The organism is Arthrobacter sp. 9AX (assembly GCF_902506095.1).
In the GTDB taxonomy this organism is placed as follows: domain Bacteria; phylum Actinomycetota; class Actinomycetes; order Actinomycetales; family Micrococcaceae; genus Arthrobacter.
In genome coordinates this window covers 3267050-3322255 of the sequence record NZ_LR733293.1, presented here as the reverse complement: position 1 = coordinate 3322255, position 55206 = coordinate 3267050, and the positions used below count along the sequence as shown (strand labels likewise).

Below are 55206 nucleotides of genomic sequence, written 5' to 3'. Positions count from 1 at the left end.
ACGGCGCGGCGTGCCGGCCCACCCAGTCCACCAGCGGCCGCAGTTCCTCCCACAGCGCGGCAATCTCCTGGGCCGCGCCCGGCGTGGCCAGCCAGCCCGGCTGCCCGAGGTCCGTCGCAGCGGAGAGGGACTTGTGCTTCAGGAGTTCGGCCCGGGGATGGTCCTGCGGGTATCCGCGTGGAACTGTTTTGAGCTTCTCACCCTCCACCGCAAAACCGGCAGCGCCGACGGCTTCGACAATGTGCCGGAGTGCTTCGCCGGTGCCCGAGGCATCCACTGAGTTGCGGTACCTGGCCAGCTGGGCCGGCGTGTGGGAGTGGTAGCCACCGCCCACCAGCAGGCCGTCCGCGCTGACCTGGAGGTAGAAGCCCACCCCTTCCTGGACCGACGCAAAAGCCCCCTGGGCTGTTTTGTAGGGTGACTTGTCCTGCGAGAACCGGATATCCCTGTTGGGCCGGAAGATCTTGCCGGACCCAAACCGTGGCTCCAGCTCCGCCAGCAGCGCCGTGAACGGATCCCGGACCAGCGTGTGGTAGCGGTCCTTGTTTTCCAGCCACCACTCACGGTTGTTGTTGTCCTGCAGTTCCTCATAGAACCCAAAGGCGGCGGCGGGGATCCCCTGGAAAGTTGTCATGCGTCGATCCTAGGGACACCGGGCAGCGGCGGCCATGGCCGGCACCGGCTATGTGGAAAAGCAAAAAAACCACCCCGCCACGAGAGACCGTGACGGGGTGGTTTTCAGGAGCTCAGGAAGGGCTGGGTCAGCCGATCTTGTTGGCAGCCTCTGCGTCGGAGAGCGCGGCTGCGCCGAGGTTGGCGCGCAGCTTGGCACCGAGCTCGGCGTCAACATTGGTCCAGTACTGGATGGCGCGTTCCTTGATGCCGGGGCTCTTGACGCCGCCCACTGCACCGGTGATGGTCTCCAGGAAACGGGCCTTGGCGGCCTCGTCGTAGACCTCACGGTACAGCGCGCCGGCCTGGACAAAGTCGTTGTCCTCGGCGTGCAGGGAGTGCGCGGAGAGGGTCAATTCGCCGTCGTTCTCCCAGCCGCCGGCCGGGTTCTGCGGCTCGACAGCTGCGGGGCCGCCGAAGGTGTTCGGTGCGTAGACCGGAACCGAGGGAGCGTTGAACAGGATGCGTCCGGCGCCGTCCTGGCTGTAGTTGTTGACCTGGTTCTTGGGCTGGTTCACCGGGATCTGGGCGTGGTTGGTGCCCACGCGGTAGCGGTGTGCGTCCGCGTAGGAGAAGATGCGGGCCTGCAGCATCTTGTCCGGGGAAGCGGCGATGCCCGGCACGAAGTTCGACGGCGCGAAGGTGGCCTGCTCGATCTGCGCGAAGTAGTTCTCCGGGTTCCGGTTCAGCTCCATGGTGCCCACCTTGATCAGGGGGTAGTCAGCGTGCGGCCAGACCTTGGTCAGGTCGAACGGGTTGAAGCGGTAGGTCTTGGCGTCCTCGTAGGGCATGACCTGGACGTGCAGGTCCCAGGACGGGAAGTTGCCCGCTGCGATGTTCTCGGACAGGTCGCGGATGTAGAAGTCCGCGTCCGAACCCGCCAGCTGCTCAGCCTGCTCGCTGCTGATGGAGTTCACGCCCTGGTTGGACTTGAAGTGGTACTTGACCCAGAACCGCTCGCCCTCGGCGTTGATCCACTGGTAGGTGTGTGAGCCGTAGCCCTGCATTTCACGCCAGGAGGCGGGCAGGCCGCGGTCACCCATCAGCCAGGTGACCTGGTGGGCGGACTCGGGGGACAGGGTCCAGAAGTCCCACTGCATGTCGGCGTCACGCAGGTGGGTGCCCGGGAGGCGCTTCTGGGAGTGGATGAAGTCCGGGAACTTGATGCCGTCGCGGATGAAGAAGACGGGGGTGTTGTTGCCCACGAGGTCGTAGTTGCCCTCGGAGGTGTAGAACTTCACGGCGAAACCGCGGGGATCGCGCCAGGTGTCCGGGGAACCGTTCTCGCCGGCGACGGAGGAGAAGCGGATCAGCATCTCGGTGTCGACGCCCGGCTGGAGGAAGGCTGCCTTCGTGTACTTGGACACGTCCTCGGTGGTCTTGAACGTACCGAATGCGCCGCCACCCTTGGCGTGCACAACGCGCTCCGGCACCCGCTCGCGGTTGAACTGGGCCAGCTTTTCCACCAGATAGTGGTCAGTCAGGATGATGGCACCGTCGGCACCAACTGACTTCGAGTGCGCATCGGACGTAACGGGGGCACCTGACTGGGTTGTTGAAATGGCAGTCATTGTTCTCCTATTTCTCTATTTCTTCTGAGGGACGATTGGAAGGAAGTTGTTGGGACTGCTGGCAGTCCTGGCAGATGCCCTGGTACATCACGTCGGCGATCTGGATGGTCATCGGCTTGGCCTGCTCGTCCCAGTGCGGCGTGAGGCAGGGGGCGTGGCCGACGGCGCAGTCCACGTCCTCGACACGGCCGCAGCTGATGCAGATGGCGTGGTGGTGGTTGTCGCCCACGCGGGTTTCATACAGTGCGGGGGAGTGCGGCGGCTCGAAGCGGCGCAGCATGTGCAGGTCCGTCAGGTCTCCCAACACCACGTACACGGACTGGGCCGTCAGCTCCGGGAGCTCGGCGCGGGCCGCGGCCAGGATGCTTTCTGCAGGGGAGTGGGGATGGCGTTCGACGGCGGCGAGTACCGCCAGCCGCTGTTTGGTTACCCTGCGGCCGTGGGCGCGCAGGGCCGCAGCCCATGCTTCCTGGCCGTCAAAGTGCTCCGTCATGGGTCCATTCAAACACTTATTTTGACTTTCTCACAATAAGGCTTGGCTAACCTGCGGTGAACCCTGGGACGCCCCGGCAACACTAGGGTTGCAGGGTGGGGAAACTGCTTGCTGATATCACGCCGCTTAGGGAAAGTCCGGACTTCCGGCGGCTCTGGCTCGGATCGGCCGTATCCGCCGTCGGAAGCCAACTCACCTTGGTGGCAGTAGGCCTGGAGATTTACCGGCTGACCCAGGACAGCTTCTACGTGGGGCTTTTGGCGATCTTCGCGCTGGTGCCCCTGGTCATCGGCGGGCTCCTGGGTGGCTCCATCGCCGATTCCCACGACCGGCGCCGCGTTGCCCTGCTGGCCTCCACCGTGCTGTGGCTGACCACCGGGCTGATCGCCCTGCAGTCCTGGCTGCAGCTGGGCAACGTCTGGATCCTGTACGTCCTGGTGGCGGTGCAAAGCGGCGCGCAAGCCATCAACCAGCCCGCCCGCAGCGCCATCCTCCCCATGCTGATCCGCAAGGAACTCCTGCCCGCAGCGAACGCCCTCAGCATGATGTCCTTCGGCCTGGCCATGACCGCGGGGCCGTTGTTGGCCGGCGTACTGGTGGCCTGGATAGGGTTCGGCTGGACGTACACCATCGACTTCATCAGCTTCGCTTTGGTGCTGTGGGCGGTCTACCGGCTGCCGGCCCTGCCGCCCTCGGGAAGCCGGAGCAGGGCCGGCATCCGCTCCGTCATCGAGGGATTCCGCTTCCTGGGCACCAGGCCCAACCTCCGGATGACCTTCGTGATTGACCTGATTGCCATGATCCTCGCCCAGCCCCGGGCCCTGATGCCGGCCGTAGGCGCTGTGATGATCGGCGGCGGCGAAGCAACAGTGGGTGTGCTGCTGGCTTCCACCGCCATTGGCGCCTTCCTGGCGGGGCTGTTTTCCGGGCCGCTGGGCGCTGTCCGGTGGCAGGGGAGTGCCGTGGTCTTCTCCGTCATGGGATGGGGCGCCTCGATGGCGGCCTTCGGGATGGTGGTGCTCCTGGCCGGTCGTGCCCCGGACGGGGCGGTCACGGTCTGGTTGCTGCCCGCGGCGGTCTGCTGCGCCCTGGCCGGAATCGCCGATTCGATCAGCAGCGTTTTCCGGAACACCATCCTGCAGGCCGCCACCCCGGACCACCTCCGCGGACGCCTCCAGGGCGTGTTCATTGTGGTGGTGGCGGGCGGCCCCAGGATCGGCGATCTCCTGGCCGGCGGCGCGACCAAAATCCTGACCGAGGGTTCGGTCCTGCTGCTCGGCGGGGTGCTCTGCATCGCGGGAGCATGGGTGGCGGCGAAGCTGCAGCCGGGATTCCAAAGGTACGATGCGCGGAACCCGGCCCCTTAGTAAGCCGTTCCCATAGATGAGCGAGGAGGAAATGTGCACAAACATCACAACGGCCTGAAGACTGCTGCGCTTTTCGGTGTGCTGTGGGCGGTGCTGCTGGGCCTCGGAGCGCTCATCGGCGCCGGCACCCGCAGCTCGGCGCCCATCTGGATCATGGCGCTGGTGGGGGTGGGCACCACCGCGTACGGGTACTGGAACAGCGACAAGATCGCCATCCGGTCCATGCAGGCCTACCCGGTCACCGAGGCGCAGGCGCCCCAGCTGTACCAGATCGTGAGGGAGCTGTCCGTGCGTGCCAACCAGCCGATGCCACGGATCTACGTCTCGCCCACCATGAACCCCAATGCCTTCGCTACGGGCCGGAACCCGCGGAACGCGGCAGTCTGCTGCACCGAAGGAATCCTGCAGCTCCTGGATGCCCGCGAACTCCGCGGTGTCCTGGGACATGAACTCATGCATGTCTACAACCGCGACATCCTCACCTCATCGGTTGCAGCCGCCGTCGCCGGCGTCATCACCTCGGTAGGCCAGACGCTGTTGTTCTTTGGCGGCGGCGACCGGCGCAACTCCAACCCCCTGGCGATGATCGCCATGGCACTGCTCGCACCCTTTGCGGCGTCACTGATCCAGATGGCCATCTCCCGCACCAGGGAGTACGACGCCGACGAGGACGGTTCCAGGCTGACCGGCGATCCGCTGGCGCTCGCCTCGGCCCTGCACAAGATCGAACAGGGCGTCGCCATCGCGCCGCTGCCGCAGGACCAGCGGCTGGTGAACGCCTCGCACCTGATGATCGCCAACCCGTTCCGCGGCGGCGCCATCAAAAAGCTGTTCGCCACGCACCCGCCCATGCGGGACAGGATCTCCCGGCTGGAACGCATGGCCGGCAGGCCGCGCTGATTCCTCACCCTCGACACGCAAAAACCGCCCTCGCTACGCAAAAACGCCGGCGCTACCCGAATAAGGACAGCGTCGGCGTTTTTGCGCAGCGGCAGAGCATTTGCGCGTCGAAAACCGACGGCGCCGGCTGCTAGCTGCGGAAGTTCACAAACTGCAGGTCGGCCTCGTCGAAGTCCTTCAGCAGCGCCATGGTTGCCTGGAGGTCGTCGCGTGACTTGGACGTCACCCGCAGTTCGTCGCCCTGGATCTGGGACTTTACCGACTTGGGGGCTTCGTCGCGGATCAGCTTATTGATCTTCTTGGCCAGGTCCTGGGCGATGCCCTCCTTGATGGAGGCTTCGAGGCGGAACTCCTTGCCGGAGGCGTAGGGCTCCCCGGTGTCGAGCGACTTCAGGGAGATGCCGCGGCGGATCAGCTTGGACTGGAGGACGTCCAGGACCGCCAGGACGCGTTCCTCGGAGTTGGCCTTCATCAGGATCTTTTCGCCGCTGAAGTCCACCTCCGCGCCGACACCCTTGAAGTCGTAGCGCTGGGCCAGTTCCTTCTGTGCCTGGTTCAGTGCGTTGGCCACTTCCTGCTTGTCCACTTTGCTTACGACGTCGAACGTTGACTCGCCTGCCATGACTCTCCTTGTGCTGGTGGGGGCCTTGTCCGCGGAAAGGCCGGGATCGCTGCATTCAAGCCTAATACGGATGCTGCTGTTGGTGGGGCGCCGGACTTTCACAGTTCCCTCTCAGCGGACACCCCGAGGGAACGAAGGAGGCCCCGGCAGAGTTGGAGGAATTGGAGCTGCACGAAAGGAACACCATGCACCGCAAAGCCATCCGCTACCTCACACGAACCACATCGGCGGCGGCCGGGGCGGTGGCAACAGCAGCTACCTCGGTGGCGGCAGCGGCGGTGGCAGCGTCCATCGTTTTCAGCCCTGTGGCCGACGCGTCCTCCCGGATGGACGGCGTCCGCGAGGACCTGCTACGCGCGGTGCAGCTGAACCAGATCACCGAGGAGCAGGCCGTGAAGTTTGAGGCGAAGCTCGCCGGCAGGATCCTGGGCGAGGCCTGACAGCGGCCTTTCGAGGGGTCTTAAGGAGCCGAAATCCGCGGGAATCCGGGCTTTTGCGCGCCGATTCGATTCTTCGGCGGAAGTTCTGTAAAGTTGTCTTGCCCGCGGTTACTGGAAGCGGAACGGCCCGGAAACGGACCTTCCACAGACTGCATCAGCGGGTACTTCTTTTGAAGTTCGGCAGATTACCCGAGCGGCCAAAGGGGGCTGACTGTAAATCAGCTGGCAACGCCTACGGGGGTTCGAATCCCTCATCTGCCACCCAAGGAAAAGCCTCCGGAACACATGTTCCGGAGGCTTTTTCGTGTCTTCAGGGTCTCGGGATGAAACGCCCCGTCACGTCCTGCAACACCTCTCCAGACAGGACCGGACGCGGACCGCAAAAGCCGCAAAACCGTCGTCGACATGGCAGTGGCACGGGCGTAATCTGGCAGCATCGGCGCACGTGCCCGATGCCCTGCGTCGATCCAGTAATCGATAAAGGAGGACCAATGAGTGCCGTACGTGAATTCATGACGACGGACGCACAGTGTATTAAGGAAAGCCAGTCCCTCGCCGATGCTGCCCGGATGATGCTGGACCTGGACTGCGGATCGTTGCCGATCTGTGGTGATGACGGCAAACTGCGGGGAATGATCACCGACCGCGACATCGTGCTCAAGTGTGTGGCTGCCGGACGCGATCCCCGCGAAATGATGGCCCGCGACCTCGCCTCGGGCCGGCCCTACTGGATCGACGCCGATGCGAACGTTGACGCGGCCATCGAAATGATGGAGACCCATCAGGTCCGCCGGCTTCCGGTCATCGCCGACCACAAATTGGTGGGGATCATCAGCCAGGGGGACATCGCCCGCAACTACTCCGAGCAGCGCGTCGGCGAGCTCGTGGAGCACATCTCCGAACGCAAGCGGATGAACGCCTAGCCGGGAAAACCGAATCACCAACGCCACGGGGTCCGCTCCGTGGCGTTACCTTATGCTTTGTCCCGGGCTTCCAGGCTTTGCCTGCAGGCCCGGGACCGCCTCAGTTCAGCGCGATCAGGAGCATCTGGGTGGTTCCCGGGATGCAGGTCTGCAGGATCGCCCGCGGGAAACCGCCGAACACGTTGATGACGTCGTTGGTGGTCCCCGGATTGGGCACCTGCCCCCGCCCCGTCACCGTGTAGGTTCCGTAGCCCGGGATGCTCACCGTTTCACCCACCCCTATGCCGGAGAACCGGGCCCAGCCGCCGCAGAAATCGTGCTCGGTGATGAACAGCGAGTAGCCGTCGTTGGGGGTGTAGTGGATGGGCCCAATGCACGCATCAACCATCGACTGCCCGCCGGCGCCGGCCACGTAAATGGTCCGGACGGCCGGAGCGGCCGCCACCGGGGCGGGCGCCGGAGCAGCTGCCGGTGCAGGAGCCGAAACAGGAGCAGGTGCCGCCGCAGCGGCGGGCGCGGCAATGGCCGGACCCGTCAGGACCAGGGTCTGCCCCGGGACGATGACGCTGTACTGCCCCAGCCCGTTGGCGGCGAGCATGGCGTTCACGTCCACGCCGAACCGGCCGGCGATGGCGCCCACGGTATCGCCGGGAACCACGGTGTACCGGTTTCCGTCGGCGGCGGGAGCCGGGGCTTGTTCGGGTGCCGGGGCGGGCGCGGGTACGGGCTCGACGGCGGGTGGCGGCGATGCTGCCTCCGCCGGCGTTTCCGCAGCAGGCGGGGCGTCGGGCACCTCGGCCGGCACCTCCGCCGGTACCTGGACAGCTTCCGCGGAACCGGCGCCCGCATCACCGCCGGTGTTCTGCGCCGGGGAGGCAGCCTCCACAATGGGAGCCGCCGCCGTCGTATTCGTTGAACGCTGGGTGGCCGGCGCCGCCAGTGCCCCGACGCTTACTGCCGCCACCACGGCAGCCGTGGCCATTCCGGCCCACAGTTTGTGGCTGATGGTGGGACGGCCCCCGGCCAGGTCGGTGCGGGGGACATCGGTGGCGAAACTGCGGCTCGGACCGTCAGGGGAAGAGAGGTATGGCTGGTTCATGGGTAGCCCATCGAGGTTCGGTCCAGCCGGGCAGCTGCAAGGCGCAGGGAACATGGCAGGACGGATCGAGGTGTGATGCACCAGCGGCGCGGCCTGGGGCCAGGCCGCTGCCGGCGCATATGGAACGGTCCGCATACCCAGAAAATACGGAAGCTCCGCGAGAAGGCACTGCCATCCGGAAGCCACCCGGTGAACAGGCCGGCACATGTTCGGTCCTAGGAATCCCGAGTCTAGGAAGTGCGGCAGGGCGCGGGCACCAGTAGGGATTACCCGAATATTTGGGGCCGGTACTTGGTAGCCCTGTCCCGGATACTCAAAACCGGCGGCCGGTGCTACCTGCTGCTGCGGGCCGGAGTGAAGGCCGGACCGCTACCGGCGTTGGGGGTCTTTCAGCTCTGCGATTTTCGTCCCCGTAGCCAACCGTGGTGATGGTGGTGATCGCCCACCACAGGGATGTTACCCGCAGGTAACATTGTGGCATGCACCTGCTGTTGAGAACCCTCCTGCTGCTCATCGCCTCATCCCGCCGGCCGCCGCTGGCCGTCTGGGACCGCTCGTCGCTGCCGCTGCGCGTGCTGCCCACGGACATCGACATCGCCATGCACGTCAACAACGGGATGTACCTGTCCCTGATGGACCTTGGCCGGTTCGACCTGATGGTCCGTTCCGGCGTCTGGAAACGGATGCGGCGGAGGGGCTGGGGCCCGGTGGTGTCCGCTGAAACCATCTCCTTCCGCAAATCCCTCCAGCTGTGGCAGCAGTACACCATCGAAACGCGGATCATCGGGCTGGACGCCAAAGCCATTTACTTTGAACAGCGCATGGTGGCCGACGGCGAGATCTACGCCCGCGCCTACATCGCCACCCGTCTGGTCCACAAGGGCCGGCCCGTCAGCCAGGACGAGATCCTGCGCGAATTCGGCGAGCCCCCGGCGGACCTGGTCCTTCCCGAATGGGTCCATGACTGGCGGGCGTCCAGCGCGCTGCCCGGGAGCCGGACGCCGGCACCCCACGGATGGGCTTGACCGGCTTGGGCGGTGACGTGGGGGCCTAAGCCCCCACGTCACGCCGTTCAAGAGCGACGGCGGCCAGCACCACGAGTGCCGCGGAGATCCCCCACAGCCACCCCGCCGCAGCCCAGTCCGCACCGTTGGCAACAGGGGCGTTCCCGTAGGCCCAGTGGTACGGACTGAGGTCCAGCAGCCACTCCGCGTCCTTGCTTTGGCGTCCGACGGCGTTGAACACGTATCCGAGCACCCCCACCGCCGCGCCGGCAAAGGTGCCATAGATCCTGCGGCCGGAGACGGCCCCTCCGCACAGGGCGGCGGTGCCGCTGAGCAGTGCCAGCCCGGCGAACACGACAGTGCCGCCGAACAGGTTGCCCGGCTCGATCCCCAACTGGGACGGCCCGTTCAGCAAAGACACGAGGACAAAGACCAGGCCGGCCAGGACCAGCACCCGCAGCAGCAGCGCGAGCGCCCGTTCCAGCACCACCTGCACCCGCCGGACTCCGTGGGCGAGCGTCAGCTCCAGCTGGCCGGACTCCTCGTCCCCGCCCACGGCCGCCGCTCCCCAAGCTACGGAGGCGATGGTCATCAGCAGGAAACCGATCAGGCCGAACAGTGTGGCCTGGGTGTAGCCGGGGCCGGTGGCGATCTGGTCGTAGTTCAGGGCCTTCGTCATTTGAGCGGGCAGCGCGTTGATCATGTCGTGCATCTGCGCGCTGCCGCCGATGGACGGGTAGAGGGGCAGGTAGAGGAACGTTGCGCCGGCCAGGCCTGCCGCCCAGGCGAGTGTGGAACGCCAGGTATCAAAGAATGCGCGCCGGAACAGCGGGAGGGTGGTTTTCAATGGGCCTCCCCACGCTGGCCGGTGTACATCTTCAGCACGGCATCCTCCAGGTCAGGCTCTTCCAGGACGAGGTCTGTCAGCTGCAGGGATCCCAGGATCCGGACCAGCGGCTGGATGGGACCTTCCAGCAGGGCGGACAGCGTGACGCTGGCGCCGGACTCCAGTACCTCCACCTGCCCGACGCCGGGCACCCCACTGAGCAGCGCAACGGCGTCGTGCGCTGCAATTCCGGCTGCGGTGATGCGGACGTGCCGCACCGCACCTTCGCGCAGCCCGCTCACCGATTCCACGGCGATGATGTGCCCGTCCCGGAGGATGGCCACCGTGTCCGCTGTCTGCTGGACCTCGCTGAGGACGTGGGAGTTGAGGAAGATGGTCTGCCCGCGGTGCCGTGCCTCCCGGACCATGGCATGGAATTCCTGCTGGACCAGCGGATCCAGGCCACTGGTGGGCTCGTCCAGGACCAGCAGTTCGGGCTGGTGCATAAACGCCTGCAGCAGGCCGAGCTTCTGCTTGTTGCCCTTGGACAGCTTGCGGGTGTGGCGGTCCAGTTCCAGGCCGAGCCGCTCGGCCAGTTCGTCGATCCGGCCGGGCGGCACCGGACCGCTGACCGCCTCATAATGGGCCAGCAGCCTGCGCCCGGTCACCCGGCCCTCGAGGAACAGTTCGCCGGGCAGGTAGCCGATGCGGCGCCGCAGCTCCGGCCCGCCCTTCCGCGGATCAAGGCCCAGCACCCGCACTTCGCCGGCGGTGGGGCGGATGATGTCCAGGAGGCAGCGCATGGTGGTGGTTTTGCCGGCGCCGTTGGGCCCGATCACACCGAAGACCGATCCTGCCTCCACGGCGAAGTCGATCCCGTGCAGGGCCTCCCGGCGGCCAAAACTCTTGGTCAGGGACCGGGCCGAAACCGCGATTGCCATGAGCCCTCCCGGGGACCGCACCCAACGCTGATGACCCCCACAATAGGCGCCGGTGGTCCGGCTGTATATGCGGGGGCGCGGGTTATTCCCGATGACGCGGGGAGCGAACAAGGGGCCCCGGCCGCGACATCCAGGCTGCGCACGCGTACGGTGGAAACATGGCTACCGTTGACATCACTGGTGAACAGTTCGCATCGACCATCGAGGGCAATGACATCGTCCTGGTGGATTTCTGGGCAGAATGGTGCGGCCCCTGCAAGCAGTTCGGGCCCACGTACTCCGCGGTCTCCGAGAAGCACCCGGACGTCCTCTTCACCAAAGTGGACACTGAAGCTGAGCAGCAGCTTGCCGCCGAGGCCGGCATCTCCTCCATCCCCACCCTGATGGCGTTCCGCGAAAAAGTGCTGGTGTTCTCGCAGCCCGGTGCACTGAACTCCCAGCAGCTGGAGCAGGTTGTTGACGCCGTGAAGGCCCTGGACATGGACGAGGTCCACGCCCATGTGGCACGCCAGCGGGAAGAGGCAGCCGCGGCCGCAACCAGCAAGCCGGCAGGACCCCAGGACGGAACGCAGATCCCCGACCTGTGATTCCGAAGCCCTGAAACTTCCTTAAGATGAAAGCGGCACCCTCCACAGGAGGGTGCCGCTTCGCTGTTAAGCGCGTGTTACAGCCGGTCCAGCTTGACGGGCTCGGCCAGCAGCGCGCTCAGGGATTCGTTCAGGTCCTGGACGGCGATGCCCTTGGAGTGCTTCTCCAGGTCCTCCTCCGAGGCCCACTGCTCGGTCAGGACCAGCTTTTCCTCGGTGGCTTCGGTCAGCTCGTAACGGATGCAGCCGGGTTCGTTCACCACCTCGTCAATGGCGATTTCCAGGGCCAGCTTTACACGGTAAAACTCGCCGTCGTTGGGGATGAACGTTGCCTGCAGGTCAATGGGTGAACTCATGGTTTTCACAATACCGGCCACCGCCCGCCGACCTGTCCCTTGTTGACGCCGGCCGCGGTACTGTTGCGCTGCTCCGGTGCTTCTCTTGCCGGGAGCCACTTGGTAGCGTGCCCTCATGCGCGCTTACACAGCCGGGGACACTGACGTCCCGTTGCTCGAGGAGACCATCGGGGCGAACTTGGAACGGGTGGTCGCCAGGTTCCCCCTCCACGATGCGTTGATCGAGGCGGCCCCGGTGCCGGGCGCCGATGCGAGGCGCTGGAGCTATTCCAAGATGAACGACGACGTCGACCGGCTCGCGCGTGCATTGCTCGCCCTGGGCGTCGCCAAGGGGGAGCGGGTGGGCATCTGGAGCCCGAACTGCGCCGAGTGGACGCTGCTCCAGTACGCCACGGCCAAGGTGGGCGCCATCCTGGTCAACGTCAATCCCGCGTACCGAAGCCACGAACTCGAGTTCGTAGTCAAGCAGAACGGGATGCGGATGCTGGTCACGGCGCCTTCGGACCGGAACAGCGACTATGTGGGCATGGCCCGCCACACCCTGGCAGAGTGCCCGGACCTGCGCGAGCTCGTGTTCCTTCCCGTCCCGGGCGGGGAAGTGTCCGGCGGGGAATGGCCCGACGCCGCTGTCCCGCTCAATAGCGCGGAGCTGACGTACGCCGAGCTGCTGAAGCGGGCGGACGACGTCGGACATTCTGCCCTGCAGGCCCGCATGGCTGAGCTCAGCCCGCACGACCCCATCAACCTGCAGTACACCTCCGGCACCACAGGCTTTCCCAAGGGCGCCACGCTGACCCACCACAACATCCTGAACAACGGCTACTCCATCGGGGAGCTGCTGGGCTACACAGAGCACGACCGGGTAGTCATTCCGGTGCCGTTCTACCACTGCTTCGGCATGGTCATCGGCAACCTGAACGCACTGAGCCACGGCGCCGCCACCATCATCCCGGGCAGGGGCTTCAACCCCGCCGCGGCGCTGGAAGCGGTCCAGGACTTCGGCGGCACGTCGCTGTACGGGGTGCCCACCATGTTCATCGCCGAACTCGCACTGCCCGACTTTTCCTCCTACGACCTGTCCACGCTCCGCACCGGTGTGATGGCCGGATCGCTGTGCCCTATCGAGGTGATGAACAGGGTGATCGCGGAGATGAACATGGTGGATGTGGCCATCTGCTACGGGATGACGGAGACCTCGCCGGTGTCCACCATGACCCGGGACGGGGACACCCTGCAGCACCGGACGGAGACCGTGGGGCGGACCATGCCGCACCTGGAAAGCAAGATCGTGGATCCGGGCTCGGGCGATGTCCTGGAGCGCGGGCAAATCGGGGAGCTGTGCACCCGCGGCTATGCCGTGATGGAGGGGTATTGGAACCAGCCGGACAAAACCGCCGAGGCCATCGACGCCGAGGGCTGGATGCACACCGGGGACCTGGCAAGGATGGACGGCGACGGCTATGTGGTGGTGGAGGGCAGGATCAAGGACATGGTGATCCGGGGCGGCGAGAACATCTATCCGCGCGAGATCGAAGAGTTCCTCTACACCCACCCGTCCATCCAGGACGTACAGGTCATCGGGGTGCCTGACGCCAAATACGGGGAGGAGCTGATGGCCTGCATCATCCTCAAACCCGGTGCCGAACCCCTTGACACCGCCGCCGTGGCCGAGTTCTGCCGCGGAAAGCTGGCGCACTTCAAGATTCCCCGCTACGTCGATGTGCGGGCCAGTTTTCCGATGACCGTCTCCGGGAAGATCCGGAAAGTGGAGATGCGCGAGGAAGCCGTGGCCAGGCTGGGCCTCTGAATCAGTGCCGGCGGTGGTCCTGGATGGTCATCCTCGGGCCGAACGTGGGCTTCCGGAATCCGGTGCTCTGGATCATCCGCACCACCCGCTGCCGGTGCCCCTGCCAGGGGGCCAGCAGCCGGAGCATGCCGGGATCGTCCGTCCGCCGGCCCGTCAGCGCGGCGCCGACGTAGGCGGCCAGGTGGTAGTCGCCCACCGAGATTGAGTCCGGGCAGCCATGGGTCCGCTGCACCACTTCTGACGCTGTCCAGATGCCGATGCCCGGGATGGTTTGCATCTTCACTGCCGCCTCCGCGGCGGGCAGCGCCGCCAGCCGTTCAAGCCCGACGGCGGCACGCAGCGCCCGCATAATGGTGGCCGACCGCTGTGGTCCAACGCCCGCCTTATGCCACTCCCAGCTGGGAACCTGCAGCCATTGCGCCGCGGTGGGCGGCAGCATCAGGGTATTGGGAGCCAGCAGCCCTGCCTGCGGCGCGGGGGAGCCGTAACGGTGTACGAGGTATCGGTAGGCCCGGCGGGCCTCGATGACGGTGACTTTCTGTTCCAGGATGATCGGGACCAGCTGGTCGATGATCCGCCCGGTGGAGGGAAGCCGGAGGGCCAGGCTTCGCCGCCGCGCCTCCCGGACCATGCGCGGGAGCGTGGCGTGGAAGGTGGGCTCGTCAAAGCCCTGCCAGTCGTCATCCGCGCCCAGGAGCCGGGGCACCGAGCTGACCGCCGCACCTGCGCCGGGCCCCCATGCCTGGACGTCCACCCCGAACTCCAGATCGGCGCTGCCGGCGGGGCAGAGGCGCACCGTGGCCGGCCCATCGGGCGTCGTAAAGGCACTCCAGATGACCCCGCCCTGGACGCTGAAAGACGGATCGCTGGTGCCGCGCAGAAGGGGGCCGAGGGTCCGGGCGAGGTCATACGGACCGCCCGGATACCAGCGGAGAGAGGCGTCCGCGGCGGCGGCGAGCCGCGCGGGAGCCTCTGCAATCGTCATAAGGCAATCGTCCCACGGCGGCCCGACAACACGCCCGTCCGCCAATCCGGGCCCCTTAATCCGCAGCGTGCAAAGGACTAGACTCCCAGGTGTGGCGCGGGGCGTCCGCGCCTTCCCTTCGAAATTCGAGGTGAGCGCAATGGGTGGAGTAGTGCATTTCGAGATCCCCGCGGACGACCAGGAACGGGCCAAAAAGTTCTACCAGGAGGCCCTCGGCTGGCGGATCGATCCCGTTCCGGGCATGGACTACAACATGGTGGTCACGACCCCCATGGACGAGTCCACCGGACAGCCAACGCAGCCTGGCGCCATTAACGGCGGCATGATGGCCAGGGACGGCCAGATTACCAACCCCGTGATCACCGTGGACGTGCCGGACATTGACGCCACACTTCGGACGGTGGAGCAGCTGGGCGGATCGGTGGTGATGCCCAAGAACGAGATTCCCGGCATGGGCTTCTTTGCGTACTTCAAGGACCCGGAGAACAACGTGATGGGGCTCTGGGAGAATCTTCCCGCGGACCAGCAGGCACAGGCGGCGGAGTAGCGCCACGGAGGTAAACGTCACTGCATCCCGGACGTCAGCCACAGCGCGACGACGGCCAGCGGGACCGTGAAAACGACCGCCACCAGCCCCGCCAGTGCAAAGCCGCTCCACCTGATCGGGACGTTCAGTGCCCGCAGCCGCTCGTGCCACAGCAGGGTGGCAAGAGATGCCCAGGGAGTAACCAGCGGGCCCAGGTTGACGCCGATCAGCAGAGCGGCCAGCCGGGCCGGAGAATCCGCCACCGGCTCGAGGGCGAGATAGGCGGGAAGGTTATTGACGGTGTTGGCCGCCCCGGCCCCCAGCGCAGCCAGCTGCAGGAGGCCGGGCAGGCTTTCACCCTGCCCGGCCGCCCCGGCCAGCAGCGGGGTCAACCCATGGGCATGGAGGGCCTCCACCACCATGAACAGTCCCACGGTGAGCATCAACGGACGCCATGGCACCATCGACCACCGCAGGACAGCAGGACGGCGCCACAGGAAGACCGCCAGCATAAAGGCCGCTGCCGAGAGGGCCGGGTACTGCACAGGCACACCTGAGACCAGGGCCGGAAGGAGGACCAGCAGGGTCGCCCCGGCGGCGATGAGCAGGGGCCCGTCGCGCACGGGATGCGCGCGCTGCGGCCTGTACCGGCCCCGCAGTTCCTTACGGAACGCCAGCCACAGCAGGACCAGCGGAACGGCGACGCCCACCAGCGCCGGGGCCCAGACGATCCCCGCGAAGGCAATCGGGCTCAGGCCCAATGCGTCCTGGGCCAGCAGGTTTGTCAGGTTGGACACCGGCAGCAGGAGGGACGCTGTGTTGGCGAGCCAGATGCTGGTCAGCGCGAACGGCAGGGGCTGGACGCCGGCATGGACTGCGAGCAGCACCACCACCGGCGTCACCAGCACGGCCGTGGTGTCCAGGGAAAGGAAAACCGTTGAAACGGCCGCCAGCGCAACCACCAGGAGCCACAGGACGAACACGCGGCCCCGCCCCAGGCGCGCCAACCGGTCTGTTACCACCCTGAACACTCCCGCCTCCTCCAGCAGCTCCGTCAGCAGGGACATGGCCAGCACAAAGGCGAGGATGGGGATGGTCCGGTCCGCCAGGTCGACAAACGCGGGCACGGGCAATGCGCCAACGGCCAGCACCAGGACGCCGGCAAGGAGCATCGCCCCGGGGAAGAGATAACTCCGGCCTTTCCTCAACCATTCGAACCGCTGCACGGCCTAATGATCCCACCCGTTGCTCCCGCGTCCGGCCATCGCCGGCCACAGCCCGCCGCAGCCCGGGAAGCAGCCCTTGCGGATAGACGGCACTGCCCTTGTGGCGGACCGTGACGGCAAAAGCGGTAGCTTTGTACTCATGAAGTACGCCCAGTCCGTCCTGGACCTCATTGGCAATACCCCGCTCATCAAGCTCAACCACGTGACGGAGGGCATCAAAGCCACGGTCCTGGTCAAACTGGAGTACGTGAACCCTGGCGGATCCATCAAGGACCGCATCGCGGCCCGGATGATCGAGGATGCCGAGCGGGACGGCAAGCTCAAGCCCGGCGGCACCATCATCGAGCCCACCTCCGGCAACACCGGGGTAGGCCTGGCGCTCGTCGCCCAGCAAAAGGGCTACAAGTGCATCTTTGTGGTGCCGGACAAGGTAGGCGAGGACAAGCGGGCCGTCCTGGAGGCGTACGGCGCCGAAGTGGTGGTGACCCCCACTGCCGTCCCGCCGGACAGCCCGCAGAGCTACTACGGCGTCTCCGACCGGCTGGTCCGCGAAACGCCGGGCGCTTTCAAGCCTGACCAGTTCTCCAACCCCGCAGCACCGGGCAGCCACTATCAGACCACCGGGCCGGAGATCTGGCGGGATACCGACGGCCAGGTGACGCACTGCGTGATCGGCGCCGGCACCGGGGGCACCATCACGGGCACCGGCCGGTTCCTTAAAGAGGTCTCCGCTGACCGGGCAGAGTCCGACGGCGGCGCAGTCCGGATCATCGGCGCCGACCCCGAGGGTTCGGTCTACTCCGGCGGCACCGGACGCCCCTACTTCGTGGAGGGCGTGGGGGAGGACATGTGGCCCGCGAACTACGACAAGACCGTCCCCGACCAGGTCATCGCCGTCACGGACGCCGATTCCTTCGCCATGACGCGCCGCCTCGCCCGCGAGGAGGGCCTGCTGGTGGGCGGTTCCTCGGGCATGGCTGTAGTGGCTGCGCTGCAGGCCGCGCGGGACCTTCCGGACAGTGCCGTCGTCGTCGTGATCCTTCCCGATTCCGGACGCGGCTACCTGGCCAAAATCTTCAACGACCAGTGGATGCGCTCCTACGGTTTCCTCTCCGGCGGCGAGGAAACCTCCGTGGGCGAGGTGATCAAGTCCAAGAACGGCGAACTGCCGGACCTGGTGCACATCCACCCCAATGAGTCCGTCCGCGATGTCATCAACATCATGAACGAGTTCGGCGTCAGCCACATCCCGGTCCTTTCGCAGGAGCCCCCGGTGGTCATGGGCGAAGTGCTGGGCGCCGTGGATGAGCGCACGCTCACGGCCAAGCTGTTCCGCGGCGAGGCCAAGCTGACCGACAAGATCGCCGAGCATATGGGGCCCAAGCTGCCCGTCATCGGATCGCTCGAAACCATCTCGGCGGCCCGGGAGCTGCTCTCGGACGTGGACACCGTGATGGTTACGTTCGTGGGCGCCCCGGTGGGTATCCTCACCCGGCACGACCTCCTGGCCTACCTCAGCAACTGACCTCCGTCGGTTGAGCCTGCCACTTCCGGTGGTTGAGCTGTCGAAACCCCAAATTACGAAGGAGCATCATGTCCGCCTCGCACAACCAAGGTTTCAACACCCGCGCGGTCCACGCCGGCCAGGCGTTCGAGCCGCGCACCGGTGCCGTGGTCCCGCCGCTGCACTTCAGCTCCACCTACGCGCAGGACGGCATCGGCGGGCTCCGCGACGGCTACGAGTACGGCCGCGGCGGCAACCCCACCCGGGACGCCCTGCAGGAACAGCTCGCTGCCCTGGAAGGCGGCGCCCACGCCTACAGTTTCAGTTCCGGGCTGGCGGCCGAGGACTCGCTCATCCGGGCGCTGACCCGGCCCGGTGACCACATAGTGCTTGGCAACGACGCCTATGGCGGCACCTACCGGCTCATCAGTCGTGTCCTGGGCGGCTGGGGCATCGGCAACACCCCCGTGGACATGGCCGACCTCGACGCCGTCGCCCGGGCAGTTGCCGCAAACAAGACCCGCTTCGTCTGGGTGGAGACCCCCTCCAACCCGCTGATGAAGATCACCGACATCGCGGCGCTCGCGGAGGTGGCGCACGACGCCGGGGCCCTCCTGGTGGTAGACAACACCTTCGCGTCCCCCTACCTGCAGAACCCGCTCGCCCTGGGTGCCGACGTAGTGGTTCACTCCACCACCAAGTACATCGGCGGGCATTCGGACGTGGTGGGCGGCGCCGTGGTGGTCAACGACGCGGAACTGGCGGAGAAGATCGGCTTCGTGCAGTTCGCGGTGGGCGCGGTTTCCGGGCCGATGGACGCCTTCCTCACCACCCGCGGCCTCAAGACGCTTGGCGTCCGGATGGACCGGCACAGCCTCAACGGCCAGGCGGTGGCCGAATGGCTGCTGGAGCGCCCCGAAGTGGAGGCTGTCCTGTACCCGGGGCTGCCGTCCCACCCCGGCCACGGGCTCGCCAAAAAGCAGATGCGCAGCTTCGGCGGCATGGTGTCGGTGCAGTTCAAAGGCGGGGAAGCGGCTGCCCGGAAGGTGGCCGAATCTACCTCCGTGTTCACCCTCGCCGAGTCGCTGGGCGGCATCGAGTCGCTGATGAACTACCCGTCGGAAATGACCCACGCGTCCGTCAAGGGCACCGAGCTCGCCGTCCCGGTGAACCTGCTCCGCCTCTCCTGCGGCATCGAAGACGTGGAGGACCTGGTGGCCGATCTGGAGCAGGCGTTCAGCTCCATCCGGTAAGGCTTTTGCTGGCTTTCTTGAAGAAAGTCAGCTAGTGTGCCCGCATGGCACCTCGATCTGACTGGTCCCGGCGCAAATGCAGCATGGCCCGCGGCCTGGACATCCTCGGCGATCCCTGGACCCTCCTGGTCCTCCGGGAGGTGTTTTTTGGCAACGGGCGTTTCGATGCCATGAAGTCCCGGCTGGAGGTGGCTGATTCCGTCCTCACCAAGCGCCTGTCCGGCCTCGTGAAGTCGGGGCTGCTGACCAAAAGGGCGTACGACGACGGCGGCCGCACCAGGAGCGAGTATGTCCTCACGGAGAAGGGCGAAGACGCCCTCCCGGTGCTGAATGCGGTGACCCTCTGGTCGGAGAAGCACCTTCCGGCCCCGTCCGAACAGGCCCATATGTACGTCATCCACCGCGGCTGCGGGCAGCGCACCAGCTCCGCCGATACCTGTACCCGCTGCGGTGAGCGGCTGACGGCGGCCAACACCAGCTGGCACAGCCAGACCCGGACAACGTCCCCGGTGAAACTTGCCACCGCGGCGGCCGGCACAGGAGCGGCAGCGTGAGCGCCGACAAGACCGCAGACCCAACCCCCACCAGCACCGTCCCGGAAACGGCCACGGGCTTTGGCGACCGAACTCACAGTCCGGCAGCCGCCGTCGCGTCTCTGCCTGGCGGCCCGCGGCGCCGGCGGCTGCACCCCGCGTGGATCGTTGCCGCCGTCGCCTTCCTCGCGCTGGTGGGAGCAGCCGGGTTCCGGGCCGCCCCCGGCGTGCTGATGGTGCCGCTGCAGCAGGAGTTCGGCTGGTCCACCACCGTGTTGTCCGCGGCAGTCAGCATCAACCTGGTCCTGTTCGGGCTCACGGCGCCGTTCGCCGCAGCGCTGATGGAGCGCTTCGGCATCCGGGCCGTGACAGCCACCGCCCTCGTGCTGATTGGTGCCGGCAGTGCCCTCACGGTGCTGGTGAACCAGTCGTGGCAGATCCTGCTGACGTGGGGGCTGCTGATCGGGCTGGGGACCGGTTCCATGGCGCTGGTCTTCGCGGCCACCATTGCCAACACCTGGTTCGTGAAAAACCGTGGGCTCGTGATCGGCATCCTCACCGCAGGAAGCGCCGCCGGCCAGCTCGTCTTTCTTCCGTTCATCGCCGTACTCGCCCAGGATCCGGGCTGGCGGCAGGCGTCGCTGCTCATCGCGGCAGGCGCCCTGGCGGTGGTACCGCTGGTGCTGAAATTCCTCAAGAACTCACCGGCCGACGCCGGGGCACTGCCGTACGGTGTGGCACAGCCGGATGCGGGAACCCTCCAGACGCCGCCCGTGGACAGTGGTCCCCGCGCCAACGCGGCCGTTCGAGCGCTGCAGGTGCTGAAGCGGGCCAGCAAGGTCCGCACCTTCTGGGCCCTGGTGGCCGGCTTCGCCATCTGCGGTGCCACCACCAACGGCCTGATCGGCACCCACTTCATCCCCTCCGCCCATGACCATGGCATGACCGAAACCACCGCCGCCGGCCTGCTCGCCGTGGTCGGCATCTTCGACATTGTGGGCACCATTGCCTCCGGCTGGCTGACCGACCGGTACAACCCGCGGATCCTGCTGGCCGTCTACTACCAGTTCCGGGGCATCGGCCTGCTGGTGCTTCCGATGCTCCTGAGCGCTGAAGTCCAGCCGAGCATGATCGTTTTTGTGGTGATCTACGGCCTGGACTGGGTGGCCACCGTGCCGCCCACCGCTGCCATCTGCCGGGAAACGTTCGGCGCGGACGGCAGCGTGGTGTTCGGCTGGGTCTTCGCGGCCCACCAGCTCGGCGCGGCCGCTGCCGCCCTCGGTGCCGGCGCCATCCGGGACGCCACCGGCCAGTACACCTACGCCTGGTTCGGCGCGGCCGCGATGTGCACTATCGCGGCGGTCATCAGCGCCACCATCCGGCGGCACAAACCGGCAGGTGAGGCTGTCCCGTCGGAGGCACCCGCCTGACCTGGTCCCGGGCAGGGGGCCATTACGCTGGTCCCATGGAAACCCCACCCGAAAGCGCCGTCCGTCGAACCGCCCTCATCACGGGCGCGGGAAGGCTGGCGTCCATCGGCGCCGGGATCGCCCGGCAGCTGGCAGCCGAAGGCTGGGACCTGGTCCTGGCCTGCTGGCAGGACTACGATGCCCGGATGCCGTGGGGAAGCGAGCCGGACGACGTCGTGCGCCTCACCGCCGAGCTGGAGGCAATCGGCGCCCAAGTGCACACCCTGCCTGCGGACCTGGAGGACGCGGCCGCCGCGGAGCAGTTGCTCGCCGACGCCGTCCGGCTGGCCGGCCCGCTGCAGGGCCTGGTGCTCAGCCATGCCGAGTCCGTTGATTCGGGAATCCTGGACACGAGCCTGGAGTCCTTCGAGCGCCACTTTGCCGTTAACACCCGTGCGGGCTGGCAGCTGATTGCCGCGTTCGCCCGGCAGGCAACGCACGACGGCGGCGCGATCGTTGCGCTGACCAGTGACCACACAGCGTTCAACCTTCCCTATGGCGCCTCGAAGGGCGCGCTGGACAGGATTGTCATCGCTGCCGCGCGGGAGCTCGGGCCGCTGGGTATCTCGGCCAACGTCCTGAACCCCGGGCCCGTGGACACAGGCTGGATGACGGACGAAATCCGGCAGGCCGTCGTCGAACGCCAGCCCACCGGCCGCCTGGGCACCCCGGCCGACGTCGCCGGTACCATTGCATTCCTGCTCTCACCCGCCGGCCGATGGGTCTCCGGCCAGCTGATCAAGGCCGACGGCGGCTTCTCGGCCTGACGTCTGCGCGTAGGCAACAGGCTTCCGCAGTCCTACAATCGCGGATATGGACGCGGTTGAGGTAGCCGGGCTGAGGATTGCCTACCAGCGGGCGGGCAGCGGTCCGCCACTCGTCCTCTTCCACGGCGCCGGCGACGACAGCAGGATCTGGCGGCAGCAGCTGGAGGACCTCTCCCGGGACTTCACCGTGGTCGCCTGGGACGCTCCCGGATGCGGCCAGTCCGATGACCCGGCACCGGACCTCTCGGCCCGGGACCTGGGGCTGCTGGCCGCGGGTTTCGTCGAGCAGGCTATCCGCGGCACCGAAAAACCGCACCTGCTGGGGCTGTCCTGGGGTTCCATCGTCGCGCTGGAGTTGTACAAAGGGTATCCGCACCTGCCTGCTTCATTGCTGCTGGTGTCCGCGTACGCCGGCTGGGCAGGATCGCTGCCGCCGGAGGAAGTGGACCGCCGGATTGCAATGGTGGAAGCGGAAATCGGGGAACCGCCGGGAAAGTTCGTGAACGAGTGGCTGCCCACCCTGTTCACGCCACGCGCCGACCCCGCGGTAGTCGCTGAGATTGCAGCGATTATGCTCGACGTCCGCCCGGCAAGCCTGCGGGCACTGCTCAGCGCGAGCGGACGCGCGGACTACCGCCAACTCCTGCCCACCATTGCTGTTCCCACCCTCCTGATCTACGGCGAGGAAGACCAGCGCTCACCGCTGCCGGTGGCGCGGGAACTGCACCGGCAGATTCCCGGGGCAGAGCTGGCGGTGATTCCCCGCACCGGACATATGGTGTTTGCCGAAGCACCCCAAGCTTTCAATGCCGAGGTCCGGCGCTTCCTGCAGGGTTCCGCCTGAAACGTCAGCGGAAGGCGCCGAGGCCGGTGATTTGCCGGCCGAGGATCAGCGTGTGGACTTCGTCGGTGCCCTCATAGGTTCGTACCGATTCCAGGTTGGCCGCGTGCCGCAGGGGCGGGTAGTCCAGGGTTATCCCGTTTCCGCCCAGGACGGACCGGGCATCGCGGGCGATGCGGATGGCTTCGCGCACATTGTTCAGCTTGCCCAGCGAGATCTGCTCGGGCCGCAGGACGCCGGCGTCCTTGAGCCGGCCCAGGTGCAGAGCCAGCAGTGTGCCCTTCTGGATCTCCACCAGCATGTTCACCAGCTTTTCCTGGGTCAGCTGGTAGCCGGCCAGCGGCTTGCCGAACTGGAGCCGATCCTGCGAATACGCCAGTGCTGCCTGGTATGAATCGCGGGCAGCGCCCATGGCACCCCAGGCGATGCCGTAGCGCGCTTCGTTCAGGCACGTGAACGGCCCGCGCAGGCCGCGCGCCGCGGGGAGCAGGGCCTCCGGACCCAGCCGGACGTCGTCGAACACCACGTCACACTGGATGGACGCACGCATGGACAGCTTCTGCGCGATCGGCGTGGCAGTCACACCGGGCGTTCCGGCCGGCACCAGGAAGCCGTGCACGCCGTCATCCGTCATGGCCCACACCACCATCACCCCCGCCACCGAAGCGAGACCGATCCACCTCTTGGCGCCGTTCAGCACCCAGCCGGCATCGTCACCGGACCCGTCGCGTCGGGCAAAGGTGGTCATGGAGGAAGGATCGGAACCGGCGGCGGGCTCGGTCAGTGCAAAGCAGCCGATGACTTCCCCGGCGGCCATCCGGGGCAGCCACTCCTGCTTCTGGTCCTCCGAACCCCACGTGTGGATGGCCGTCATGGCCAGCGAACCCTGCACCGAAACGAACGTGCGGATTCCGGAGTCGCCGGCCTCCAGTTCCATCGCCGCCAGGCCGTATTCGACGGCGGTACGGCCGGGGCAGCCGTAGCCCTTCAGGTGCATCCCCAGCACCCCGAGCCCGCCAAGTTCCGGTGCGAGTTCCAGTGGAAAGACGGCCGCGTCATACCAGCGGGCGATGTCCGGCCTGATGCGCTGGTCCGTGAAGTCCCGGACCTTCTCCCGGAGGGCCAGTTCGTCTGCTGTCAGCAGGGAATCAAGGGCAAGGACATCAGACGGGTCAGGTGTCACGGTTTCCCCACGAAGTAGTTGCGGGTGGCGGGCAGGAACCGGCAGACGATCGCCAGGACCACGCCCAGGGCCAGGAGCACCACGCCGCTGATGAACGCACCGCCGACGCCGAAGATCCGGGTGTCGCCGTACGCCGGGTCCCACATCTGCACGGCTGAGATGAAGAAGGCCGCGGTCAACAGCAGCGCGCCCGCGAGCGGGAGTATGCCGCGGAACCACAGGTTCCGTGCCGAGAACCGAAGTGTGTTCCGGAAGAACCAGAAGCAGGCGAACCCGGTAAGCGCGTAGTAGAAGGCGATGAACAGGCTGATGGCGCTGATGGAGTCCGAGAGCAGGTTCTCGCTTAGGAAGCTCATGGCCACGTAGTAGGCAATCGCCGCGCCGCCCATCACCTGCGTGGAGAAGCCAGGTGTCTGGTTCTTCGGGTGCACCTGGCCGAATTTCGCGGGCAGGGCGCCGTGGACTCCCATGGAGAGGGTGCCGCGGGCGGTGGGCAGGATGGTGGTCTGGGTGGAGGAGAGGACCGAAGCCAAAACCGCGACGACGATCAGCCAGCCCCACGGCCCCAGCACCACGTCCTTCATGGCCACAAAAACATCGTCCTGGTTCGCCTCGTTGCCCAGTCCGATCCCTTCAGTGCCCACGGTGGCGTACATCATCACCAGGAGCGCAACGGAGACGTAGATGGCCACCAGCACGAACGCGGAGATCACCGCCCCCCGGCCGGGGGTGGAAGTGGGGTTCTCGGTTTCCTCATTGACGGCCAGGCACGTATCCCAGCCCCAGTAGATAAAGAGCGCCAGCAGTGCACCGTGCACCACGGCACCGGGATCGGCGAACGCGCCGGCAGGGTTGAACCACTCGAAATCGAAGGGCTGGATGGTGGTGTCGCCGCTGCCGGAGCCGCGGATGATCCCCACCACGATGGCGAGCGCAAAGATACCCAGCGACACGTACTGCACATAGGTCAGGACCCGCTGGACGTGCTCGCCCAGCCGGATGCCCCGGTAGTTGACCAGCGTCATCACGGCGATGAACAGCACTCCCGTGGCAGTAACCAGCACCTTGTTTTGGGACAGCGAGCCGTCACCCACCAGCAGCCACAAGTACTGGCCGGCCACCTGGGCCAGGTTGGCCAGGACGATGATGCCGGCCAGCGCCATACCCCAGCCGCCCAGCCAGCCTGCCCACGGCCCGAAGGCCCTGCGGGACCAGGTGAACGTGGTGCCGCAGTCCGGGATGGCGCTGTTCAGTTCCCGGAAGGCGTAGGCGATGAACAGGACGGGGATGAAGCCCAGCAGCAGGATCAGGGGAGTGTAGTCCCCGTTCACGGCCACGATCAGGCCCAGGGTGGCGGCCAGCGAATACACCGGTGCGGTGGATGCCAGGCCCAGCATCACGGAGTCGCCGAGGTCCAGGATGCCGGCGCGGAGCCCCTTGGGCGGGACGGAGGTGCCGGGCGCGCCGCCCTGGCTTCCCGCCGTCGTCATTTCCGTGCTCATGGTGTCACCGGGCTCAAAAAGGTCAGGGGGCTCATAGCGCGATACCTGCTTTGCTGGAAGTGGCCACGGCCGAGAGCGGGGCCGGAGCATCGATGGTGTTGGGCACGAACCTGCAGAAGTAATCGGTGATGGGGCCGTCCGATTCGCGGATGCCGCAGCCCACGGATTCGCCATCCACCACCCACAGGCCAAGGACCGGATGGTTGCCGTCGAAGTCCGGCAGCGGATGGTACTGCTGGTAGCACCAGCCCTCGCGGCCGTACCCGCCTGGCTGCTCGAGGTTGATGCCCCGGGCATGGATCTTGATGTTGTCCCCCTCGCGGCCGTGCAGGGGCTTGGCCACCCATTCCTTCAGCGGACCCGGTTCGTTCAGGTAGGCCGGGAGCAGGTTGGGATGCTCCGGATAAAGGTGCCACAGGGCCGCCAGGAGTGCTTTGTTGGAGAGCAGCATCTTCCAGGCCGGCTCCACCCAGCGGGGGTTGTAGGCGCGTTCGAGCAGGCGGTGGCCGAACGGTTCCTTCATCATCAGCTCCCACGGGTACAGCTTGAAGATGGTGCTGATCATGAAGTTGTCCAGGTCCACGAACCGGTTCAGGTTGGGGTCCCAGCCGATGTCGGACATGTTGATGCCGATGGTGGTCCACCCGGCCTGGCTGGCGACGTCGCGCATGTAGCCGGCGGTCATCCAGTCCTCACCGGATTCCTCAACCTCCGAGTGTGCCACGTGCAGGGTACTCATGCCAGTGCGGAACTGGAATTTCTTCCACTGCCGGATCAGGGCTTCGTGGATGCCGTTCCACTGGTCCTTCTCCGGGAAGACGTCCTGCAGCCAGAACCATTGGGCGACGGCCGCTTCGATGAGCCCGGTGGGGGTGTCCGCGTTGTACTCGAGCATTTTGGCCGGGCCGCCCTGCCCGTCGTAGATGAAGTCGAACCGGCCGTAGACGTCAACGTCCCCGGCCTGCAGGGATTCGGCCGCCAGTTCCAGGGCCTGCGGGCCGATGCCGATATCCCCCAGGGCGCCGGTGGCCAGGAACCGGGCCGCCTCCACGCACATTTTGTGCATGTCCTCGGCGGTTACTTCGAGGGTTCCCACCTCGTCCGTGGTGAATTCGTAGTACGCGGACTCGTTCCAGTACTCGATCCTGCGCCCGTCCGGCATAGTGGTGGTGGAGAACACCAGGCCCTGTTCTTCGATTTTCTGCTTCCATCCGGGCCTGGGTTCACTCGCCTTCCGCTGCACGCCTAACCCCCTGAAACTTTGCCGCCGCCACCACTGGTTCCGCTTTTGGCGGTAGTTCCGAAGCCGCCGCGGCTCACAGTACCGCCCTGGGTGCTGTAGCCCGTGGACGCCTTCGCGCCGCTGGGCACGGTCCTGGTGTAGTTGGGCGCCGTGGACCGGTTCTGCCCCAGGGGCGGCACATAGGCCCCGCGGGAGAAGAAGTACCAGGCGTAGATGCCGCCGCCGCGGCCGGCGGAGCTGTTGCAGTTGGTGTCCTCCACACGCTCGCCGGTTTCGTCGTTGAAGCAGACCTGCGCGTACTCGGGGTCGTCCTGGTTGCTGGCCACCACCGCGGTGATGGTGCCGGCGAGCAGGGCCGTGACGCCGAGTCCCACCACCACTGTCCGCCGCTGGGAGCGCTTCTTCCGTGCGGCGGCCTCGTTGAGCTCCCTTTCGCGGTCCCGCGCGAACGGGTCCACCGGGGTGACGGGCTGGTTCAGGAGGTCGGGTCGCAGTTCCGGCTTGGGGACCTGCCATGGGGGAGGCTTGGGCGCGCCGCCCTCGCCCGGAGCATTGCCGGCAGCATCGCCGCCCGGGCCCTTGCCGGTGCCGCCTTGCGGCTCCTGCTCCGGCTCCTTGTTCGGGTCCATGGCGTCCCCCTCAGTAGTCCACGTGAATCGGGCACAGCGCTGCACCCCCAATTGCAATCTTTCGAATCAGCGTAATCCCTGCCGGCCCCGGCTGCGAGCAGGAAACCCGGCAAGTACTCCCCATGGCAACGGCCGTCTACCGGACGGCGGGGGACTCCCTACACTGGTGCCATGGAAACCGCCTCAGTACTTGCCGTCTGCCGTGTCCACCAGCTCGTTCCGGACGCTTCGAACGTAGGTGTGACAGCCATCGACAAGCGCCCGGTGGAAGGGCCGGTGAAGGTGCATAAGCTGGGCCTCCAGGGCGACATCCAGGCCAACCGCGTCCATCACGGCGGACCGGACCAGGCCATCTATGCCTACTCCCAGGCGGACGCCGACTTCTGGGCCGGGGAACTCCAGCGTGACCTGCCGCCGGGGATCTTCGGCGAAAACCTCCGCGTTGCCGGGATCGATGCCACCAACGCCGTGATCGGCGAACGGTGGAAGATCGGCCTGGACGTGGAAGTTGAAGTCACCTCGCCGCGGACACCGTGCGCCACCTTCCAGCGCCGGCTGGGGGAGCCGCAGTTCGTGAAGCGGTTCACCGCTGCGGGCCGTGTGGGCGCCTACCTCCGGGTGATCCGCACCGGCACCATCCAGGCCGGGGACCACATCCACACGCTGTTCGTCCTGAAGCACGGCATCACGGTGGGCCAGTGGTTCAGCGAGCCTGACGTTGAGTCGATGGAAGCGTTAAAGGACGCCGACGCCGACGGCGAGATCCGCCTTCAGCAGCCCGAGTTCAGGAAGAAGTTCGAGGCGCTGGAGCGGCAACTGGCCCGGTAGCGGCCGGGACGGGTCGGCTGGGTGGTGCGGCATGTGCGCAAGCTCACCGCCCGTCGTCGTACGCTTAATTACCGCTGAGGCAGGTCCGTGCCCTACACTTGAAACATCCCCCACTCCGGAAATCCCTTATTCCTGCCCAATTTTTGAGGCAGGACTGGCAAGTGTTGGGGCCCGCAACTGTGATGCGGGCATTTTCATAGGGAGAGCCGGCTAAAGAAAACGCTGTACAGACTGCTGGGATAGCAGCCAAGAGATGCAGCGCGAAGTCCTGCCACGGGATTGCGAAAGCGCCGGACTTCTGTGACCGGCCGGTCAACGTTTGCCCGGCACTCCACGGCACACGTACTGCGGCTCCGCTCACCTCGGGTAGTGCCGCCTGGCCCCCTATGGACGAGGAATATCTCCCCTATGCCCGAAAATCAGAACGAAACAGTCGACGCCCGGAACACCAACGCCGAGACGGCAGCCGTCGAATTCACCGAGCCCGCTGCGCCTGCAGCTGAGGCCACTGCCCAGAGCCCGGAAGACGCCCCCGCCGCCGAGGTTGCTCCCGCTGCGAAGGCAGACGTTGCTCCCGCCGCCAAGGCTGAGGAAGACGACGAAGAAGGCGTGAAATTCGCCGACCTCGGCATCGACGGCCGTGTCCTCGCCGCCCTGCAGGATGTCGGCTACGAGAAGCCTTCCCCCATCCAGGCAGCCACCATTCCGCTGCTGCTCGAAGGCCGCGACGTGGTTGGCCTCGCCCAGACCGGTACCGGTAAGACCGCAGCATTCGCAGTACCGGCACTGTCCCGCCTGGCAGAGCTGCACGACCTCAACGGCCCCTCCCGCAAGACCCAGGCCCTGGTGCTGGCTCCCACCCGCGAGCTCGCCCTCCAGGTTGCCGAGGCCTTCACCTCCTACGCCAAGCACATTGACGACTTCACCGTCCTGCCCGTTTACGGCGGTTCGGCTTACGGCCCGCAGCTGGCCGGCCTGCGCCGCGGCGCCCAGGTGGTTGTCGGTACCCCCGGCCGCGTGATCGACCACATCGCCAAGGGTTCCCTTGACCTGTCCGAGCTTCAGTACCTGGTGCTGGACGAGGCTGACGAGATGCTGCGCATGGGCTTCGCCGAAGACGTGGAGCAGATCTTCCAGCAGACGCCGTCGGACCGCCAGGTTGCGCTGTTCTCGGCCACCATGCCCAGCCAGATCCGGCGCATGTCCAAGCAGTACCTGAACAACCCGGCCGAGATCTCCGTCAAGTCCAAGACCACCACCGGCGCCAACACCCGCCAGCGGTACCTGCAGGTCATGGGCCCGCACAAGCTCGATGCCATGACCCGCATCCTCGAAGTGGAAGAGTTCGACGGCGTCATCGCCTTCGTGCGCACCAAGATGGCCACCGAGGACCTGGCTGACAAGCTGAAGTCCCGCGGCTTCCAGGCCGCCGCAATCAACGGCGACATTCCGCAGCAGCAGCGTGAGCGCACCGTCGACGCGCTGAAGGAAGGCCGCATCGACATCCTCGTTGCAACCGACGTCGCGGCCCGCGGGCTTGACGTGGAGCGCATCAGCCACGTCATCAACTACGACATCCCGCACGACACCGAGTCCTACGTGCACCGCATTGGCCGCACCGGCCGTGCAGGCCGTTCCGGTGACGCCATCCTGTTCATGACGCCGCGCGAGAAGTACCTGCTGCGTTCCATCGAGAAGGCCACCCGCCAGCCGGTGGAGCAGATGCACCTGCCCACGGCCGAGACCGTGAACACCCTGCGCCTGGGCAAGTTCGCCGAACGCATCACGGAGACCCTGGCCTCCGAGGATGTTGCCGCCTTCCGTGACCTCATCGCTTCCTACGAGGAAGAGCACAACGTTCCCGCCGCGGAGATCGCTGCAGCCCTCGCCGTGATGGCGCAGGGCGGCCAGCCGCTCCTGGTCAAGGAACTGCCTGCAGCTCCCGAGTTCCAGAAGCGCGAGCGGTCCAAGGACGGCTTCGGCTCACGCGGGCCCACCCGCACGCTCACCGAGGGCAACGCCACCTACCGGATCGCCGTGGGACGCCGCCAGCGCGTGATGCCCGGCTCCATCGTGGGCGCCATCGCCAACGAGGGCGGCATCTCCTCCGCGCAGATCGGCGGCATCGACATCCGATCGGACCACTCCCTGGTGGAGCTGCCGGCCGACCTCAGCCCCGAGCAGCTGCGGGCACTGTCCCGCACCCGGATCGGCGGCGAGCTGATCCACCTGGAGCTGGACAACGGCCGCAAGCCCTCCGGTGACCGCGGCGCCTACCAGGGCAACCGCAGCGGCGACCGTGGCGGCAACTTCAAGGGCAGCGGCGGTTTCAAGAAGGAATTCCGGAAGAACGACGGCGAGCGCGGCTCCGCGGACCGCGGTGGCCGTTCGTACAGCGAGCGTTCCGAGCGCAGCTTTGGTGCCGACACCGGTTCCAGCCGCGGCCAGGCCAGTGACTCCCGCTTCGGCGGCCACGGTGACGGCTCCCGCAAGCCCCGCCACGGCAACGAGGGCGGCCAGCGCGACTTCAACCGCAAGGGCAAGTGGTAAACCCGTCAGGCTCTGACTGACGCATCCTCTGGTGGGCCGGCTTTCGAGCCGGCCCACCGGCGTTTAACCCTCGAAGTTTCGTCCAGGGCTGCAAATTTCCGGGGCCATGAAACCTGCATACCTGGACAAAACTCCGATTCGGTGTGGGGCTGGACACATCGCGCCACCGGATCGGGTGCCCAACCGGCTGCCGGCCGGGTCGCCACGGGCGGCTGCTCGCCCCTGGATCCCAGCAATGACGCGGAAAAACGGGGTCGTCGGGGCGTGAAATGCAAGTGTTGCGCGGCCTCCCGGCCGCTGCTGGGGCCGATTTGTTGGTGGTGAAATCTTCCGGTAGAGTATTTACTCGTTGCCCCCCTAGCTCAGTGGTAGAGCGCGTTCTTGGTAAGAACGAGGTCACCGGATCGATTCCGGTGGGGGGCTCTGGATGAGGGCCTGTGTCAAGGCGGTTTTGACCGGCTTGACACAGGTTTTTCTCATTCGTGGCGGTGTAGCTCAGTTGGTTAGAGCGCACGACTCATAATCGTGAGGTCGGGAGATCGAGCCTCCCCACCGCTACAGGCTAAGCCCCCGGAACCCCCGAGATTCCGGGGGTTTTCCTGTTTAACCGCAGGTACCCTGCGTGACAAGTTCCGCGTTTCGCCGTAGCTTTGCGGCATCTGACGGATGGGGAAAACGAATGGGCTTTCTTGACGAAATCATGGTTCCGTTCAGGTGGCTTGTGTCCGCCATTATGGTGGGCTGTCATGACGCGCTGAGCGCCTTGGACATGCCGGCGGCCAGCGGCTGGACGTGGACGTTGTCCATCATCGGGCTGGTGCTGGTGATCCGGGCCGCCCTGATCCCCATATTCCTGCAGCAGGTCAACGCCCAGCGCCGGATGCGCCTCCTGCAGCCGGACCTGATGAAGCTGCAGGAAAAGTACCAGGGCAAAACAGATCCCCTCTCCCGGCAGGCGATGGTCCAGGAACAGATGGCGTTGTACAAGAAGCACGGGACCAACCCCTTCTCGGCCTGCCTGCCCGTGCTGATCCAGGTGCCCTTCTTCCTGGCGCTGTTCCAGGTCCTGTCCGGCATCAGCACCCTGGCCGCCCAAGGCGCGGGGATCGGCGCCATGGGCCGCGACCAGGTGGCGCAGTTCAACCAGTCCAGCATCTTCGGCGCCCCGCTGACCGCATCCGTGCTGCACGGCGGCGGTAACCAGGCGGCCGTCGTTGTGCTGACGGTCCTGATGATCCTCGCCATGACTGCTGTGCAGTTCGTCACGCAGAAGCTGATCCTCGCCCGGACCGCGGTCCCCGGCGCCCCGGAACCGCCTTTTATGAGGCAGCAGAGGATCCTGCTCTACAGCCTGCCTGTGGTGTTCGGCCTGGGTGGCGTCCTCTTCCCCCTCGGTGTCCTCATTTACTGGACCGTCACCAACCTCTGGACCATGGCCCAGCAGTTCCTCGTCCGGGAGCGGCCGCCCGGGAGCAGCGTGGACCGGCCTCGCTCCGGGTAGGGAACTCCTGCCCTTACGCAAACCGGCCGGCACCGGCAGAATGGGCGGATGGGCCAGCTCATCTACTCCGGGATCACCTCTCTGGACGGCTACCTCGCAGACAGCCAGGGCAACTTCGACTGGAGCGCGCCGGATGAGGAAGTCCACGCCTTCGTGAACCACCTGGAGCGCGGCTCCGGCACGTACCTTTTCGGGCGGCGGATGTACGGGGTCATGGCGGCCTGGGAGACCCTGGGCGGTCCCGGTGATCCGCCGGTCATCCAGGACTTCGCCCGGATCTGGAGCGGGGTAGACAAGGTTGTCTATTCCACGTCCCTTCCCCATGTCACCACCGCCCGCACCCGGCTCGAACGCAGCTTCAACCCGGACGCCGTGCGGCAGCTGAAGGCTGGCACCGACCGGAACATCGGCATCGGCGGCGCCACCCTGGCCGCGGCCGCGCTCCGGGCAGGGCTCGTGGACGAATGCCAGGTTTTCCTCAACCCGGTGGCGGTGGGAGGGGGCCTGCGGTATCTGCCCGACGGACTGGACCTTCAGCTCGAACTCCTGGACGAGCGCCGGTTCAGCAACGGCGTGGTCTACCTGCGTTACCGGTGTCCGGCCTAAGGGGCAGAATGGGGGCATGACACGCATCGCCATCATCGGCGGCCACGGCAAAGTGGCCCTGCACCTGTCCACCCTGCTCGCGGAAGAAGGCCACAACGTCACCTCGTTCATCCGCAACCCGGACCATGCCGCCGACGTAGCGGAAACGGGCGCCACGCCGTCGGTCCTCGACGTGGAGCAGTCGACGACGGCGGCCCTCGCCGAGGCGCTGCAGGGCCACGACGCCGTGGTCTGGTCCGCAGGCGCAGGCGGTGGGAACCCGGAGCGGACGTACGCCGTGGACCGGGATGCGGCCATCCGCTCCATGGACGCCGCGGCGCAGGCAGGAGTCAGCCGCTACGTGATGGTGTCCTACCTGGGAGCCCGCAAGGACCACGGAGTGCCCGGGGACCACAGCTTTTTCGCGTACGCCGAGGCCAAGGCCGCCGCCGACGAATACCTCCGCGGGACCGATCTGGCCTGGACCATCCTGGGGCCGGGGACCCTGACGGAAAAGCCCGGCACCGGCATGGTCACGGTGGACCCGGATCCGGCGGGGGAGCGGGCAACGTCGCGCGGCAACACGGCCATCGTGGCAGCGGCGGTGCTGGACCTGCCGGGGACTGCGGGCAAAACCATTGAATTCTGCGACGGCTCCCTGCCGGTGGCGGCGGCGCTGGAATCCCTTAGCTGACGGTTCCGGCCAGTTGGAGGTCCAGGGAGTGTGTCTCCACATAGTCCAGTGCACACCGCACAGCGCCCACCGTAACGATGGAGTCGCCCAGCGGTGAGACTGCCACGCGCGGGGGAGTAGCGGTCAGACCCTTCAACCGCTCCGCGACGCGTTCCAGGAGGACGCCCGCGGAGTTGGCCACGGCGCCGCCAATGACCACCAGCTCCGGGTTGAGCAGCGTTGCCACGGCAGCAATCACGCGGGCCACCCTGTCTGCCAGGCGGTCCAGAATCCGCAGCGCCACCTTGTCACCATCAGCGGCAGCGGCGAAGACGTCCTCGGCTTCAACGCCCCGGCCGGCGGCACGGGCACGGAGCGAGGTCCCGGCCTTGCCGGCGAGGGCCTCGGCGGCCCACGTCCGGGCAAGGCTTGCGATGCCGAACGTGTCGCCCACGCCCTGGACCTGGTCGAGGAAGGCGAGTTCGCCGGCGCCCCCGCGGCTGCCGTGCAGCAGCCGTCCGCCGTCGATCACGCCCGCTCCGAGGCGTTCGCTGGCGAGGATCACCACGACGTCGTCGATCCCCGCCGCTGCGCCCTGCCAGCGCTCACCGAGGGCGGCAAGGTTGGCGTCGTTTTCCAGCAGTACCGTCCAGCCGCGCCGGTCGCGCAGGGCGGATTTCAGGCCGACGTCGAACAATCCCCAGAAATGCTGGGCCGCCAGTACCTCGCCGTTGCGGTCCACGGGCGCGGCAATGCCGGCGCTGACGGCGAGGACCGCATCCGGCGGGACGCCAACGCTGCGGAGGGCCATCAGGGCCGTGCGGTCAATGACGGCGACGCGTTCCGCGGCGGAGATCTCCGCCGCGGCAAAGGGCTGGCTGGAGCGGCCCAAGGTGTTTCCCCGGAGGTCCGAGACCACCACTGTTGCCTTGGAAATACCCACGTCCATGCCCAGGACGCAGCCGGCGCGCTCATTGAGCTCGAACCGCCTGGCCGGCCGCCCTTTCTGGTACTCACCGAAGGCCCGCTGGTTTTCCAGTTCGCGGATCCAGCCGCGATCCTTGAGGTCTTCGCATACCGCAATGGCGGTGGCACGCGTCAGACCCGTGGCTTCAAGGACGTCGGTGACCGTGACGGCGCCGGATGCGCGCATGAATTCCAGGACCGCCCCGGCACTGACCCTCCGCAGCAGCTGGGGCGAGGCGGCGGTTGCTTCAGGCATTGGGTGTTGACCTTTCCGAACTTCGCGCCAGATAATACTTGAGCAACTAAATTTAGATTCAAAATAAATATTAGTCGATATGAAGCGAAGGATCATCCCTTGTCCACCACCGCCACTCTGGCAACCCTTTCCGATTCCGACCGCCTCGCCGATCCGAACTGGTGGCGCCAGGCCTCCGTGTACCAGATCTATCCGCGCAGTTTCGCGGATTCGAACGGTGACGGCATCGGCGACCTCAGGGGCATCACCGCCAAGGTTCCGTACCTGAAATCCCTGGGGATCGACGCCGTCTGGCTGAGCCCGTTCTACCCTTCGGCCCTCGCGGACGGCGGCTACGACGTGGACGACTACCGCAACGTGGACCCCAAACTGGGAACACTCGAGGATTTCGACGAAATGGCGAAGGCCCTGCATGCGGCCGGCATCAAGCTGATCGCGGACATCGTGCCCAACCACTCCTCGGACCGGCACGAGTGGTTCCGGGAGGCTCTTGCCGCGCCCAAGGGATCCCCGGCCCGCGACCGCTACATCTTCCGTGACGGAAAGGGCCCCAACGGTGAGTTCCCGCCGTCGGACTGGGACTCCGTCTTCGGCGGCCCGGCCTGGGAGCGCATCACGGAACCGGACGGCACCCCCGGCCAGTGGTACATGCACATCTTCGCCAAGGAGCAGCCCGACCTGAACTGGTCCAACCGGGAAATCCGTGAGGACTTCCTGAAGACCCTGCGCTTCTGGTCCGACCGCGGCGTGGACGGCTTCCGGGTGGACGTGGCGCACGCGCTCACCAAGGACCTCACCGAGCCGCTGCTGTCCAAGCTCGAACTGAGCGCGGCCAACACCGGCGTGGACGGGTTCGACGACGGCACGCACCCGTTCTGGGACCGCGATGAAGTGCATGAGATCTACGCCGAATGGCGTGAGGTGTTCAACGAGTACAACCCGCCGCGCACCGCCGTCGCCGAGGCCTGGGTCCACGCCACCCGCCGGGCCCGGTACGCCAGCCCGGAGGGGCTCGGCCAGGCGTTCAACTTCGACCTGCTCCAGGCTGATTTCGACGCCGCCGAGTACAAGGAGATCATCAGCCGGAACCTGGCCGAGGCCGCCGCTACCGGCGCCTCCAGCACCTGGGTGTTCTCCAACCACGACGTGGTCCGCCACGCCACCCGCTACGGCCTGCCGCAGGTGTCCAAGGACAAAGCCGGCGCCAAGGGCCAGGACGGCAAGGACTGGCTGCTCGCCGGCGGGCCCAAGGAGGACCTGGACGTGGAGCTCGGCGAACGGCGCGCCCGCGCCGCCACCTTGCTGATGCTCGCCGTGCCGGGGTCGGCCTACCTGTACCAGGGCGAGGAACTGGGGCTCCAGGAAGTCGCCGAGATCCCCGAGTCCGAGCGCCAGGACCCGTCCTTCTTCCGCAACCGGGGTGTGGAGATCGGCCGCGACGGCTGCCGCGTCCCGCTGCCTTGGAAAGTTGAGGGAACCTCCTTCGGCTTCGGGGACGGCGGCGCGCACCTGCCCCAGCCCGACTGGTTCAGCAAGTACGCCGTCGAAGCGCAGGACGGGACCCAGGGCTCCACGCTGGAGCTCTACCGGAAGGCCCTGAAGCTGCGCCGCGAACTGCTGACCGATGAAGAGCTGGAATGGGTGGACGCCGGCAATCCGGAGGTCCTGCACTTCCGCCGCCCCAATGGCTGGCAGTCCGTGACCAACTTCGGGAACACCGCCGTCGACCTTCCGGAAGGCGAGGTGCTGGTCACCAGCGCGCCGCTGGAGGACGGGAAGCTGCCGGCCAACACCACCGCGTGGCTGCGCTGATGCCGGCCCACCGTAAGGGGCTGCACTCCTGATGCAGGAACTCATCTACGGCTGCATGGGCCTGGGCGGCAGCTGGTCCGACGAGCCCCACGCCGGTGAGCATGTGGACGAGGCCGCTGCCGCCGTCTCGGCTGCCCTGGACGCCGGAATCACGCTGTTCGATCACGCGGACATCTACCGCAGCGGCAAGTCCGAAGCGGTGTTCGGCGAGGTGCTCGCTGCATCGCCGGGGCTCCGGGACCGCATCAGGCTGCAGACCAAGTGCGGGATCAGGCTGAACGAACGCGGGCTGCAGACCCACTATGACCTCAGCCGGGAAGCCATCCTGGAGCGGGTCAACGAAAGCCTGAAGCGGCTGCGGACGGACTATGTGGACATCCTCCTGTTGCACCGCCCCGATCCCTTGGCGGACCCGGCGGAGGTTGCTTCCGCCGTCGGGCAGCTGATGGTGGAAGGCAAGGTCCGGCAGCTGGGCGTGTCCAACATGTCCGGTGCGCAGATCGAGGCGCTGCAGGACCGGCTGGAAACTCCCGTGGTGGCGAACCAGCTGGAGATGAGCCTGCTCAAGCGGGCCTGGCTGGAAAGCCAGGTGCTGGTGAACCACGCCGAGCACTTGGACTACAGCTTCCCGCACGGCACGCTTGAATACTGCACACGCAACGGAGTCACGCTGCAGGCCTACGGCTCCCTCGCCAGAGGCCTGTACACGGGGGCGGAACCCGACAGTCAAACCCCGGCAGAGGCGGCCACCGCAGCACTGGTGGCGGAGCTGGCGGGGGAGTACGGCAGTTCCGGTGAATCAGTGCTGCTGGGGTGGCTGATGAGGCACCCGGCCGGCATCGCGCCGGTGATCGGGACGGTCAACCCCCGCCGCATCCGCGCCTGCGCGGACGCCGCCCGCGTGGCCAAGGCCATGAGCCGCGCGGACTGGTACAAACTCTGGGTGACGGCGCGCGGCAGCAACATCCCCTGACCCATCCTCGTACAACAGCGGATTGACAGCGCTCCCGGCCTGGCGCACCATTCAAGCACGCACCGATATCGCTGGTGATGCAGGGGCGCCAGGCCGATGGGGGTTGCGTCATGTCCGCTCCGATGGAAGGTACCGTTCTACCCCCTTACGCTGAGCGGATCTTCCGCTGGCGCACCGCCACCGTTGTCTCCGCCCTGCTGGCCCTCTGGGTCACCATGGCCGAGACGGACAGGCTGATTGCCGGGGCGGTCCCGGCCGGAAGCGGAGCGAGCCGCACCGCCGGCGGCCTGCAGGGGCTGGAAGCCGGGCAGCGGGTCGACTCGTGGACACTGTGGCGCGGACTGGACACGGTGCAGGCGGCCGAACTGGGCCGTTACCTGCAGATGTATGCCGTGGCGGACGCCCTGTTTGCGCTCGGGTACTTCAGCCTCCTCTGGCGGGTACTGCACCGCTTCCGGTGGCTGCGGGCACTGGTACTGGTGGTGCTGGGGTGTGAGCTGGGCGAATCCGTGGCACTGGCCCACCTGTCCACGCATTTCCAGAGCGCCGGCACCGCGCTGGCCCTGGCGGTCCTTGCGTACGCCAAATGGGCGTCGCTTGCCCTCCTGGGAATCTCAGTCCTCTACTACCGCGTGCTGCGCCGGTGGTTGGCCCTGCGGCAGCGGCGCACCCGGCAGGCCGTCCTCCTCCAGCGGCTGAGCCTCGCCGCCGTGCTGGGCGTCGCCGCCATGGCCTTGCTCCCCATCCCCGGGGTGAGTGACCAGCTTCCCGACGCCCAGCGGCCCTGGGCAGCGGACGGGCTCGCCTCCCCGCACTGGTGGATGGCTTTCGTGGTGGTCCTGGTGGGCGCTGCAGGGCTCTTCGTGCTGGGACGGCGGCGGTCCGAGCTGGCCTGGGCCCTGCATGTCACGCAGGTGCCCAAGCCGCCGGCCGTGGTCCGGTGGTGGCTGTACGGTCCCGCGCTGCTCGTCGCCGGGCTGGTCCTGGCTGCGCTCACCGGGCACCTTCCCCAGCCGCCCGGACCCTGGATCCTTGCCGCGCTCGCCATTCCCGCCGTCGTGATGGTCCTTTCGCTGTGCCTGCGCAACAAGTACCCGTCCCAGCAGCCCACACCGTGGCCGCTGGACGTAGCCAGGGCCGTGGAGGCCTGGCGTTGCGGGGATGTGCTGGCCTGCTCCTTCGCGGTAGTGTCCGGCATGGCGCTGGTCCGGTCCTTCACCGGGCCCGTGGTGCTGGGCCTGGCCAACGGAGGGCCGGCGCCCTATGGCTGGTCCGGGCTGTTCCTTGCCTTCGGCTGGCTGGTGGTGCTCGGCGCGTTCTACGCCACGGCCCTCCTCCTGCGCGGGACGTGGCAGGCGATGACCACCGGGCTCTCCGGTCTGCTTGATCCCACCACTCCTTCCTCGTCTGCGGCCATTAAAGCGTCCCGGGCATCCCTGCTGCTGGCGGCAGTGGTGTTGGCGTTCCTCCTTGCCGCCCCCGCCGAAACCACCCGGTTCCTCGGAGTCCCGGCCACCGCCGTCGTCAGCGTCCTGGCCTGGACCGTAGTGGTGGGCTTCCTGGTGGTGGAGCTGCAGCAGCAGCGGGCCATCTGGATCTTCGAAAAGCTTGGCCTCCGGGCAAACCCGATTGTCAGCCTGGTCCTGCTGACCCTGGCCGTGACGTCCCTGGGCGGCGGCGACCCGAGGATCCACGCAGTCCGTGAGGCAGCCGGCGAACCGGCCAGGGCCGCGCGCCCTGCAGTGCAGGACTACGTGGATCAATGGCTCAGCGCCAATGCGGGCTGCTCCGTGGAAGTGGCCACGGCTGAAGGCACGGCAACAGTCCGGCCGGTGGTCTTCGTGGCTGCCGAGGGCGGCGGGATCCGCGCCGCTGCCTGGGCTGTCGCAGCCCTGGACAAACTCGGAGAAATTCCCTGCGGGAGTGAGTCAGTCATTCTCTCCAGCGGCATCAGCGGAGGGTCCCTGGGGCTCGTGGTCACTCAGCTCTACGGTGGCGGGAACGAGGACCCGGTGGACGTGGTGGCCAGGCTCGCCGGGCCGGAAGCGCTCGCGGCCGGGGTGGCCGGGGCGCTGGTGGGCGACCTCGTGGCGGGCGGCACCGACGTCCTGGTGGGAACCGGCCCTGCAACGGACACCGGCGCGGCCTGGCAGGACCGGGCAGCCGCGATGGAACGCGCGTGGGAACGGGCCGCGGGCAGGCTCGTTGAACCGTGGGAGGCGGCGGATCCAGGCAACGGCCGCACCGGGGCGCTGGTCCTGAATTCCACGGCGTCCGGCATCGGGTGCCGGCTGCTCATCAGCCAGATCGACCTGTCCGGCGCCAGCAGAACCCAGACAGGATACGAGGCCCAGGACGCGGTGCCCAGGAGCGAAAGCTGCCGCGAGGGTGCCACACCGCTGTCCATCGACCTCCTGGCCCCGGACGCCTGCCCATTGCGTCTCTCGTGGTCCACGGCGTCCCTTTTGTCCGCCCGGTTCCCCATCATCTCGCCGGCAGGACGCATCCCATACCGGCACAACGGGGACTGCGGACCGGCGCACGCCTACCAGGCCATCGACGGCGGATACTCCGAAGGCTCCGGCCTCGGCACGCTGCACGACCTCTGGCCGGTGTTCCAGGCGGCCCTCCGGTCACGCAACAGCGAGGCGGCAGCCGGACAGCCGTTCCTGATGCCCGTTTTCCTCTTCCTGCAGAATTCCATAGGCGCGGACGTGGTGGCAGGCCCGCCCGAACTGGCCGGAGAACTCGCCGTTCCGCTCGTGGGCATCAGCGCCAAGAACCTGCAGTCGGATGCCACCAGCTGGATGCAAAGGCTCGACGCCGGCTCCGACGTTTGTGCGCCGGCGTCAGTGCGGTGCCTGGCCGCCCGCGCCGCTTTTACCGGGAGCCTCGGCGGCAGTTCGGTGCGGGTGGCTCCGGCCACCCGGCCGGCCCTGGACCCCCCGCTGGGCTGGACGCTGTCCCCGCTCAGCCAGGAGCGGCTCCGCCAAGCGATGGACGCCGAGGCGGCCTGCCCGTCGTCGGGCGGGGAGTGTCCGGCTTTTGCCCGGTTGCTGAACGCGCTTCGCGGCTGACAGGACCAGGCGGGGTCCCACCGCCCCGTCACAACCCGTTTAGTTCGTATTGATCCTCCCGAGCCGGCCGTTTTCGTCCCCGTGCCCCTTCCTGGCCGGATACGGTAGATACATGACGTCTACCATCGCCACCGAGACCGTAAGGCCGGAACGCAATATCCCAGCAGAGATCGCCCGCTCCTGGCTCCTCGTGAATGCCATGAAGACCGAGCTCTTCGACCAGTCGGCCGTCTCCCGCGCCGACTCGATCATCCTGGATATTGAAGATGCCGTGGACCCCTCGCAGAAGGACCAGGCCCGGAACAACGTCATCGACTGGCTGACCGCGGGCGGCAAGGCCTGGGTCCGCATCAACGACGCCACCAGCCCCTTCTGGGCGGACGACCTCGCGGGCCTCCGCGGCACCCCGGGCCTGCTTGGCGTGATGCTCGCGAAGACTGAATCCGCGGACCAGGTCACCGAGAGCTTCCACCGCATGGACGGCAAGACGCCCGTCATCCCGCTCGTGGAATCCGCCGTCGGCATCGAGGAAGCAAACCACATCGCCAAGGCCCAGGGCGCGTTCCGCCTGGCCTTCGGCTCCGGCGACTTCCGCCGCGACACCGGCATGGCCGCCACCGCCGAAGCCATGGCCTACCCCCGCGCCAAGCTGGTTGTCGCCAGCCGTGTGGGCAACCTGCCGGGCCCCATCGATGGCCCCACGGTGGGCACCAACCACCCCATCCTGCGCGAGCAGACCGGCATCACGGTGATGATGGGCATGACCGGCAAGCTCTGCCTGGCCATCGACCAGACCCCCGTCATCAACGAGGTCATCAGCCCCACGCCGTCCGACGTCGCCTGGGCCACCGACTTCATGGCAGACTTCGAAGCCAACGGCCGCGTCATCCGCGACGGCTCCGACCTGCCCCGCCTGGGCCGCGCCGAGAAGATCATGAAGCTCGCGGTAGCCTTTGGAGTGCAGCCCGCGCTGTAGCAACCCTTTCTTTCAGGAGACCCCGTGACCGATACGCCCTATCTGGTCCACGGGGTCTTTTGGCCTGCGCCGCCTGAGCAGGCCGGCGCGCCTGGGGCGCCTCCCGTCCTGCGCCTCCAGGCTCCTGACGGCACCTTCCTCGAAACAGCGCTCGACGACGGCACGCGGCTGGGCTTCCGGCTCGCCGCCGGGAGGAAGTCCTGCCTGGGCCATCACCGGGTGCACGGACCTGCCCGCCGGGACCATGTCCTGTGCAGGAACCAGTCTCCGGCGGCCCGCGGCCATCAGTGCGAGCGGTGCTTTGTGGCGGACGAGTTCCGGTTGATGCACGAATTCCACCGGGGCGGCGGCGTCCCGCCCGGGCTGCGCAGCTACCTCATGCAGCCGCACTGGCTGTATGTGGCCACCTTCGCCAACGGGGCCAGCAAGGTGGGGACAGCGTCGGACCTCCGCAAGTGGCAGCGGCTCGCCGAACAGGGCGCCGTGGCTGCCAGCTACGTTGCCCGCGCTGCCGACGGACGGGTGGTGCGGATCCTCGAGGACCTGGTAACGCGCGACGGCGGCCTGCCGCAGCAGGTGCGTTCCGCCGCCAAGGCTGCCGCCCTGGCGGCCCCCGCACCCGCAGACCGGCTCAGTTCCCACAACGCCGCGCTGGCGGACGATGCGCGCCGGCTTCTGTCCACGGCGGGCGAAACCGGTTTCGAGGTGGTGCAGGAAACCTGGAAGAGGCCGGGGCTGGCGGGGCGTTTGTGTTCCGTAACTGCCCGGCACCCCTATCCGCACGAGCTCGATGCCGGCGCCCACGGTTTTACCATCCGCTCCGTCTGCGGCCCTTTTGTGCTGGCCACCCTGGAGGGAACTGACCTGGAGTTCGTGCTGGACCTGGGCCGGCTCAAAGGCCGCACCATCGAACTCGGGGAACACCGCTCCGAGGTTCCGGCGGTCCAGGAAGCGCTGTTCTGACCCGCAGCCCGCCCCGGCTGCCGAAGGACCACCGGACCCTGCCCGGTAGACTGGCACGGTGCTGAACGAATTCTGGGCCACCGCGCCGACCCGCTACAAAGTCCTGGTGTTCAGCGCGATGGGGCTGATCGCCGTCGGCATCATCCTGAACCTCATCGGCAACACCAGCGGCAACCAGGCACTGGCGGTGGCCTCCCTGCCCCTGATCGGGCTGGGACTCGTGCTGCACATCGCCGGCATCGTGGTCCGCGGCCAGTCCATCCGGAAGAACCTGCGCCGGTAACCTTTCGGGCCGCTCCGGAGCCGGACGATAGGCTTGGGCCCATGACTATCAATCCGGACCTGCAGGGCAGAAGCTACCCTGCCGCAGAGGTGTACGACGTCGGCCGCGAGAAGATCCGCGAGTTCGCGCGCGCCGTCAAGGCAACCCACCCTGCACACTTCGACGTGGACGCCGCCAAAGCCTTGGGCCATGCCGACCTTGTTGCCCCGCCGACGTTTGCCATCATCATCGCCCAGCGGGCCGACGCCCAGCTCATCGAGGATCCGGAGGCCGGCATCGACTTCTCCCGCGTGGTCCACGCCGACCAGCGTTTCACCCACCACCGCCCCATCTTCGCCGGCGACCGGCTGGTGGCGGAGCTGCATGTGGACGGCGTCAGGGCGATGGGCGGGGGAGCCATGATCACCACCCGCTCGGAAGTCTTCGCCCTCGGCGCGGACGATGCCCGCGAGCCCGTCACCACCACCACGTCATCCATCCTGGTCCGCGGAGAGGGACAGTAGCCATGAGCCTCAGCATCCACGAACTCAGCCCCGGCCAGGAGATCGGCAGCCGCACCATCGAGGTCACCCGCACCGACCTCGTCAAGTACGCCGGTGCGTCCGGGGACTTCAACCCGATCCACTGGAATGAAGCCTTCGCCACCGGCGTGGAACTGCCCGGCGTCATCGCCCACGGCATGTTCACCATGGGCTCCGCCGTCCAGCTGGTCACGGACTGGGCGGGCGACCCGGCCGCCGTCGTGGACTTCCAGACCCGCTTCACCAAGCCTGTCCTGGTCACCGACACCACGGGCACCGAGGAGCCCGGCGCCACCATCGAGGTCAGTGGCCTCATCGGCAAGCTCGACGCCGAGACCAACACCGCGCGTATCGACCTCACCGTGGTTTCGGCGGGCCAGAAAGTCCTGATGAAGGCCCAGGCCGTGGTCCGGCTTAGCTGAGCCGGAAGCGTGTCGCACTTTCCCGATAGGGTTGTCTGGTGACTTCCACCCTGCTTTCCCAGTTCACCACGGCCGCCGTCGGAGGCCCAGCGGGCACCTTTATCGAGGCCCGCTCCGAGGCTGACATCATCGACGCCGTCCGCAGCGCGGACGCAGCAGGGGAGCCGCTGCTGATCATCAGCGGCGGCTCCAACCTGCTGATTTCCGACGACGGCTTCCCAGGTACCGTGGTCAAGATCGCCTCGGAGGGGTTCACCGTCAATGCCGAGGACTCCTGCGGCGGGGTGGCCGTGGTGGTGCAGGCCGGACACAACTGGGACAAGCTCGTGCAGCACGCCGTCCTGCACGCCTGGTCCGGGATCGAGGCCCTGGCCGGCATCCCGGGCTCCACCGGGGCAACCCCCGTTCAGAACGTGGGCGCCTATGGTTCAGACGTTTCGCAGACCATCGCCGCTGTGCGGACCTGGGACCGCGAGCGGAACGCCGTCAAAACCTTCACGAACTCGGAGCTGAAGTTCGGCTACCGGGACTCCATCCTGAAGCAGACCACCGTCAACGGTTCACCCCGCTACGTGGTGCTGACGGTGGAGTTCCAGCTGCCGATCGGACGGATGAGCGCCCCCATCCGGTACGCCGAACTGGCCCGCTCGCTGGGCGTGGAGCAGGGAAAGCGCGCCTACTCCACGGATGTGCGCCGGGAGGTGCTGCGGCTCCGGGCGTCGAAGGGCATGGTCCTGGACCCGGCGGACCGGGACACCTATTCCACGGGGTCGTTCTTCACCAACCCGATCGTCCCGGCGGAGGTCGCCGCGGCGCTGCCGGAAAGCGCGCCCCGCTACCCGGGCGGCCGGGACGGGCTGGTAAAGCTTTCCGCTGCCTGGCTGATCGACCAGGCGGGCTTTGGGAAAGGCTTTGGGCTGGAACCGGACAGTGTCAGTGGCGGCCGGGCGTCCCTGTCCACCAAGCACACCCTGGCCATCACCAACCGCGGCTCAGCCAAGGCAGCAGATGTGGTGGCCGTTGCGCGCGAGGTGCGTGCCGGCGTCGAACGCCGCTTCGGAATTGCGCTGCACCCGGAACCGCTGCTTATTGGCCTGACGCTCTGACCTCGGCTGGCCGCCCGCCGTTGCCGGCGCACTCCAATGCTTGGGCGGCGCGGACATGCGCGGCCATGCCCAGCATGGCTGCAGCCCAGCCCGACAACGCAAGGTAGGGCCCCATAAACAGCCAGACCAGGAGCCCCGGAAGCGCGGGATTGGCGCGGCCGGCGATGATACAGGCCACCAGTCCCGCCACTGCGACGGCGTGCGAGAGGACCCAGAGGACTTTCCCGCCGCCCGGGTGGTGCTTCCAGTCGCGGACAACGCGGAGTGGGCTGCGGTTCACCCGTATGCCGGGGAAAAGGACGGCGTAGCCACCTCCGAGGCTGAAGGCGAGGGAAGGCAGCAGCAGCGAAAGTTCGGATTCCCCGTGAGCCAGGAATCCGGTAACGGCCGGGACTCCCAACCCAACACCGAGCAGGACAGACGCGGTCCCGCCGATCATCCAGCCTTGTGTTTCACGCGCGGGCAACTGCCACAAACTCCCCAAAGTCATGGTTCCACCCTAACCGCCGCGGCTGCGCGGCACTGACCAGCCCTGCTGCGCCTGGCCTAGGATGAGGGCATGTCAGGATTGGCCCTGAAACGGCTCAGCCCCAGGATCATGGGCCGGCTGCGGCTGGCCTCCCAAGGCTTGCTCGCCCCGGGACTGTCCTCCGTGCCGGAGGCGGTCCGCTGGATGACCGCCATGCAGGCCCAGGACCTCCAGGCGGCGCTGTGGGCCGTGGGGCTCCGGGCGCCGGGTTCGGGCCTGGCGGACGTCCGTTCCGCCCTTGATTCCGGCGCCGTGGTCCGGTCCTGGCCGATGCGCGGAACGCTGCACCTGGTGGCGCCGGAGGACCTGGGCTGGATGCTGAACCTCACGGCGGAACGGCTCACCAAGGGTATCGCTTCCCGGCACCGGGAACTGGACATCACCTGGACCGATATTGAAAACTGCCGCGGCGTTGCCCTGGAGCGGGTTTCCGGTGGCGGATCGTTGAGCCGCAGCGGGTTATTCGAGGTGTTTGAAGCGGCCGGGCAGCCCACCACAGGCCAGCGCGGCATCCACATCCTGGGAACGTTGTGCCGGCATGGCTGGCTGGTCCAGGGGCCGCTGGCCGGAAACCAACAGTTGCTGGTGGCCTTCGACGAGTGGATTCCGGTGTCGCGGAAACTCGGGCGTGAAGAGGGTATTGCCGAGTTCGCCCTGCGCTACTTCCGCAGCCACGGCCCCGCCACGCTGCGTGACTTCGCCTGGTGGACGCAGATTCCGTTCACCGAGGTCAGGGCCGCCTTCGAGGGCGTTAAGGACCAGCTGGTGGAGCTGGAGTTTGAGGGCTTGAATTACTGGGTGTCGCCGGAAACGGCTTCATTGCTCGACGGCGGCGTCCCCGGCCAGCGGTCGGTCCTCCTGTTGCCCGGCTTCGACGAGCTTGTGCTGGGGTACCAGGACCGGAGCCTCGTCCTGGCTCCTGAGCATGCCAACAGGATCGTGCCCGGCGGCAACGGCGTCTTCAAGAGAACGGTGGTGGCCGGGGGAGAGGTGATTGGCACGTGGGCGCGGGAAGGCACCCGCCCAGGTGCCGGCGTCGTGCCTGAACTCTTTGATGACGGCCGGCCACTGGGGCCGGCCGCGCAGGCTGCCTTCACCCGCGCCGCCCAACGCTACCTCGCCTTCCTGGGGGCCTGACTCTGCGCGCGCCGCCCCGCCTGAGTGGCCAGTAACGCCCGAGCGGCCCTGCCCCGCCTAACCGGCGCCGGGCAGCAGCGGTTATGCGGGTCAGGGCCGCTCGTGGCAGCGGGAGGCTCTACAGGTTGCCGGTGGCGATGTTGAGCATGCGGCGCAGCGGCTCGGCAGCGCCCCAGAGGAGCTGGTCGCCCACGGTGAAGGCGCTGATGTACTGCGGGCCCATTTCCATCTTGCGGATGCGGCCCACGGGGATGTCCAGGGTGCCGGAAGCGGCGACGGGGGTCAGTTCCGCCATGGAAGCTTCCTTGGTGTTCGGAACCACCTTGGCCCATTGGTTGTCCTCGGCCAGGAGCTTTTCGATCTCGGCGACGGACAGGTCCTCGCGGAGCTTGAGGGTGAGGGCCTGGGAGTGGGAGCGCATGGCGCCGATGCGGACGCAGAGGCCATCCATGACCACGTGGTTTTCCGCGGAGGTCCCCAGGATCTTGTTGGTCTCAACCCCGGCCTTCCACTCTTCTTTGGACTGTCCGTTGCCCAGGTCCGCGTCGATCCAGGGGATCAGGGAGCCGGCCAGCGGCACACCGAACTGGGTGGCGTCGATGTCCGTGCGCTGGTGGGCCAGGACCTTGCGGTCAATGTCGAGGATGGCCGACGCCGGGTCGTCCAGTTCGGTGCTGACCTCGGCGTTGAGCGTGCCGAACTGGCTGAGCAGCTCGCGCATGTGCCGGGCGCCGCCGCCGGAAGCAGCCTGGTAGGTCATGGAGGTGCCCCACTCCACCAGGTTGTTCTTGAACAGGCCGCCGAGGCCCATAAGCATGCAGGACACCGTGCAGTTGCCGCCGATGAAGTCCTTCGTGCCGTTGACCAGGCCCTTGTCGATGACGTCGCGGTTGATGGGGTCCAGGACGATGATCGAGTCATCGTTCATGCGCAGGGTGGAGGCGGCGTCGATCCAGAGGCCGTCCCAGCCGCGGCTGCGGAGCTCGCCGTGGACCTGCTTGGTGTAGTCGCCGCCCTGTGCGGTGACGATTATGGGCAGCTTGGCCAGCGTGTCGACGTCGAACGCGTTTTCGAGCTTGCCGGCGCCTTCAGCGAAGGAAGGCGCGGCACCTCCCGCGTTGGAAGTTGAGAAGAACACCGGGTTGATGTTGGCGAAGTCGCCCTCGTCCTGCATGCGCTGCATGAGGACGGAACCGACCATGCCGCGCCATCCGACCAGGCCGACGGAAGGGGTAGCTGCTGTAGTCATTCGTACAGTTTAGACTTCGGAACCGGCACAGTGCAGTCGGTTACGTCACGCCGCGTGCTCGGTGTAAAGGGTGTCGTTGCGCCGCGCGCGTTCACCGCCCATTTCCATCGTTTGGGCACCCTACATATCGAACTGGCGGGCCGTGGGCTCGGGGATTCCGCGCTCCGCCCGGAGCCGTTTGGCTTTGGAAGCCACACCTGCCATGCGCACGGCATAGAGCACACCGCCTGCTCCGGCGACGGTCAGGATCAACGCTCCCCACAAGGGGTCCTGGCCACGGCTGGTGGGTCCAGTCACCAGCAGGAGGGAGAACGCCGCCAGCGCGGCGAAGAAGACCGCCAACACCAGGAAACCGCCGGCGGACCGCACCTGCGGGTGGGAGCTGGCTGTCACCACACCAAGCTCATCCTTGGCATAGCTGTGCAGCCGGCCGTCCACTGTCCGGAAAAGGAATCGCTTGTCACCGCGCGCCAGCGCCTGGTCGTGGTAGGCGCGGACCTGGTCATCGGAGTTGGGGCCGCCGCCCGCGTTGCTGCCTGGAATGCCGTTCTGCACGCTAGTCCTGCCGGATCGATCGGATGTGGTCCAGGACCTGGCTGTCCGTCAGGCCCGTGATTTCCTGGATGGGTTCGGAGGGCGCATCGATGACGCCGTACCCTACTGCCCAGCCCTGTCCGCTGCGCTTGACCAGAAGTTGTTTTTCCGCGCCGTCCGCCAGTAAACGGATGGTGGCTCCGCCGGCTGGGTGGTCTTCGAGGTGCTTGCGCACGATGAAGAAGTTGCCTTCCGCCGGGGTGGAATCGGGACGCTGGGCCATCGCGAACCAGCTGAGGTGGGCGCGGGGCTGCAGCAGGATCCGGTACTCGGCGGATTCCACCGACAGGACATTGTCCACGGAGTCCGCCGTCAGGAGGTTGATCTGTACCCGCTTGGCTGCCTCGGTCAGGGCCTGGGTCACGGCTGCGACCGGGCCGGCCACGGACAGTTCCCCACCCGGTCCAACGGTGGCGGCGCCGCGGGCCACCAGGGACGAGGCTCCGGCGGAGAGCAGGGAGGCGTCGTCGAGTTCAGCCTCAAGCCGCAGTGCCTTGGCCGAGGCTTCGGCCGCCGGGCCACGCCGGAGGTTCAGGAGCACCAGGAGTTCGGCGAAGCCGAAACCGATCGCGTCGGGATAGGCCTGGCCGGAGGCCGAGGACCGGGCTGTCGTTGTTTCAGTCACTGGTTGTTCTCCTCAGTTCTCAGAAGCCAAAAAAGTCGCCGACGGCGTCGACTCCGTCGCTGATGGCCCCGCCTACGGCCTGTGCGCCATCCGCGATTTTGTCTCCGACGTAGTTCACGGAGTCGTGGATGACGGGGACGTTGTCGTAGAGGGCCAGGGCGCCACTGGCCACCATACAGACCGTACCCGCCGGTGGTGGCAGGAACGAACCCGCGCCCAGCAGTGCTTTGGTGGTGGAGTAGGCAGCAGAACCGTAATCGCCCTCCTGGAAGTTGTTGAAGGCGTCGAGGCTGTCCAGTCCCACGCCCACAACGCCGAGGCCCTTGCCGAAGGCGTCGAGGTATTTGAACGCATTGGTTCCATCGGCGAGGTTCAGCACCTCGTGGAATTTTCCTTCAAACAGGCTGTTGGACAGGTTGAAGAACTTGCTGAACTCATTGGAGTTCTGGAAGGCCCGCCAGGCCGCAGGGTCCATAAAATCACCGATGCGCGACTTATGGAGCATGGCGCCGATGTCGAACAGACCTGCCCGGAGGTTCGGGAACGCCTTGGTGAGGCCGTAGATGTCCCAGCCGTCGCGGAACGGCGAGTCCGGGTCTGCCAGCCAGTCGGGGCCCCAGGGGTTGGTGCTACCTTGACCGGGGACCGTCCCGCCGGGGCCGTTACCGCCCGGCACCCCCGCATCCAGTCCGCCTCCACCGCCGTTGCTCGCCTTCTCCTGCTGGTTGGCGTTCTCGAGGAGCTTTTTGGATTCCTGCTTCAGCGCGAAGGCGGCCTGCTGCAGCATGGCCCGGTGGCTGCCGTTCCACTCGGACCGGAACGCAACCGCGTCCTGGCCCGTCCATAAAGGCGAATTGTTGATCTGGCTGCTCAGCTGTGTGGACTGCTGCAGCAGCAGGTCCGCCGTCTTGCCGAACTGCTTTGCCAACGTCCGCAGTTCGGCTACGTCCGCGCCCCACAAATTTCCTGCCACCCGGAGGTCCCCCAATTTCTCTGTCACGCTGAAACTCAGCCCAGCCTAGTAGCCGCCGGATCCTGCCACGATGGGGTGTCCTCCCCATGTGCGGCACAAGGTGCTAGCCGCGCTCCGACTCCTCCAGCACAGCAGCTTTCCGCGCACGGAGGGCGAAGAAGGCGCCGAACGCGAACACCTGCGTCACCACCACCAGCACAATGGCGCCGGCGATCTTATTGCCGCCCAGGATCATGGTCAGCCCCACGATGGCGGAGAGCAGCGCCAGCAAGGGCAGCAGCATGTAGCCGAGGACGAACAGGGTTTCAGGTTTCTTCAGCATGTTCCTAGCCCTCAGTCCGAGACCATTTGGTGAATCTGTAGCGTGTGCCGTTGGCGGCCGTCAGCCAGCCGTCCGGTGGGACGGAAGCAGCCGCTTCCCAGCCGGTGCCGAGCTCGGGGGCGAACGTGTCGCCGTCGGCATCGACGTCGATGGTGGTGACAACCGCGACGTTGGCGAGTTCGGTGGACTGGCGGAAAATCTCGCCGCCGCCCAGAATCCAGACGGTCTCCCCGCCGTCGACGAACTGCGACTCCAGCAGCGCGTCATCAAGGGAGGGAACTACGACGGCGCCCTCCGCCTCAGGCGTGTCGGCCCAGCTTTTCTGCCGGGTGATGACGATGTTGGTGCGGCCGGGCAGCGGACGGAACTTGTCCGGGAAGGACAGCCAGGTCTTGCGGCCCATTACCACGGGGTGGCCCATGGTGAGCCGGTTGAAGTGTTTGAGGTCTTCGGGCAGGTGCCACGGCATGTCGCCGTCCTTGCCGATGACACCGTCGGGCGTCTGCGCCCACACCAGGCCCACACCGGTCACCGATGCGGCCAGCTCTTCCGTGAAGGACTGCGGATCGGTGGAGTTTTCCGTACTCATACCGCGATCGGAGCCTTGATCGTGGGGTGGTGCTGGTAACCCACCACTTCGAAGTCCTCAAGGGTGTAGTCGAAGATCGAAGCGGGCTTGCGCGTGAGCTTCAGCTGCGGGTACTCGTACGGCTCCCGCTCCAGCTGCTTGAGGACCTGGTCCATGTGGTTTTCGTAGATGTGCACGTCGCCGCCCGTCCAGACGAATTCGCCGGGCTCCAGTCCCACCTGCTGGGCCACCATGCAGGTGAGCAGTGCGTAGGAGGCGATGTTGAACGGCACGCCCAGGAACATGTCCGCGGAGCGCTGGTACAGCTGGCAGGACAGCTTGCCGTCCGCCACGTAGAACTGGAAGAACGCGTGGCACGGTGGCAGCGCCATGTCGTGGAGTTCGGACACATTCCAGGCGGAGACGATGTGCCGGCGCGAGTCCGGGTTGGACTTCAGGTTCTCAATAAGCTCGGCGATCTGGTCGATGTGGCCGCCGTCAGGGGTGGGCCAGCTGCGCCACTGCACACCGTAGACGGGGCCCAGGTCGCCGTCGGCGTCTGCCCATTCATTCCAGATGGTGACGCCTTGGTCCACCATCCACTTGATGTTGGTTTCGCCGCGCAGGAACCACAGAAGCTCCACCGCCACGGACTTGAAGTGGACCCGCTTGGTGGTGATCAGCGGGAAGCTTTTCGCGAGGTCAAAGCGGATTTGGCGCCCGAAAACGCTGGTGGTTCCGGTTCCGGTACGGTCCGATTTGTGCGTGCCGGAAGCCAGGACATCGCGCAGGAGGTCTTCATAAGGCGTTGGGATGCTCACGCCTAAAGTCTACCGGGGCGCCGGGGGAACAGCGGGAGGCACGGAGGCGGCCCGGACGGCCCGGACCACTAATATCGCGGCGTAGACCATCAGCAGGACGACCGGCGGCCACATTGTCCAGGGCCCGGCGAGCTCCAGCCAGCCACGGATGCTCAGCCAGCACAACAGCACGGCCAGGGCCGGTGTCAGATCCGCGAGGACTCTTTTGCCTTCTGTGGCTTCGATGGCGGCCCGCTGGGGATCCGCAGGTCCGCCTTTGACTGCGGCCGCTGGAAGGAACCGGTGCAACAGCCACAGGAATGCCACCACTCCGGCCCCTATCAGCAGCGACGAAAAGACGGCTGGCACTGACTTGCCGGCAAACCTGTCAGGCTCGCCCGCGCCATCCCAATGCACAGGGACAGAGTTCGGCATGCCCGGGTACAGGGCTGTTCCCAGTACAGCGGTGGCCGCCAGCAGCAGCAGGGACGGCACGAACCAGGTCCGCCGCCGCCCTTTGCCCGGATCCATTTTCATCAGTTCTTCCCCTCCCCGGCTTCCCGGGGGTCAAGCTGCGGCCGCCACCTCAGTCGTCGAAGGGCCTGAACTGCTCCACTGCCACGATCCTGTTTTTGGCGCCCGGGGCCACATGGCACACCACGAGTTCGCCGGGGGACAGATACGGTTCCTCGGTGGGCAGGAGTGCGGCCAGGTGCTGCGGCATGTGTTTGGCCAGTTGCCCGAACACGGTGGGCAGCGCCGGGCGGTGCGTGCAGAGAACCACAGGCCGCTGCTTGTCAAAAAGGGCCTCGACGACGGCTGCTGTTTTCTTCGGGTTCCGCCCATGGCGGTGTTCGGTCAACGCCTCCGACAGTTTCACCTTCGCGCCGGACGCCTTCGCGTATGGTGCCACGGTGGCCACGCACCGCAGCCACGGGCTGGTGACCACCCGAAGCGGCTTCCAGGTCTGAAGCAGCCGGCCCACGGCCTGCGCCTGGCGGGTTCCGGTGGCCGCCAGCGGGCGCTCACCTTCGGCCTTCGACCAGGACGAGCGGGGTTTCGCCTTCGCGTGGCGGAGCACCAGGAGGGGCCAGGTGTTCAGTTCGCCGCGCTCATGGGCGTCCCGCAGGTACTCGAGGGGCGCGACGTCGGACGGGTTGGACAGCAGCCGGGCCGCCTTTTCGGGCGGGCACCACATCACGCTGTCCACCTCCTTCCCGTCGGGCACCAACCTGTCGCCGTTGACCCGGACAGCCCAGTAGTGGACCACCTTCAAGCCGGAAGCCACATGGTAGTGGATCGGCGGCAGCGGGATGCCCAGCGACGCTCTGAGCCCTATCTCCTCCCACACCTCGCGGACGGCGCACTCAGGGACGGTCTCACCGTCGTCAATCTTGCCTTTCGGCCAGGACCAGTCGTCATAGCGGGGCCGGTGGATCAGCAGGACCTCAAGCTGGTCCTTGTTCAGACGCCAAGGCAGCGCACCGGCAGCCGTGACGGCTACCGGTTCGCCTGGGTGGTCTGTCTGGTCGGCTACAAGTGCGTCGCTCGACAAAACCGCGGCCCTTACCGTCGGCTCAGGCTGCGTTGCCGTGGCCGCGACGCCAGCAGGAACGACTGAACGTCCTCCAGCGGCCTGCCGTCGTCGCCCAGGTGGTGGCGAGTCCACTTCCCCTCGTTGTCCAGGTGCCAGCTGGCGGTTTCCGGCGCCATGTAGCGGCGCAGCAGGTCCAGCACATAGTTGATGTCGTCGGGTGCGCTGAGCTGGACCAGGGCTTCCACCCGGCGGTCCAGGTTGCGGTGCATCATGTCCGCAGAGCCGATATACACCACAGGGTCCCCGCCGTTGGCGAAGGCGAACACGCGGGAGTGCTCCAGGAACCTGCCCAGGATGGAGCGGACCGTGATGTTTTCGCTGAGCCCCGGCACGCCAGGGCGCAGTGAGCAGATGCCCCGGACCACCACGTCCACCTTCACGCCGGCCTGCGATGCACGGTAGAGCGAGTCGATGATGGCTTCGTCCACCATGGAGTTGACCTTGATCTGGACGCGGCCCGGCAGCCCCGCCCTGGCGTTGCGGATCTCGGTCTCGATCCGGTCGATCAGGCCCGAACGCACCGAACGCGGAGCGACCAGGAGGCGCTTGAAGGTTGACTTGGGGGCGTAACCGGAGAGCTGGTTGAACAGCTTGGACAGGTCCTCGCCCACCTGTTCATTGGCGGTCAGGAGGCCAAGGTCCTCGTAGTAGCGGGCCGTCCGGGGGTGGTAGTTGCCGGTGCCGATGTGGCAATAACGCCGCAGGCCGTCCACTTCCTGGCGAACCACCAGTGAGAGCTTGCAGTGCGTCTTCAGGCCAACGATGCCGTACACCACGTGCACGCCGGCCTGTTCCAGCTTGCGGGCCCAGGAGATGTTCGCCTGCTCATCAAACCTGGCCTTGATCTCCACCAGGGCCAGGACCTGTTTGCCGGCCTCGGCCGCATCAATCAGGGCGTCCACAATGGGGGAGTCCCCCGAGGTGCGGTACAGGGTCTGCTTGATGGCCTGCACCTTGGGGTCCGCCGCCGCTTGCTCCAGGAACGCCTGCACCGAGGTGGAAAACGAATCGTACGGGTGGTGGAGCAGGATGTCCCGCCGGCGCATCGCCGCGAAGACGTTGGCTGCCTTGGACGTCTCGGACTCGTTGAGGTAGCGGGAGGTGTGGGGCACGTGCTTGGGGTAGTGCAGGTCGGCGCGGTCGATGCCCGCGATGACCGACAGTCCGCGAAGGTCCAGCGGTGCGGGGACCGAGTAGACCTCGGACTCCTCAACACCGAGTTCGCGGATCAGCAGTGCCCGGATGTTGGGGTTGATGTCGTTGGTGACCTCAAGCCGCACAGGAGGGCCGAAACGGCGGCGCAGGAGTTCCTTCTCCAGCGCCTGCAGGAGGTTCTCGGCGTCGTCCTCTTCCACCTCCACGTCCTCGTTGCGGGTGACGCGGAAGGTGTGGTGTTCCAGGACCTCCATGCCGGCGAACAGCCTGTCCAGGTGGACGGCTATGACTTCCTCAAGCGCGATGAAGCGGGCCACCCGGCCGGGCACTGCACCGGCGCGGGGACCGTCGATGGAGATCAGGCGCGGCAGTTGGTCCGGCACCTTGACACGGGCGAACAGTTCCTTGTCGCTCACCGGGTTGCGGACCACCACGGCCAGGTTCAGCGAAAGCCCCGAAATGTACGGGAACGGGTGCGCCGGGTCCACAGCCAGGGGCGTCAGGATGGGGAACACTTTTTCGGCGAACATCTGGCTGAGCTGTTGCTTCGCGGCGTCATCCAGTTCGTCCCAGTGCATGAGGTGGATGTGCTCATAGGCCAGGGCCGGGCGGATCTGGTCGGCGAAGACCTGGGCGTGGCGCTGCTGCAGCCGGTGCGCTTCCTCGCCAATCTTTTCCAGCACCTCCACCGGGCTCAGGCCGGCGGGGGAGGGGACAGCGAGTCCCGTGGCGATACGCCGCTTCAGGCCGGCAACGCGGACCATAAAGAACTCGTCCAGGTTGGAGGCGAAGATGGACAGGAAGTTGACCCGCTCCAGCAGATACAGCGTGGGGTCCTCGGCCAGTTCCAGAACCCTGGAATTGAACGCGAGCCAGCTTAGTTCGCGGTCCAGGAA

56 protein-coding genes and 3 tRNA genes (2 of these 59 only partly in view) are annotated in these 55206 nt (G+C 66.9%); 32 read left to right on the top strand and 27 right to left on the bottom strand.

Going from position 1 to position 55206, the window contains the following annotated elements; all coding sequences use genetic code 11:
* From BACI348_RS15370 to BACI348_RS15360, 3 genes are all read right to left on the bottom strand, one after another.
* Positions 1 to 634, bottom strand: the 5' portion of a protein-coding gene (locus tag BACI348_RS15370) for a DUF2461 domain-containing protein (protein ID WP_159827243.1). It extends 2 nt beyond the left edge of the window; 634 of the gene's 636 nt are visible here — the first part of the coding sequence; the start codon lies at positions 632 to 634; only part of the stop codon is in view: it crosses the left edge, with 1 base visible at position 1.
* Positions 635 to 761: 127 nt separating this feature from the next.
* Positions 762 to 2243 carry a catalase gene (locus tag BACI348_RS15365; RefSeq protein WP_159827240.1) on the bottom strand — a complete coding sequence of 494 codons (1482 nt, stop codon included), beginning with the start codon at positions 2241 to 2243 and terminating at the stop codon, positions 762 to 764.
* A gap of 7 nt (positions 2244 to 2250) precedes the next feature.
* Entirely contained in the window at positions 2251 to 2736 is a 486-nt protein-coding gene (locus tag BACI348_RS15360) for a Fur family transcriptional regulator (protein ID WP_159827237.1), read from the bottom strand.
* A gap of 95 nt (positions 2737 to 2831) precedes the next feature.
* Here BACI348_RS15360 and BACI348_RS15355 point away from each other — a divergent pair, with 95 nt between their 5' ends.
* Positions 2832 to 4103, top strand: a complete 1272-nt coding sequence (locus BACI348_RS15355; protein WP_159827234.1) for an MFS transporter — start codon at positions 2832 to 2834, stop codon at positions 4101 to 4103.
* A gap of 33 nt (positions 4104 to 4136) precedes the next feature.
* Entirely contained in the window at positions 4137 to 5003 is an 867-nt protein-coding gene (gene htpX, locus BACI348_RS15350; protein ID WP_159827231.1) for a zinc metalloprotease HtpX, read from the top strand.
* A 130-nt stretch (positions 5004 to 5133) separates the two neighbouring features.
* Here htpX and BACI348_RS15345 read toward each other — a convergent pair whose 3' ends face one another.
* Entirely contained in the window at positions 5134 to 5625 is a 492-nt protein-coding gene (locus BACI348_RS15345) for a YajQ family cyclic di-GMP-binding protein (protein ID WP_050054209.1), read from the bottom strand.
* 185 nt (positions 5626 to 5810) lie between these two features.
* Here BACI348_RS15345 and BACI348_RS15340 point away from each other — a divergent pair, with 185 nt between their 5' ends.
* The 3 genes from BACI348_RS15340 (at position 5811) to BACI348_RS15330 (ending at position 6988) form a co-directional block, all read left to right on the top strand.
* Positions 5811 to 6065, top strand: coding sequence for a hypothetical protein (locus BACI348_RS15340; protein WP_159827228.1), 255 nt, complete (start codon positions 5811 to 5813; stop codon positions 6063 to 6065).
* A 179-nt stretch (positions 6066 to 6244) separates the two neighbouring features.
* Positions 6245 to 6326, top strand: a tRNA-Tyr gene (locus tag BACI348_RS15335).
* 230 nt (positions 6327 to 6556) lie between these two features.
* A complete protein-coding gene (locus BACI348_RS15330; protein WP_159827225.1) occupies positions 6557 to 6988 on the top strand; it encodes a CBS domain-containing protein in 432 nt (143 codons plus the stop codon).
* Between the two features lie 100 nt (positions 6989 to 7088).
* Here BACI348_RS15330 and BACI348_RS15325 read toward each other — a convergent pair whose 3' ends face one another.
* Both BACI348_RS15325 and BACI348_RS21125 read right to left on the bottom strand, forming a co-directional pair.
* Positions 7089 to 8087 carry a LysM peptidoglycan-binding domain-containing protein gene (locus BACI348_RS15325; protein ID WP_159827222.1) on the bottom strand — a complete coding sequence of 333 codons (999 nt, stop codon included), beginning with the start codon at positions 8085 to 8087 and terminating at the stop codon, positions 7089 to 7091.
* 313 nt (positions 8088 to 8400) lie between these two features.
* Positions 8401 to 8568, bottom strand: coding sequence for an ion channel (locus BACI348_RS21125; RefSeq protein WP_159827220.1), 168 nt, complete (start codon positions 8566 to 8568; stop codon positions 8401 to 8403).
* Here BACI348_RS21125 and BACI348_RS15315 point away from each other — a divergent pair.
* Entirely contained in the window at positions 8567 to 9112 is a 546-nt protein-coding gene (locus BACI348_RS15315) for an acyl-CoA thioesterase (protein WP_159827218.1), read from the top strand. The genes BACI348_RS21125 and BACI348_RS15315 overlap by 2 nt on opposite strands.
* A gap of 25 nt (positions 9113 to 9137) precedes the next feature.
* Here the strand turns inward: BACI348_RS15315 and BACI348_RS15310 are convergent, their stop codons facing one another.
* Together BACI348_RS15310 and BACI348_RS15305 are read right to left on the bottom strand one after the other, a co-directional pair.
* Positions 9138 to 9938 (bottom strand): ABC transporter permease subunit, encoded by an 801-nt coding sequence (locus tag BACI348_RS15310; RefSeq protein ID WP_159827216.1) that lies wholly within the window; start codon positions 9936 to 9938, stop codon positions 9138 to 9140.
* On the bottom strand, positions 9935 to 10858 hold the full coding sequence (locus BACI348_RS15305; protein WP_159827214.1) for an ABC transporter ATP-binding protein: 924 nt from the start codon (positions 10856 to 10858) through the stop codon (positions 9935 to 9937). Before BACI348_RS15305 ends, BACI348_RS15310 begins: the two co-directional genes overlap by 4 nt.
* A 158-nt stretch (positions 10859 to 11016) precedes the next feature.
* Between BACI348_RS15305 and BACI348_RS15300 the strand changes: the two genes are divergently transcribed.
* Positions 11017 to 11445: a thioredoxin family protein gene (locus tag BACI348_RS15300; protein WP_159827212.1), complete on the top strand. Its 429-nt coding sequence runs from the start codon at positions 11017 to 11019 to the stop codon at positions 11443 to 11445.
* Between the two features lie 77 nt (positions 11446 to 11522).
* Here BACI348_RS15300 and BACI348_RS15295 read toward each other — a convergent pair whose 3' ends face one another.
* On the bottom strand, positions 11523 to 11801 hold the full coding sequence (locus tag BACI348_RS15295; RefSeq protein WP_159827210.1) for a putative quinol monooxygenase: 279 nt from the start codon (positions 11799 to 11801) through the stop codon (positions 11523 to 11525).
* Positions 11802 to 11916: 115 nt separating this feature from the next.
* Here BACI348_RS15295 and BACI348_RS15290 point away from each other — a divergent pair, with 115 nt between their 5' ends.
* Positions 11917 to 13608, top strand: a complete 1692-nt coding sequence (locus BACI348_RS15290; protein ID WP_159827208.1) for an AMP-binding protein — start codon at positions 11917 to 11919, stop codon at positions 13606 to 13608.
* Position 13609: 1 nt separating this feature from the next.
* Here the strand turns inward: BACI348_RS15290 and BACI348_RS15285 are convergent, their stop codons facing one another.
* Complete coding sequence (locus tag BACI348_RS15285) at positions 13610 to 14593, bottom strand: DNA-3-methyladenine glycosylase family protein (protein WP_159827206.1); 984 nt, start codon at positions 14591 to 14593, stop codon at positions 13610 to 13612.
* 139 nt (positions 14594 to 14732) lie between these two features.
* Between BACI348_RS15285 and BACI348_RS15280 the strand changes: the two genes are divergently transcribed.
* Positions 14733 to 15140 carry a VOC family protein gene (locus BACI348_RS15280; RefSeq protein WP_159830183.1) on the top strand — a complete coding sequence of 136 codons (408 nt, stop codon included), beginning with the start codon at positions 14733 to 14735 and terminating at the stop codon, positions 15138 to 15140.
* A gap of 17 nt (positions 15141 to 15157) precedes the next feature.
* Here BACI348_RS15280 and BACI348_RS15275 read toward each other — a convergent pair whose 3' ends face one another.
* A complete protein-coding gene (locus BACI348_RS15275) occupies positions 15158 to 16291 on the bottom strand; it encodes an ArsB/NhaD family transporter (RefSeq protein ID WP_159830182.1) in 1134 nt (377 codons plus the stop codon).
* Positions 16292 to 16484: 193 nt separating this feature from the next.
* On the opposite strand from BACI348_RS15275, the gene BACI348_RS15270 reads away from it, so the two are divergent.
* The 6 genes from BACI348_RS15270 to BACI348_RS15245 all read left to right on the top strand — a co-directional run bounded on the left by BACI348_RS15270 (position 16485) and on the right by BACI348_RS15245 (position 22715).
* Positions 16485 to 17870 (top strand): cystathionine beta-synthase, encoded by a 1386-nt coding sequence (locus tag BACI348_RS15270; RefSeq protein WP_159827203.1) that lies wholly within the window; start codon positions 16485 to 16487, stop codon positions 17868 to 17870.
* Positions 17871 to 17938: 68 nt separating this feature from the next.
* On the top strand, positions 17939 to 19102 hold the full coding sequence (locus BACI348_RS15265) for a cystathionine gamma-synthase (protein WP_159827200.1): 1164 nt from the start codon (positions 17939 to 17941) through the stop codon (positions 19100 to 19102).
* 44 nt (positions 19103 to 19146) lie between these two features.
* Complete coding sequence (locus BACI348_RS15260; protein WP_159827197.1) at positions 19147 to 19656, top strand: winged helix-turn-helix transcriptional regulator; 510 nt, start codon at positions 19147 to 19149, stop codon at positions 19654 to 19656.
* A gap of 101 nt (positions 19657 to 19757) precedes the next feature.
* Entirely contained in the window at positions 19758 to 21065 is a 1308-nt protein-coding gene (locus BACI348_RS15255) for an MFS transporter (RefSeq protein WP_159830181.1), read from the top strand.
* Between the two features lie 35 nt (positions 21066 to 21100).
* Positions 21101 to 21871 carry an SDR family oxidoreductase gene (locus tag BACI348_RS15250; RefSeq protein ID WP_159827194.1) on the top strand — a complete coding sequence of 257 codons (771 nt, stop codon included), beginning with the start codon at positions 21101 to 21103 and terminating at the stop codon, positions 21869 to 21871.
* A 46-nt stretch (positions 21872 to 21917) separates the two neighbouring features.
* Positions 21918 to 22715, top strand: coding sequence for an alpha/beta fold hydrolase (locus tag BACI348_RS15245; protein ID WP_159827191.1), 798 nt, complete (start codon positions 21918 to 21920; stop codon positions 22713 to 22715).
* Positions 22716 to 22719: 4 nt separating this feature from the next.
* Here the strand turns inward: BACI348_RS15245 and BACI348_RS15240 are convergent, their stop codons facing one another.
* From BACI348_RS15240 to BACI348_RS15225, 4 genes are read right to left on the bottom strand one after another with little or no spacing between them, the layout of a single operon-like run.
* Positions 22720 to 23895, bottom strand: a complete 1176-nt coding sequence (locus BACI348_RS15240) for an acyl-CoA dehydrogenase family protein (RefSeq protein WP_201298435.1) — start codon at positions 23893 to 23895, stop codon at positions 22720 to 22722.
* Positions 23892 to 25397, bottom strand: a complete 1506-nt coding sequence (locus BACI348_RS15235) for an APC family permease (RefSeq protein WP_159827188.1) — start codon at positions 25395 to 25397, stop codon at positions 23892 to 23894. The genes BACI348_RS15240 and BACI348_RS15235 overlap by 4 nt, the downstream gene beginning before the upstream one ends.
* 31 nt (positions 25398 to 25428) lie before the next feature.
* On the bottom strand, positions 25429 to 26640 hold the full coding sequence (locus tag BACI348_RS15230; RefSeq protein WP_159827185.1) for a glutathionylspermidine synthase family protein: 1212 nt from the start codon (positions 26638 to 26640) through the stop codon (positions 25429 to 25431).
* A 2-nt stretch (positions 26641 to 26642) separates the two neighbouring features.
* Positions 26643 to 27269: a Tat pathway signal protein gene (locus BACI348_RS15225; RefSeq protein ID WP_159827182.1), complete on the bottom strand. Its 627-nt coding sequence runs from the start codon at positions 27267 to 27269 to the stop codon at positions 26643 to 26645.
* A gap of 171 nt (positions 27270 to 27440) precedes the next feature.
* Between BACI348_RS15225 and BACI348_RS15220 the strand changes: the two genes are divergently transcribed.
* From BACI348_RS15220 to BACI348_RS15190, 7 genes are all read left to right on the top strand, one after another.
* Positions 27441 to 28097, top strand: coding sequence for an MOSC domain-containing protein (locus BACI348_RS15220; RefSeq protein ID WP_159827179.1), 657 nt, complete (start codon positions 27441 to 27443; stop codon positions 28095 to 28097).
* A gap of 408 nt (positions 28098 to 28505) precedes the next feature.
* Positions 28506 to 30647 (top strand): DEAD/DEAH box helicase, encoded by a 2142-nt coding sequence (locus BACI348_RS15215; RefSeq protein WP_159827176.1) that lies wholly within the window; start codon positions 28506 to 28508, stop codon positions 30645 to 30647.
* Positions 30648 to 30998: 351 nt separating this feature from the next.
* Positions 30999 to 31070 (top strand) — tRNA-Thr (locus BACI348_RS15210).
* A 61-nt stretch (positions 31071 to 31131) separates the two neighbouring features.
* Positions 31132 to 31205: transfer RNA gene (locus BACI348_RS15205), tRNA-Met, on the top strand.
* A 121-nt stretch (positions 31206 to 31326) separates the two neighbouring features.
* The gene (gene yidC, locus BACI348_RS15200; RefSeq protein ID WP_159827173.1) at positions 31327 to 32148 is read left to right on the top strand and encodes a membrane protein insertase YidC; all 822 of its coding nucleotides are present in this window, start codon (positions 31327 to 31329) and stop codon (positions 32146 to 32148) included.
* Between the two features lie 48 nt (positions 32149 to 32196).
* Positions 32197 to 32754: a dihydrofolate reductase family protein gene (locus tag BACI348_RS15195; RefSeq protein WP_159827170.1), complete on the top strand. Its 558-nt coding sequence runs from the start codon at positions 32197 to 32199 to the stop codon at positions 32752 to 32754.
* 16 nt (positions 32755 to 32770) lie between these two features.
* Positions 32771 to 33427 (top strand): SDR family oxidoreductase, encoded by a 657-nt coding sequence (locus tag BACI348_RS15190; RefSeq protein ID WP_159827167.1) that lies wholly within the window; start codon positions 32771 to 32773, stop codon positions 33425 to 33427.
* Here BACI348_RS15190 and BACI348_RS15185 read toward each other — a convergent pair.
* Positions 33420 to 34628, bottom strand: coding sequence for an ROK family protein (locus BACI348_RS15185; RefSeq protein WP_159827164.1), 1209 nt, complete (start codon positions 34626 to 34628; stop codon positions 33420 to 33422). The two genes, BACI348_RS15190 and BACI348_RS15185, sit on opposite strands and share 8 nt — an antisense overlap.
* A gap of 99 nt (positions 34629 to 34727) precedes the next feature.
* Between BACI348_RS15185 and BACI348_RS15180 the strand changes: the two genes are divergently transcribed.
* The 9 genes from BACI348_RS15180 to BACI348_RS15140 all read left to right on the top strand — a co-directional run bounded on the left by BACI348_RS15180 (position 34728) and on the right by BACI348_RS15140 (position 44761).
* On the top strand, positions 34728 to 36440 hold the full coding sequence (locus tag BACI348_RS15180) for a glycoside hydrolase family 13 protein (protein WP_159827161.1): 1713 nt from the start codon (positions 34728 to 34730) through the stop codon (positions 36438 to 36440).
* A 31-nt stretch (positions 36441 to 36471) separates the two neighbouring features.
* Positions 36472 to 37413, top strand: a complete 942-nt coding sequence (locus BACI348_RS15175) for an aldo/keto reductase (RefSeq protein ID WP_159827158.1) — start codon at positions 36472 to 36474, stop codon at positions 37411 to 37413.
* Positions 37414 to 37523: 110 nt separating this feature from the next.
* Positions 37524 to 40490 (top strand): hypothetical protein, encoded by a 2967-nt coding sequence (locus BACI348_RS15170; protein ID WP_159827155.1) that lies wholly within the window; start codon positions 37524 to 37526, stop codon positions 40488 to 40490.
* 112 nt (positions 40491 to 40602) lie between these two features.
* Positions 40603 to 41466 (top strand): HpcH/HpaI aldolase/citrate lyase family protein, encoded by an 864-nt coding sequence (locus BACI348_RS15165; RefSeq protein WP_159827152.1) that lies wholly within the window; start codon positions 40603 to 40605, stop codon positions 41464 to 41466.
* 24 nt (positions 41467 to 41490) lie between these two features.
* On the top strand, positions 41491 to 42429 hold the full coding sequence (locus BACI348_RS15160) for a DUF2797 domain-containing protein (RefSeq protein ID WP_159827149.1): 939 nt from the start codon (positions 41491 to 41493) through the stop codon (positions 42427 to 42429).
* A 58-nt stretch (positions 42430 to 42487) separates the two neighbouring features.
* Positions 42488 to 42712 carry a DUF3188 domain-containing protein gene (locus BACI348_RS15155; protein ID WP_159827146.1) on the top strand — a complete coding sequence of 75 codons (225 nt, stop codon included), beginning with the start codon at positions 42488 to 42490 and terminating at the stop codon, positions 42710 to 42712.
* A gap of 41 nt (positions 42713 to 42753) precedes the next feature.
* Entirely contained in the window at positions 42754 to 43215 is a 462-nt protein-coding gene (locus BACI348_RS15150) for an FAS1-like dehydratase domain-containing protein (protein WP_159827143.1), read from the top strand.
* 2 nt (positions 43216 to 43217) lie between these two features.
* Positions 43218 to 43655 carry a MaoC family dehydratase gene (locus BACI348_RS15145; RefSeq protein ID WP_159827140.1) on the top strand — a complete coding sequence of 146 codons (438 nt, stop codon included), beginning with the start codon at positions 43218 to 43220 and terminating at the stop codon, positions 43653 to 43655.
* Between the two features lie 38 nt (positions 43656 to 43693).
* The gene (locus BACI348_RS15140; protein WP_159827137.1) at positions 43694 to 44761 is read left to right on the top strand and encodes a UDP-N-acetylmuramate dehydrogenase; all 1068 of its coding nucleotides are present in this window, start codon (positions 43694 to 43696) and stop codon (positions 44759 to 44761) included.
* Here the strand turns inward: BACI348_RS15140 and BACI348_RS15135 are convergent.
* A complete protein-coding gene (locus BACI348_RS15135) occupies positions 44742 to 45251 on the bottom strand; it encodes a hypothetical protein (RefSeq protein WP_159827134.1) in 510 nt (169 codons plus the stop codon). The genes BACI348_RS15140 and BACI348_RS15135 overlap by 20 nt on opposite strands.
* Before the next feature lie 69 nt (positions 45252 to 45320).
* Between BACI348_RS15135 and BACI348_RS15130 the strand changes: the two genes are divergently transcribed.
* Positions 45321 to 46427 carry a winged helix DNA-binding domain-containing protein gene (locus tag BACI348_RS15130; protein ID WP_159827131.1) on the top strand — a complete coding sequence of 369 codons (1107 nt, stop codon included), beginning with the start codon at positions 45321 to 45323 and terminating at the stop codon, positions 46425 to 46427.
* Positions 46428 to 46545: 118 nt separating this feature from the next.
* On the opposite strand, the gene asd is transcribed toward BACI348_RS15130, so the two are convergent.
* The 10 genes from asd to BACI348_RS15080 all read right to left on the bottom strand — a co-directional run.
* Positions 46546 to 47676 carry an aspartate-semialdehyde dehydrogenase gene (gene asd, locus BACI348_RS15125; RefSeq protein ID WP_159827128.1) on the bottom strand — a complete coding sequence of 377 codons (1131 nt, stop codon included), beginning with the start codon at positions 47674 to 47676 and terminating at the stop codon, positions 46546 to 46548.
* A 120-nt stretch (positions 47677 to 47796) separates the two neighbouring features.
* Positions 47797 to 48231 (bottom strand): hypothetical protein, encoded by a 435-nt coding sequence (locus BACI348_RS15120; RefSeq protein ID WP_159827125.1) that lies wholly within the window; start codon positions 48229 to 48231, stop codon positions 47797 to 47799.
* Between the two features lies 1 nt (position 48232).
* Positions 48233 to 48895, bottom strand: a complete 663-nt coding sequence (locus tag BACI348_RS15115) for a hypothetical protein (RefSeq protein ID WP_159827122.1) — start codon at positions 48893 to 48895, stop codon at positions 48233 to 48235.
* Between the two features lie 19 nt (positions 48896 to 48914).
* On the bottom strand, positions 48915 to 49895 hold the full coding sequence (locus BACI348_RS15110) for a WXG100 family type VII secretion target (RefSeq protein ID WP_236557573.1): 981 nt from the start codon (positions 49893 to 49895) through the stop codon (positions 48915 to 48917).
* Positions 49896 to 49971: 76 nt separating this feature from the next.
* Positions 49972 to 50190, bottom strand: coding sequence for an NF038396 family protein (locus BACI348_RS15105; RefSeq protein ID WP_066277964.1), 219 nt, complete (start codon positions 50188 to 50190; stop codon positions 49972 to 49974).
* Between the two features lie 4 nt (positions 50191 to 50194).
* Positions 50195 to 50779 (bottom strand): dihydrofolate reductase, encoded by a 585-nt coding sequence (locus BACI348_RS15100; RefSeq protein ID WP_159827119.1) that lies wholly within the window; start codon positions 50777 to 50779, stop codon positions 50195 to 50197.
* Positions 50776 to 51579 (bottom strand): thymidylate synthase, encoded by an 804-nt coding sequence (locus BACI348_RS15095; protein ID WP_159827116.1) that lies wholly within the window; start codon positions 51577 to 51579, stop codon positions 50776 to 50778. The genes BACI348_RS15100 and BACI348_RS15095 overlap by 4 nt, the downstream gene beginning before the upstream one ends.
* 9 nt (positions 51580 to 51588) lie before the next feature.
* On the bottom strand, positions 51589 to 52095 hold the full coding sequence (locus tag BACI348_RS15090) for a DUF1648 domain-containing protein (RefSeq protein WP_159827113.1): 507 nt from the start codon (positions 52093 to 52095) through the stop codon (positions 51589 to 51591).
* Positions 52096 to 52144: 49 nt separating this feature from the next.
* The gene (locus BACI348_RS15085; RefSeq protein WP_159827110.1) at positions 52145 to 53113 is read right to left on the bottom strand and encodes an NUDIX hydrolase; all 969 of its coding nucleotides are present in this window, start codon (positions 53111 to 53113) and stop codon (positions 52145 to 52147) included.
* A gap of 11 nt (positions 53114 to 53124) precedes the next feature.
* A protein-coding gene (locus tag BACI348_RS15080) for an RNA degradosome polyphosphate kinase (RefSeq protein ID WP_159827107.1) crosses the window boundary here: on the bottom strand, positions 53125 to 55206 show its 3' portion. Its footprint extends 168 nt past the window's final position; only the last 2082 of its 2250 coding nucleotides appear in the window; the start codon falls outside the window, past its right edge; the stop codon is at positions 53125 to 53127.

Bases quoted from the DNA above. Each gene is read 5' to 3' on its own strand.
- BACI348_RS15305 (WP_159827214.1), bottom strand. From the start codon at position 10,858: ATGGCAATCGCGGTTTCGGCCCGGTCCCTGACCAAGAGTTTTGGCCGC.
- BACI348_RS15315 (WP_159827218.1), top strand. From the start codon at position 8,567: ATGCACCTGCTGTTGAGAACCCTCCTGCTGCTCATCGCCTCATCCCGC.
- BACI348_RS15260 (WP_159827197.1), top strand. From the start codon at position 19,147: ATGGCACCTCGATCTGACTGGTCCCGGCGCAAATGCAGCATGGCCCGC.
- BACI348_RS15130 (WP_159827131.1), top strand. From the start codon at position 45,321: ATGTCAGGATTGGCCCTGAAACGGCTCAGCCCCAGGATCATGGGCCGG.
- BACI348_RS15090 (WP_159827113.1), bottom strand. From the start codon at position 52,095: ATGAAAATGGATCCGGGCAAAGGGCGGCGGCGGACCTGGTTCGTGCCG.
- BACI348_RS15275 (WP_159830182.1), bottom strand. From the start codon at position 16,291: ATGCTCCTTGCCGGCGTCCTGGTGCTGGCCGTTGGCGCATTGCCCGTG.
- BACI348_RS15345 (WP_050054209.1), bottom strand. From the start codon at position 5,625: ATGGCAGGCGAGTCAACGTTCGACGTCGTAAGCAAAGTGGACAAGCAG.
- BACI348_RS15330 (WP_159827225.1), top strand. From the start codon at position 6,557: ATGAGTGCCGTACGTGAATTCATGACGACGGACGCACAGTGTATTAAG.
- BACI348_RS15360 (WP_159827237.1), bottom strand. From the start codon at position 2,736: ATGACGGAGCACTTTGACGGCCAGGAAGCATGGGCTGCGGCCCTGCGC.
- BACI348_RS15190 (WP_159827167.1), top strand. From the start codon at position 32,771: ATGACACGCATCGCCATCATCGGCGGCCACGGCAAAGTGGCCCTGCAC.
- BACI348_RS15295 (WP_159827210.1), bottom strand. From the start codon at position 11,801: ATGAGTTCACCCATTGACCTGCAGGCAACGTTCATCCCCAACGACGGC.
- BACI348_RS15245 (WP_159827191.1), top strand. From the start codon at position 21,918: ATGGACGCGGTTGAGGTAGCCGGGCTGAGGATTGCCTACCAGCGGGCG.
- BACI348_RS15250 (WP_159827194.1), top strand. From the start codon at position 21,101: ATGGAAACCCCACCCGAAAGCGCCGTCCGTCGAACCGCCCTCATCACG.
- BACI348_RS21125 (WP_159827220.1), bottom strand. From the start codon at position 8,568: ATGCCACAATGTTACCTGCGGGTAACATCCCTGTGGTGGGCGATCACC.
- BACI348_RS15150 (WP_159827143.1), top strand. From the start codon at position 42,754: ATGACTATCAATCCGGACCTGCAGGGCAGAAGCTACCCTGCCGCAGAG.
- BACI348_RS15270 (WP_159827203.1), top strand. From the start codon at position 16,485: ATGAAGTACGCCCAGTCCGTCCTGGACCTCATTGGCAATACCCCGCTC.
- BACI348_RS15225 (WP_159827182.1), bottom strand. From the start codon at position 27,269: ATGGACCCGAACAAGGAGCCGGAGCAGGAGCCGCAAGGCGGCACCGGC.
- BACI348_RS15165 (WP_159827152.1), top strand. From the start codon at position 40,603: ATGACGTCTACCATCGCCACCGAGACCGTAAGGCCGGAACGCAATATC.
- BACI348_RS15280 (WP_159830183.1), top strand. From the start codon at position 14,733: ATGGGTGGAGTAGTGCATTTCGAGATCCCCGCGGACGACCAGGAACGG.
- BACI348_RS15340 (WP_159827228.1), top strand. From the start codon at position 5,811: ATGCACCGCAAAGCCATCCGCTACCTCACACGAACCACATCGGCGGCG.
- BACI348_RS15285 (WP_159827206.1), bottom strand. From the start codon at position 14,593: ATGACGATTGCAGAGGCTCCCGCGCGGCTCGCCGCCGCCGCGGACGCC.
- asd (WP_159827128.1), bottom strand. From the start codon at position 47,676: ATGACTACAGCAGCTACCCCTTCCGTCGGCCTGGTCGGATGGCGCGGC.
- BACI348_RS15325 (WP_159827222.1), bottom strand. From the start codon at position 8,087: ATGAACCAGCCATACCTCTCTTCCCCTGACGGTCCGAGCCGCAGTTTC.
- BACI348_RS15185 (WP_159827164.1), bottom strand. From the start codon at position 34,628: ATGCCTGAAGCAACCGCCGCCTCGCCCCAGCTGCTGCGGAGGGTCAGT.
- BACI348_RS15100 (WP_159827119.1), bottom strand. From the start codon at position 50,779: ATGAGTACGGAAAACTCCACCGATCCGCAGTCCTTCACGGAAGAGCTG.
- BACI348_RS15265 (WP_159827200.1), top strand. From the start codon at position 17,939: ATGTCCGCCTCGCACAACCAAGGTTTCAACACCCGCGCGGTCCACGCC.
- BACI348_RS15170 (WP_159827155.1), top strand. From the start codon at position 37,524: ATGTCCGCTCCGATGGAAGGTACCGTTCTACCCCCTTACGCTGAGCGG.
- BACI348_RS15235 (WP_159827188.1), bottom strand. From the start codon at position 25,397: ATGAGCACGGAAATGACGACGGCGGGAAGCCAGGGCGGCGCGCCCGGC.
- BACI348_RS15195 (WP_159827170.1), top strand. From the start codon at position 32,197: ATGGGCCAGCTCATCTACTCCGGGATCACCTCTCTGGACGGCTACCTC.
- BACI348_RS15145 (WP_159827140.1), top strand. From the start codon at position 43,218: ATGAGCCTCAGCATCCACGAACTCAGCCCCGGCCAGGAGATCGGCAGC.
- BACI348_RS15300 (WP_159827212.1), top strand. From the start codon at position 11,017: ATGGCTACCGTTGACATCACTGGTGAACAGTTCGCATCGACCATCGAG.
- BACI348_RS15105 (WP_066277964.1), bottom strand. From the start codon at position 50,190: ATGCTGAAGAAACCTGAAACCCTGTTCGTCCTCGGCTACATGCTGCTG.
- BACI348_RS15365 (WP_159827240.1), bottom strand. From the start codon at position 2,243: ATGACTGCCATTTCAACAACCCAGTCAGGTGCCCCCGTTACGTCCGAT.
- yidC (WP_159827173.1), top strand. From the start codon at position 31,327: ATGGGCTTTCTTGACGAAATCATGGTTCCGTTCAGGTGGCTTGTGTCC.
- BACI348_RS15290 (WP_159827208.1), top strand. From the start codon at position 11,917: ATGCGCGCTTACACAGCCGGGGACACTGACGTCCCGTTGCTCGAGGAG.
- BACI348_RS15215 (WP_159827176.1), top strand. From the start codon at position 28,506: ATGCCCGAAAATCAGAACGAAACAGTCGACGCCCGGAACACCAACGCC.
- BACI348_RS15220 (WP_159827179.1), top strand. From the start codon at position 27,441: ATGGAAACCGCCTCAGTACTTGCCGTCTGCCGTGTCCACCAGCTCGTT.
- BACI348_RS15135 (WP_159827134.1), bottom strand. From the start codon at position 45,251: ATGACTTTGGGGAGTTTGTGGCAGTTGCCCGCGCGTGAAACACAAGGC.
- BACI348_RS15175 (WP_159827158.1), top strand. From the start codon at position 36,472: ATGCAGGAACTCATCTACGGCTGCATGGGCCTGGGCGGCAGCTGGTCC.